48 protein-coding genes (2 of these 48 running past the window's edge) are annotated in these 57671 nt (G+C 56.1%); 35 read left to right on the top strand and 13 right to left on the bottom strand.

The annotated features are described in order from the left end of the window. Both WC184_08680 and WC184_08675 read right to left on the bottom strand, forming a co-directional pair. Nucleotides 1-800, bottom strand: partial view of an acyl-CoA dehydrogenase family protein gene (locus tag WC184_08680; protein ID MFA7477957.1) — the 5' end (the start) only. The gene continues 814 nt to the left of window position 1, outside the view; the window shows 800 of its 1614 coding nt (coding positions 1-800); its start codon is at nt 798-800; the stop codon falls past the left edge of the window. A 66-nt stretch (nt 801-866) separates the two neighbouring features. Next, nucleotides 867-1742, bottom strand: coding sequence for an alpha/beta hydrolase (locus WC184_08675; protein ID MFA7477956.1), 876 nt, complete (start codon nt 1740-1742; stop codon nt 867-869). Between the two features lie 127 nt (nt 1743-1869). Between WC184_08675 and WC184_08670 the strand changes: the two genes are divergently transcribed. From WC184_08670 to WC184_08660, 3 genes are all read left to right on the top strand, one after another. Then, the gene (locus tag WC184_08670; protein ID MFA7477955.1) at nt 1870-2697 is read left to right on the top strand and encodes an MBL fold metallo-hydrolase; all 828 of its coding nucleotides are present in this window, start codon (nt 1870-1872) and stop codon (nt 2695-2697) included. A 75-nt stretch (nt 2698-2772) separates the two neighbouring features. After that, a complete protein-coding gene (locus WC184_08665) occupies nt 2773-3279 on the top strand; it encodes a flavin reductase family protein (GenBank protein ID MFA7477954.1) in 507 nt (168 codons plus the stop codon). Between the two features lies 1 nt (nt 3280). Beyond that, nucleotides 3281-3799: a gamma carbonic anhydrase family protein gene (locus WC184_08660; protein MFA7477953.1), complete on the top strand. Its 519-nt coding sequence runs from the start codon at nt 3281-3283 to the stop codon at nt 3797-3799. On the opposite strand, the gene WC184_08655 is transcribed toward WC184_08660, so the two are convergent. Then, nucleotides 3783-4454 (bottom strand): alpha-ketoglutarate-dependent dioxygenase AlkB, encoded by a 672-nt coding sequence (locus WC184_08655; GenBank protein ID MFA7477952.1) that lies wholly within the window; start codon nt 4452-4454, stop codon nt 3783-3785. The two genes, WC184_08660 and WC184_08655, sit on opposite strands and share 17 nt — an antisense overlap. 180 nt (nt 4455-4634) lie before the next feature. Between WC184_08655 and WC184_08650 the strand changes: the two genes are divergently transcribed. Continuing rightward, entirely contained in the window at nt 4635-6404 is a 1770-nt protein-coding gene (locus WC184_08650) for an ABC transporter ATP-binding protein (GenBank protein MFA7477951.1), read from the top strand. After that, nucleotides 6401-8209, top strand: a complete 1809-nt coding sequence (locus WC184_08645) for an ABC transporter ATP-binding protein (protein ID MFA7477950.1) — start codon at nt 6401-6403, stop codon at nt 8207-8209. Before WC184_08650 ends, WC184_08645 begins: the two co-directional genes overlap by 4 nt. A 40-nt stretch (nt 8210-8249) precedes the next feature. Here the strand turns inward: WC184_08645 and WC184_08640 are convergent, their stop codons facing one another. The 5 genes from WC184_08640 to WC184_08620 all read right to left on the bottom strand — a co-directional run bounded on the left by WC184_08640 (nt 8250) and on the right by WC184_08620 (nt 11860). Next, entirely contained in the window at nt 8250-8735 is a 486-nt protein-coding gene (locus tag WC184_08640) for an SUF system NifU family Fe-S cluster assembly protein (protein ID MFA7477949.1), read from the bottom strand. Between the two features lie 158 nt (nt 8736-8893). Then, nucleotides 8894-10135: a cysteine desulfurase gene (locus WC184_08635; protein ID MFA7477948.1), complete on the bottom strand. Its 1242-nt coding sequence runs from the start codon at nt 10133-10135 to the stop codon at nt 8894-8896. A gap of 192 nt (nt 10136-10327) precedes the next feature. Next, nucleotides 10328-10954 (bottom strand): MBL fold metallo-hydrolase, encoded by a 627-nt coding sequence (locus WC184_08630; GenBank protein MFA7477947.1) that lies wholly within the window; start codon nt 10952-10954, stop codon nt 10328-10330. A gap of 124 nt (nt 10955-11078) precedes the next feature. Further along, nucleotides 11079-11492 carry a type II toxin-antitoxin system VapC family toxin gene (locus WC184_08625; protein MFA7477946.1) on the bottom strand — a complete coding sequence of 138 codons (414 nt, stop codon included), beginning with the start codon at nt 11490-11492 and terminating at the stop codon, nt 11079-11081. Further along, the gene (locus WC184_08620; GenBank protein ID MFA7477945.1) at nt 11489-11860 is read right to left on the bottom strand and encodes a type II toxin-antitoxin system prevent-host-death family antitoxin; all 372 of its coding nucleotides are present in this window, start codon (nt 11858-11860) and stop codon (nt 11489-11491) included. Before WC184_08620 ends, WC184_08625 begins: the two co-directional genes overlap by 4 nt. A gap of 196 nt (nt 11861-12056) precedes the next feature. On the opposite strand from WC184_08620, the gene WC184_08615 reads away from it, so the two are divergent. The 4 genes from WC184_08615 to WC184_08600 all read left to right on the top strand — a co-directional run bounded on the left by WC184_08615 (nt 12057) and on the right by WC184_08600 (nt 15138). Next, nucleotides 12057-13172, top strand: a complete 1116-nt coding sequence (locus WC184_08615; protein ID MFA7477944.1) for an acyl-CoA dehydrogenase family protein — start codon at nt 12057-12059, stop codon at nt 13170-13172. 111 nt (nt 13173-13283) lie between these two features. Then, entirely contained in the window at nt 13284-13733 is a 450-nt protein-coding gene (locus tag WC184_08610; GenBank protein MFA7477943.1) for a hypothetical protein, read from the top strand. A gap of 413 nt (nt 13734-14146) precedes the next feature. Next, nucleotides 14147-14356 carry a hypothetical protein gene (locus WC184_08605; GenBank protein ID MFA7477942.1) on the top strand — a complete coding sequence of 70 codons (210 nt, stop codon included), beginning with the start codon at nt 14147-14149 and terminating at the stop codon, nt 14354-14356. Further along, the gene (locus WC184_08600; protein ID MFA7477941.1) at nt 14353-15138 is read left to right on the top strand and encodes an alpha/beta hydrolase; all 786 of its coding nucleotides are present in this window, start codon (nt 14353-14355) and stop codon (nt 15136-15138) included. Before WC184_08605 ends, WC184_08600 begins: the two co-directional genes overlap by 4 nt. A 30-nt stretch (nt 15139-15168) precedes the next feature. Here the strand turns inward: WC184_08600 and WC184_08595 are convergent, their stop codons facing one another. Then, nucleotides 15169-15753 carry an HhH-GPD-type base excision DNA repair protein gene (locus WC184_08595; GenBank protein MFA7477940.1) on the bottom strand — a complete coding sequence of 195 codons (585 nt, stop codon included), beginning with the start codon at nt 15751-15753 and terminating at the stop codon, nt 15169-15171. 138 nt (nt 15754-15891) lie between these two features. After that, nucleotides 15892-18636 carry a pyruvate dehydrogenase (acetyl-transferring), homodimeric type gene (aceE, locus tag WC184_08590; GenBank protein MFA7477939.1) on the bottom strand — a complete coding sequence of 915 codons (2745 nt, stop codon included), beginning with the start codon at nt 18634-18636 and terminating at the stop codon, nt 15892-15894. An 82-nt stretch (nt 18637-18718) separates the two neighbouring features. Here aceE and WC184_08585 point away from each other — a divergent pair, with 82 nt between their 5' ends. Then, on the top strand, nt 18719-19783 hold the full coding sequence (locus WC184_08585) for an SLOG family protein (protein MFA7477938.1): 1065 nt from the start codon (nt 18719-18721) through the stop codon (nt 19781-19783). 40 nt (nt 19784-19823) lie between these two features. Here the strand turns inward: WC184_08585 and WC184_08580 are convergent, their stop codons facing one another. Further along, nucleotides 19824-20606, bottom strand: coding sequence for a J domain-containing protein (locus WC184_08580; protein ID MFA7477937.1), 783 nt, complete (start codon nt 20604-20606; stop codon nt 19824-19826). Nucleotides 20607-20850: 244 nt separating this feature from the next. Between WC184_08580 and WC184_08575 the strand changes: the two genes are divergently transcribed. The 7 genes from WC184_08575 (at nt 20851) to WC184_08545 (ending at nt 28650) form a co-directional block, all read left to right on the top strand. Beyond that, on the top strand, nt 20851-21630 hold the full coding sequence (locus WC184_08575; protein MFA7477936.1) for an SDR family NAD(P)-dependent oxidoreductase: 780 nt from the start codon (nt 20851-20853) through the stop codon (nt 21628-21630). A 22-nt stretch (nt 21631-21652) separates the two neighbouring features. Beyond that, complete coding sequence (locus WC184_08570; GenBank protein MFA7477935.1) at nt 21653-21826, top strand: hypothetical protein; 174 nt, start codon at nt 21653-21655, stop codon at nt 21824-21826. Nucleotides 21827-21982: 156 nt separating this feature from the next. Beyond that, a complete protein-coding gene (lpdA, locus tag WC184_08565; protein ID MFA7477934.1) occupies nt 21983-23365 on the top strand; it encodes a dihydrolipoyl dehydrogenase in 1383 nt (460 codons plus the stop codon). Nucleotides 23366-23401: 36 nt separating this feature from the next. Further along, entirely contained in the window at nt 23402-24883 is a 1482-nt protein-coding gene (locus WC184_08560; GenBank protein MFA7477933.1) for a dihydrolipoamide acetyltransferase family protein, read from the top strand. Continuing rightward, nucleotides 24884-26614, top strand: a complete 1731-nt coding sequence (gene lipA, locus WC184_08555) for a lipoyl synthase (protein ID MFA7477932.1) — start codon at nt 24884-24886, stop codon at nt 26612-26614. It begins immediately after the preceding gene. A 46-nt stretch (nt 26615-26660) separates the two neighbouring features. Continuing rightward, nucleotides 26661-27788, top strand: a complete 1128-nt coding sequence (locus tag WC184_08550) for a Xaa-Pro peptidase family protein (GenBank protein ID MFA7477931.1) — start codon at nt 26661-26663, stop codon at nt 27786-27788. A gap of 13 nt (nt 27789-27801) precedes the next feature. Next, complete coding sequence (locus tag WC184_08545) at nt 27802-28650, top strand: hypothetical protein (protein MFA7477930.1); 849 nt, start codon at nt 27802-27804, stop codon at nt 28648-28650. Nucleotides 28651-28662: 12 nt separating this feature from the next. Here WC184_08545 and metH read toward each other — a convergent pair whose 3' ends face one another. Next, entirely contained in the window at nt 28663-32133 is a 3471-nt protein-coding gene (gene metH / locus WC184_08540) for a methionine synthase (protein MFA7477929.1), read from the bottom strand. A 39-nt stretch (nt 32134-32172) separates the two neighbouring features. Here metH and WC184_08535 point away from each other — a divergent pair, with 39 nt between their 5' ends. Beyond that, nucleotides 32173-32751, top strand: coding sequence for a cob(I)yrinic acid a,c-diamide adenosyltransferase (locus WC184_08535; GenBank protein MFA7477928.1), 579 nt, complete (start codon nt 32173-32175; stop codon nt 32749-32751). A 35-nt stretch (nt 32752-32786) separates the two neighbouring features. Next, nucleotides 32787-34280, top strand: coding sequence for a leucyl aminopeptidase (locus tag WC184_08530; protein MFA7477927.1), 1494 nt, complete (start codon nt 32787-32789; stop codon nt 34278-34280). A gap of 29 nt (nt 34281-34309) precedes the next feature. Here WC184_08530 and WC184_08525 read toward each other — a convergent pair whose 3' ends face one another. Continuing rightward, a complete protein-coding gene (locus tag WC184_08525) occupies nt 34310-34993 on the bottom strand; it encodes a hypothetical protein (protein ID MFA7477926.1) in 684 nt (227 codons plus the stop codon). A gap of 118 nt (nt 34994-35111) precedes the next feature. On the opposite strand from WC184_08525, the gene WC184_08520 reads away from it, so the two are divergent. The 16 genes from WC184_08520 to WC184_08445 form a co-directional block, all read left to right on the top strand. Beyond that, nucleotides 35112-35939: a Sir2 family NAD-dependent protein deacetylase gene (locus tag WC184_08520; protein ID MFA7477925.1), complete on the top strand. Its 828-nt coding sequence runs from the start codon at nt 35112-35114 to the stop codon at nt 35937-35939. 85 nt (nt 35940-36024) lie between these two features. Then, nucleotides 36025-37239: a molybdopterin-synthase adenylyltransferase MoeB gene (gene moeB, locus WC184_08515; GenBank protein MFA7477924.1), complete on the top strand. Its 1215-nt coding sequence runs from the start codon at nt 36025-36027 to the stop codon at nt 37237-37239. Between the two features lie 116 nt (nt 37240-37355). Beyond that, nucleotides 37356-38702: a hypothetical protein gene (locus WC184_08510; protein MFA7477923.1), complete on the top strand. Its 1347-nt coding sequence runs from the start codon at nt 37356-37358 to the stop codon at nt 38700-38702. A gap of 99 nt (nt 38703-38801) precedes the next feature. Then, nucleotides 38802-39704, top strand: a complete 903-nt coding sequence (locus tag WC184_08505) for a sugar phosphate nucleotidyltransferase (protein ID MFA7477922.1) — start codon at nt 38802-38804, stop codon at nt 39702-39704. After that, nucleotides 39701-40669, top strand: coding sequence for a dTDP-glucose 4,6-dehydratase (rfbB, locus tag WC184_08500; GenBank protein ID MFA7477921.1), 969 nt, complete (start codon nt 39701-39703; stop codon nt 40667-40669). The genes WC184_08505 and rfbB overlap by 4 nt, the downstream gene beginning before the upstream one ends. A 65-nt stretch (nt 40670-40734) precedes the next feature. After that, nucleotides 40735-41259: a helix-turn-helix transcriptional regulator gene (locus tag WC184_08495; protein MFA7477920.1), complete on the top strand. Its 525-nt coding sequence runs from the start codon at nt 40735-40737 to the stop codon at nt 41257-41259. Further along, complete coding sequence (locus tag WC184_08490) at nt 41256-41408, top strand: hypothetical protein (GenBank protein ID MFA7477919.1); 153 nt, start codon at nt 41256-41258, stop codon at nt 41406-41408. The genes WC184_08495 and WC184_08490 overlap by 4 nt, the downstream gene beginning before the upstream one ends. Before the next feature lie 192 nt (nt 41409-41600). Next, a complete protein-coding gene (locus WC184_08485) occupies nt 41601-42518 on the top strand; it encodes a DUF4214 domain-containing protein (GenBank protein ID MFA7477918.1) in 918 nt (305 codons plus the stop codon). Between the two features lie 170 nt (nt 42519-42688). After that, nucleotides 42689-43636 (top strand): dTDP-4-dehydrorhamnose reductase, encoded by a 948-nt coding sequence (gene rfbD / locus WC184_08480; GenBank protein MFA7477917.1) that lies wholly within the window; start codon nt 42689-42691, stop codon nt 43634-43636. A 91-nt stretch (nt 43637-43727) separates the two neighbouring features. Further along, a complete protein-coding gene (locus tag WC184_08475) occupies nt 43728-44996 on the top strand; it encodes a glycosyltransferase family 4 protein (GenBank protein ID MFA7477916.1) in 1269 nt (422 codons plus the stop codon). Nucleotides 44997-45151: 155 nt separating this feature from the next. Beyond that, entirely contained in the window at nt 45152-47032 is a 1881-nt protein-coding gene (locus WC184_08470; GenBank protein MFA7477915.1) for an RNA polymerase sigma factor, read from the top strand. Between the two features lie 155 nt (nt 47033-47187). After that, on the top strand, nt 47188-48486 hold the full coding sequence (locus tag WC184_08465; protein ID MFA7477914.1) for an ATP-binding protein: 1299 nt from the start codon (nt 47188-47190) through the stop codon (nt 48484-48486). A 105-nt stretch (nt 48487-48591) separates the two neighbouring features. Next, the gene (locus WC184_08460; protein ID MFA7477913.1) at nt 48592-51297 is read left to right on the top strand and encodes a cell wall-binding repeat-containing protein; all 2706 of its coding nucleotides are present in this window, start codon (nt 48592-48594) and stop codon (nt 51295-51297) included. Nucleotides 51298-51575: 278 nt separating this feature from the next. Next, a complete protein-coding gene (locus WC184_08455) occupies nt 51576-53978 on the top strand; it encodes a cell wall-binding repeat-containing protein (GenBank protein ID MFA7477912.1) in 2403 nt (800 codons plus the stop codon). A 1041-nt stretch (nt 53979-55019) separates the two neighbouring features. After that, the gene (locus WC184_08450; protein ID MFA7477911.1) at nt 55020-55484 is read left to right on the top strand and encodes a hypothetical protein; all 465 of its coding nucleotides are present in this window, start codon (nt 55020-55022) and stop codon (nt 55482-55484) included. A 731-nt stretch (nt 55485-56215) separates the two neighbouring features. Continuing rightward, nucleotides 56216-57671, top strand: the 5' portion of a protein-coding gene (locus WC184_08445) for a hypothetical protein (protein ID MFA7477910.1). 854 nt of this gene lie beyond the right edge of the window; 1456 of the gene's 2310 nt are visible here — the first part of the coding sequence; it begins with the start codon at nt 56216-56218; the stop codon falls past the right edge of the window.

Raw genomic sequence — 57671 nt, 5'->3', positions numbered from 1 at the left:
GTCACTTTAATGTTGGCCACATCCGAGCCGTAGTCGGGTTCGGTTACCGCAACCGCCGCCATGTCTTCGGCCGAAGCTAGTCGGGGTAGCCAGTATTGTTTTTGTTCTTCGGTACCGCCGGCTTCCAACGCCCGAGTCAGAATTTCGGGCCGGGTAATGAGTGAACCGCCAGCACCCAATGAACCGCGTGACAGTTCTTCGGTGGCCACCACCATACCCATGTAGTCACTTTCGGTTCCGGTGGCGAAACCGCCATATTCTTCCGGTACCGACATAGCGAAACCACCCATTTCGGCCAAGCCCGAGATGATTTCTTCGGTGATATCACCGTTGGTGCGGTGGATGTGTTCGGCCACCGGAACAATCTTGTCCTCGGCAAAACGGCGGAAGGTGTCTTGCACCATTTCGAAGTCTGCGTCGAGGTGGTTGGGCCCGGCTTGGCCCGCTAGACCCGCTAAAAACTTGGGATCACGATGCTCAGCTACAAACGCCCGTGTGGAATCGAGAGCATCGGCACTAATGCCCCACACCCTTTCGCGTCCAAAGAGCTTGCTGGCCAGCTCGGCAATAGCGTCGGCGATGAATGCGGTGGTGAGCCCAGCCTCAAGCGTGCCTTTGGCCCCGTATTCGAGCATGGCCCGACCGGTGGCCACCGCTGAGGCAGCATGGGCAAGGTCGTAGGCCAAAACTTGGTCGTCGTCTACGTTCCCAGTAGCGGCAAGGTGAGCGGTGGCGGTGGTAACTACCTCGTCGGCAGCGTCGATGGCTGCGCGAGCAGCGTCGAGATCAGGTGCGGTCATGGCACAAGATTACCGAAGGGGCCCTCGACTTGTCAGTCTGGCACTAGGGCTTGCGCGCTGGAGCTGTTATGAAGCGGTGAGGAAGTCAATAATTAACTTGTTCGCTACTTGGGGCTGCTCAACCAGCATGAAGTGCCCCGCGTTTCTAATAACTTGAAAGCTTGAGCCGGAAACGTTGAGTTCGGCCTTGGCCCCCTCGGCCACTTCTAGGCCCACACAGCCGTCGTTCTCGCCGTGAAGATACAGCAGTGGCTGACCGGGAATGGTGCCACCGGCACTTTGTGCCGCCGCGTACGTTTCGCTACGTGGACCATCGCCGAGGGTGGCGCGGTAGTAACCCAAGGCCGCTGCCAGGTTGGCCGGATCGCTAAGCGCCCCTTTTACCTTGGCGATATCTTCGGTGCCGTCGAAGCCAGGCGACCAGTCAGACCACAAGCCATCAATAAACGCCATGTCGTTGTGGGGTACCACCAGATCGGAAAGGGCATGTTGAAAAAAGAACATGTACCACGACCGTTTAACCTGGGTGTAGTCGAAGAACGCGGCGCCTAGACCACCACCGGGCGGAACCGCAGCTCCTACCACCTTTCGCCAACGTTGCGGTTGGTAATTAGCGGCACCGTAGGCGGCTGGTGCTCCCCAGTCGTGCCCAATGATGACTGCCGATTCGTCGCCACCTAATGCTTCATGTAAGGCGCAGGCATCTGCCGACAGAGCCCCGGTTTGATAAACCCCATCACTAGGAATTTCCGTGGGTGAATAGCCACGCATGAAGGGGGCCACCGCTCGAAATCCAGCTTCTGCGAGGTCGATTAAGAGGTGGCGGTAGGCCCAAGCCGTGTCGGGAAAACCGTGCAGACATAACGCCAGAGGTCCTTCACCTGCGCTTAGGTAAGCGAACTCTAGAGTCTCGGTCGCGATGCGCCCTTCAGTAATCTTCATCACACAAATCTAGGCTGGTTAGACCCAAATTGTAATTTGAGATTTAGGTCACATTGGTTGCCCAGCTGCGCGTCGAGCCAGTTACGCTTCGTAGTTCGGGAAGGGGGGTTAGGCACCTTTGGCCAACGTGACATTTTACGGTGTTAGGGGCTCTACGCCCTGCCCAGCACCCGAGAACATACGCTTTGGTGGCAATACCGCTTGTGTCGTAATCGAGCGTGACGGTCACAATCCGATCATTCTCGACATTGGTACTGGCTTGCGTTTTTTTGGTGAGTCTTTGCCTCATGATGGCAGCTTTCGAGGCAGTGCTTTGGTCACGCACATGCACTGGGATCACATTCAAGGCTTGCCGTTCTTCGTACCGATTCTGCTGCCGGGCGCAGCGTTCGACATCTATGGGCCAATCTTGGAAGGCGGCGAGACCCTAGAGCACGCCTTCAGCGACTTCATGCGACCGCCGTATTTCCCGGTCACCATCGCAGATTTGAAGGGCAAAATCCGTTTCCACGGCTTAGGTGCAGAAACACGTCTCATCGAAGGTGCCACCGTCACGGCGCGACCAGTTCCTCACAAGGGTGTGACTAATGGGTACCGCGTTGAGTTTGAAGGCACCGTTTTGGTTTACATCAGTGATCATCAACAGCCCTTACACGATGAGAAACACGTTGACGACGCGGTACTCGAGTTGTGTCATGATGCTGATGTTTTAATTCATGATGCTCAATACACGGCGGCCGAATTCACCCAAAAATACGATTGGGGCCATTGCACCATCGATTATGCCCTTGAAGTTGCTCGACAAGGCGGGGTGAAACAACTAGTACTTTTCCACCACGATCCTGCCCACGATGACCGCTGGCTGGCAGCTATCGAACAAGAAGCAGTGGCCGCGGCCGCTGGAGAGTTCGAAGTAATTGCTGCCTATGAAGGCTTGGTGCTCAAGTACCCCTAACTAGCAGCGCTAAGGTAGAACCCAGCTAAACCCGCACGTTTGGCACCAGTTCTGGCTAGCCTCATGGCCGTGATTATGCCCGAAGAATTCCAGATAACCGAGCAGAACTTTCGTGACACGCTGAGCTATTACCCAACTGGGGTCTCGGCAGTCTGTGCTCTCTGGGATAACCAACCCGTTGGCATGACCATCGGATCATTCTTTTCCATCTCTCTAGATCCACCGTTGGTGGGTCTCAGCGTTCGTCAAGGTTCTGGTACCTGGCCCAAAATCGCTGAAGCCGGGGTTTTCGCGGTCAACGTGTTAGCCGAGAACCAGCGCCATATCGCCGCAGCGCTAGCGGCTTCAGGCGACGACAAGTTTGGAGACATTGGTTGGCATTCGGGCGTGACTGGGTCTCCCTTGGTCGAGGGCTCATTGGCGCATGTGGAATGCGTAATCGATCAGACTTTGCCCGTTGGCGACCATTGGATTGTGGTTGGTCGTGTAGTTAATCTCGACACGCACCCCGAGGCAGACCATAAGGTTGAGCCCATGTTGTTTTACCGCCGCGGTTACGGAACCTTCGAGGAGCGAAGCTGATATGGCTATTTATTCTTTAGGTGAGTTGGTTCCGAAGATTGACCCCACGGCTTACATCCACCCCGAAGCGGTGGTGATAGGCGACGTGACCATTGGGGCCGAGTCGAGCATCTGGCCGGGGGCGGTGTTGCGTGGCGACGATGGTGGCATTTTCATCGGGGAGCGCACTTCCATCCAAGACGGCACCGTGGTGCACACTACGCCCATGTTCCCTACTCGGGTGGGCAACGATTGCGTGGTGGGCCACATTGTGCATCTGGAAGGCTGCATTATCCACGATGGAGCATTGGTGGGCTCGGGTTCAGTGGTTTTACATAACGCCCATGTGCATTCCGGTGCAATTGTAGGTGCCAACGCCGTTGTGCCTAACCAGATGGTGGTGCCAGCAGGATCGATGGCTTTGGGGGTACCCGCCAAAATTCGACCCGACGCTGCTGATCCGCTGCACATAACCGCCGGGGTGGAATTCTATGTTCAGCGGGGCAAGCGTTACGCCGCAGAGCTTAAGCGCCTCGACTGAAATAGCGCGGGGCACGGTAGCCGGGCCCGATTTGGGGTCGCCCCGACTTGGCCGTCCAGCGCCATTGAACCGATATCCGACCACCAGTGGGCTTTGAAACGCCTGGCACGCCGTGGAGCCAGTTTTCCTGGCAAGCGCCGCCCATCACAATTAGGTCGCCTTCGCCGGGGGCCAAGTCGTGCAGAGCGGCAGTGGAAGTATTCGAAGTGGATGAAGCATGGCGCGGGCTCAAGTGGAATGGTCGTCTGGCGCCCAGAACTAACAGGGCGATTACCGTGCGGTCTAGCCAGCGCATGTCACGGTCGCGGTGCATGGCAAGCAAGTCATTTTCATTGCGGTAATAGCTAAGGGCATAACCGGTGAACTGAATTCCGTAGTGGTGCTGAAGTTTCCGCCAGGTCGTACGGATAGCATCGTGCGGAATTTCACTGTTCGAGCGTGAGCTTGCACTTAAGCGTCGTTCGGGAATGTTTCGTTCATAACGGAAGACATTTCCTTGATACCAATCGGTTTGATCCCGAACCGTTTCAAAGACTTCCTGAGCATCGGCGTTAAGGTAGGTCAAGAAGTTACGCGCGATGTCGACCCACGAGTTTTCGTCGAGTTGAAGGCGCTCAAAGGGCATTGCGTTGGCGCTTGAGAGGGGGCTTGCCATTGCTTATTGACACTAGAGCTTGTAGTTGCAACCAGCCATTAAGAATCGCTTGTGACTTTCATCACTTGGAGTTGTGGTATCGCTAGTTTAATTCGTTAGACTCTTTAACTATTCCGTTGGGCGGAGCGGAAGCGTTAGTTTTTCCTAAAGGGGATGTAAGTCATTTCTAGTGACAGTAGTTTGCCTGTAAGCGCGGGTTGGGCCCTGCTCCGCAGCCGGGTCTCAGAACAACGTTGGGGCATCGCGGCCGGTGTCTTTGTCGGTCTGTTGTGGACCGTTGGTAAAGTTGCAGTGCCTTGGGTAGTTAAGCAAGGCATTGACCGTGGCATTGAGGCCAATCCACCCGATACAGGCCAGATCCGATTTTGGGCCATCATGGTGCTCATAGCTGGCGCCAGTTCCGTGGTGTTCGCTGGTGCTCGTCGCTATTTGGCCTTCAAGGAAGCCCGCCAAACCGAGCGAGTGTTGCGCGACCAGGTGTTCACCCACATCCAGCGTTTGCATTTCGGGTATCACGATGAAACCCAAGCCGGTCAGTTGATGAGCCGCGGTAACACCGACCTGCAACAAATTCAGTCGTTTATGGTCATGATCCCCGTGACCATCTCTAACGCCGTGATCGTGCTGGCCGTAACTGTTCTGTTGCTCACCATCGACCCCATTCTGACCATCTTCGCTTTGGGTTCCTTGCCTATTGTCAACGTCTTAGGCCGTCGATTCTCGATGCGTCTTTTCCCCACTGTTATGGGCATTCAAGAAGAATCGGCCCAGTTGGCCACCGTGGTTGACGAAACCGTCTCGGGAATTCGAGTGGTGAAAGGCTTCGGCGCCGAGGCTGCTCAAGCTGCTAAGCTAGAAGAAGAGGCCACCGATGTTTACGACATGGGTATGGCGGCGTCTCGGATCCGTTCAGTGTTCCTGCCTGCCATCGAGCTGATTCCAAACATTGGTCTGATCGCGGTGCTGGCATACGGCGGACACCAAGTGCTGAATGGCAACATGCAGATTGGTACCTTGGTGGCTTTCAACCTTTACGTTGTGTTGCTTATCCAACCGCTTCGCAGCCTGGGCATGATCATCGCTCAAGCTCAACGTGCCGCGGCTGCTGGTGCCCGGGTGGCCGAGGTGCTAGCTACCGATCCGAAGATCAAAACTCCTGCTAAGGCGGTGCCGCTACCTCGTGACCGCGACGGTCTAGGTCACGTCGTTTTCCGCGATGTGCACTTTGGTTACTCGGCTGATTCCAAGGTTTTGAATGGCTTAGATTTGGAAATCAAGGCTGGCGAATCGATTGCCTTGGTTGGTGCTACGGGTTCTGGAAAGAGCACCGTGGCAAGGCTATTGCCTCGTTTCTATGAAGTTGACTCGGGCATTATTTCCATCGATGGCGTGTCAATTGATGACATTGAACTTCTAGAGCTGCGCCGTTCGGTGGGCATTGTATTTGAAGAGACGTTCCTCTTCTCGGACACCATTGGTGCCAACATTGCCTTCGCTAAGCCCGATGCCACCTTGGAAGAGATCCGCCATGCCGCGGAACTTGCCGGGGCTGATGAGTTCATCAGAGAATTGCCCGAAGGCTATAACACCGAAATCGGTGAGCGCGGCTTTTCGCTTTCAGGTGGCCAGCGACAACGGCTGGCGATTGCTCGGGCCATTGTGGCCAACCCCAGGGTGTTAATCCTCGATGATGCAACTTCGTCGGTTGACCCCACTAAAGAACACGAGATCAGAGATGCTTTGGCCGAAGTGATGCAAGGCCGCACCACGATCGTGATTGCCCACCGACCGGCCACTATTGCTTTGGCCGACCGTGTGGTGTTGCTTGATCAAGGCAAGATCATTGCCGAGGGCACCCACGACGAATTGTTAAGTACGAACGCTGAGTACCGCCTGGTTTTGGCGGCGGCTCGCAATACAACCGCTGCGGCGGAGGAGGTTTCGCCGTGAGAAGCTGGGGAGGCGCTGGTGGCGTTAGCGAAGAAGACAAGCTAGACGCTGCCCAAGCCAAGCACGTCATGAGTCGTGCCTGGAAGATGATGCAACCTTACCGAGGTCGGGTTTGGGCTTCGATCGCATTCATTACCCTCTACACCTTTACCATTTTGGCAGGTCCATATTTGGTGAAGTGGGCCATTGACTCGGGCATTAGCAAAGGCAATGCCAGTGTTTTGAACACCGCCATTGGGCTGTATGTGGTGGTTGCCATAGCTGCGTATTTCACTCAGCGAATGTCGATTGTGACTTTGGCCAAGGTGGGCGAAGGCTTCCTGCGAAGTCTGCGCATTAATGTCTTCAACCACCTACAGCGCATGTCGATGCCTTTTTATGACCGAGAAAAGGCCGGTGTGGTCATCTCTCGCATGACCTCCGATATCGATTCCATGCAAGAGCTAGTTCAAATGGGCTTGATCAGCTTTGTATCAGCTTTCTTGCTCTTGAGCATGGCCTTTATCACCCTGCTTATTGTTTCGTGGCAGCTTTTGTTGATCTGTGCCTTGGTCATCCCGATCGTGGTGGTGGCCAGTATCAAATTCCAGCGTGACTCGAACAAGGCCTATCTGATTGTTCGTGACCGGATTGGTAACACCCTTTCAGCGCTGCAAGAAGGTATCGCTGGTGTTCGAATCATTCAGGCCTATGGTCGCCAAGAAATTCAAACCGAGCGTTTTGCTTCGGGGAACCAAGATCTCTACGACGCCCATATGGATTCGGTGCGTATCCAGTCTTGGTATGTGCCGCTAATTGAATATGCGGGCCATTTCACCACCGGTTTGGCTGTTGGTGTCGGTGGTTACATGGTGAGCCGCGACATGATTCAGGTGGGTACCGTGGTGTTCTTCGTGCTCACCCTCTCTAACCTTTTCGAGCCGATTCAGCAGCTCAGCCAGCTATTCAACCAGTTGCAGTCATCGGGTGCGGCGCTTGAGAAGCTGTTCCAGCTGCTCGACACGGAAGTTGATGTGCCCGAGCGCCCCGGTGCCGTCGACTTGCCTGAACGTGGTGAAATCAAGGTCGACAATGTGGTTTTCCGTTATTCACCGGATGGTGACAACGTTCTTTCTAACGTCAACTTGAGTATCGCTCCCGGCGAACGCTTAGCGCTGGTTGGGCCCACCGGTGCTGGTAAGTCCACGCTGGCCAAACTGATTGCACGATTCTACGACCCTGTTGAAGGCTCGGTATCTATGGGTGGCGTTGATATGAAAGACGCCACCGCTCGCTCTTTGCGCGACCGTATCGTGGTGGTGCCTCAAGAAGGTTTCTTGTTCCACGGCACAATCATTGACAACATTCGTTTGGTGCGGCCCGAGGCCTCGGTAGACGAAGTACAAGCGGCGCTAGATTCGCTGGGGTTGCGTCAGCGTTTTGCCGAGTTGCCCCAAGGTTTGGATACCGAGGTGAACGAGCGTGGTTCACGTTTGTCAGCCGGTGAGAAACAGCTAGTTTCGTTGGCCCGCGCGGCGCTGGTAGACCCGTCGGTGTTGGTGTTAGACGAAGCTACTTCAAGTCTTGATCCAGGTACCGAGGCCTTGGTGGAGTCGGCCCTTGAGGTGCTGATGCAAGGCCGAACGGTGATTGTGATCGCTCACCGCTTGTCGACCTCGGAACGTGCCGATCGAGTCGGCGTGGTTACCGAAGGCACCTTGCGCGAGCTTGGTACCCACGACGAACTGGTGGCACAAGGCGGCCATTACGCGGCGCTCTATGCCCAGTGGGTGGGCGGCTTGGCCACTGCCGGAGCGGCGGTCTAGCTCATTTGCGGTAGCCGGCTAGTCAGATTATTTAGCCGGTTTAGCTCTCGGCTGCTTCAGCTTCTTTCAAGCTGGCAGCCAGAGTGTTCCAGGCCAAAGTGGCACACTTAATTCGAGTGGGGAACTTCACCACACCACGCAGGGCTTCCAGTTCGCCCATGTCAACCTCGAGCGTGTTGATTTCCGGCTCTGGAGCGCCATCTTCGGCGTCCAAGCTCGACTCGTGAATCGACATCATGGCCTTGAAGGCTTTGATTAATTCACGGGCGTGGGCGAAACTTTGGCCCTTTACTGCGGCCGACATCATTGATGCCGAAGACTGGCTGATTGAACAACCTTGGCCTTGAATTCGAATGTCAGTGATGGTGTCGCCATCAGCTTCCACAAAGACGGCAATCTCGTCACCGCATAGCGGATTGTAACCCTCCGAGCGCACCGCCGGTGGAACAGGCAATTCGCCTCGGTTCCTCGGGCTGCGGTAGTGGTCGAGAATGATCTCGCGGTATAGATCTTCTAGTTCATGCATCGGTTCTATCCAGGTTCTTGGCGATACTCGGCGTGAGGGGCATTTGGCGTGGTGGAGGCTTAGCGTAAAAGGAGCTAGACGTGACGGTTGATCGGCTGGGAAGTGGCTCGTATTCTGCTAGGCGGTAGCCGCTTGGGCTAGGCGCTAGCAGCATGGCCTTAGAAGGCAAAAAACTTCTCTGCCGATTCTAGAGCGTTAGCCAGAGCATCAATGTCGGTTTCATCGTTGTAAATGTAGACCGAAGCTCGTGCCGTAGCACCGGCGCCGAGCCTCCGCATTAGCGGTTTGGCGCAGTGGTGACCGGCCCGAACATACACGGCTTCTTGATCGAGAACCTGGGAAATATCGTGGGGGTGCAGATCGCCGAAAGCGAATGACAGCACGCCGCCGCGCCGCTTGGGATCAGCAGGCCCATGAATCGTAATCGTGTCGCCAAAGCGTTCGTCCAAAGTTGCCAGAGCATAACTAGTTAGCTCTATTTCGTGTTGGCGCACGGCTTCCATACCCAGGCCGCTGAGGTAATCCACGGCGGCACCAAACCCAATGATTTCGGCAATTGGAGGGGTGCCCGCTTCAAACTTGTGGGGAACATCGGCAGTTGTGAAACCGTCTAGGCGCACATCGGCAATCATCTCGCCGCCACCTAGAAACGGAGGCATGGCTTCCAAAAGTTCATGACGAGCCCACAAGGCACCCACACCAGTTGGGCCACACATTTTGTGAGCTGAAAACGCGATGAAGTCGGCACCCATTTCCACCACATTGGTAGGCAGATGCGGCACATATTGGCAAGCATCTACTAGCGCCAGTGCACCTATCTGATGGGCGGCGGCTGCAAGCTTTTCAATTGGGTTAAGCGTGCCGAGTACGTTCGACATAGCCGTAAACCCGAAGAGCTTGGCGCCTTCAAGCAGCTGGTCAAGGTTGGTGAGGTCGAGCTCGCCGTCATCGGTAATTGGCACCCAGCGCAGTTCGATGCCTATTTCGGTGGCCAACATATGCCATGGCACGATGTTGGCGTGGTGTTCCATTTCGGTTAACAGCACCACATCACCGCTACGAAGATTGGCCTTACCCCACGAATACGCCACCAAGTTCAGAGCTTCGGTGGCGTTCTTGGTGAACACCACCTCGTCGGCCGAAGGCGCACCAATAAAGGTGGCAATCTTGCGACGAGCCAGCTCCATGGCGTTGGTAGCTTCTTCCGCAATTCGATAGACACCCCGGTGCACATTGGCGTTTATTGTTTGGTAATAGACGTCCATGGCGTCGATAACCGCCTGGGGTTTTTGCGAGGTGGCCGCGGAATCTAAGTACACCATTTGCCGACCGTTGATTTCTCGCTGGAGCAGCGGAAAGTCGGCTTTGATACGGCTGGTGACGAGGGTAGAAGACGTCATCTCAGTTGAGGTTCGTGTGGGGGAGAGCCATGACTACCTAGTTTAAGGCGCAGTGCCCTATTAGCACTACACGCGTAGTGGTAATTGTTTACCAAATCAGTCGGAAATTGTAGCGAGGTGATTGCCAGCGGTTTCTTTTGTGCTAGCACCTCTTGGCCTATTCGTTAAAACCTGGGAATTCCGACCCGGTGCCTACCAGCCTCGTTCAATCCATTCATCGAGATGTGGACGTTCGGCCCCGATGGTGGTGTCATCACCGTGGCCAGGCATAACCACGACATCACCGTCTAGCTTCGCAAAAAGTTCACGTTCCACCGAATTGATGATGGTCGGGAAGTCGCCACCAGGGAATTGGGTGGCACCCACTCCGCCTGGAAAGAGCGTGTCGCCGCTGAACAGTACGGGCGAACCTTCCACCTTGAAGCACATCGAGCCGGGGGTGTGGCCAGGGGTAAAGATGGTATGAAGGCGTAGTCGGCCTACAGCAATTACCGAGTCGGGTTCCAAAATAAAGTCGTAAGCGTCGAGCATTTCGGCATCTTCAGCGGTGACACCCACCTCATAGCCAGCGTCACGAACGGCGGGTACGGCCTGAATGTGGTCCCAATGTCCGTGGGTTTCAAGCACCGTGCGCACACCTAGGCGTTGGCACAGCTCTAGCAGCCGCTCGTGTTCATTGGCAGCATCGAGCAATACCGACTCGCCGGTGGCTTTGCAACGCAGTACAAAGACGTTGTTGTCCATCGGGCCAACCACAATCTTGTGAATTTCGGCTTGTTCGTCTGACCAGTGCAGGGTGTTGGGCGCGCTGTTACTCATGGCCCTATTGTGCCCGATTCCACAGTCAATGTGGCCAGGCTTCCCGGATCTTGTAGTGAGTTTTGTGCGGTATGCGAAGAAAACTCACTACAAGATCAGCTCGTACCGGTCCCGCCGGCATATTTCACGGTTCAAGCGGTGAGATCACTTCGAAGCCAAGGGCAGCGGCGGCTGGAATTTGGCTCCGGTCGAAGGTCAGGTAGCTAAGTGGTTTGGGTAGGCGATCAGCTGCCGCTAGGTGAATAGCGTCCACGGTTCGTACCGCGAAGGCAGCGCCAATTTCGGCGGCACGTGCCAGGCAACGCTCGTCCACCGGCACTACCACAAACGAGTCCCAGTCGTCGCGCAACGCCGCCCAAAGCTGTTGTTGCTGCACCCGGCTGTTGGCAACTTGATGTAGCGCCACTAGTACTTCGGTGCGAGCTAAGGCTGAGGCACACCACGTGTCATCGTCGGCCATGGCCTGTAACACCAGGTCGCGCCCCTCTTCGGCAATGTAGCGTTTTACCAAGGCCGAAGTGTCAATGGCGATGGTCATGTGCTGCCTCGCATGGCATCTATACTGCTGCGAAAGCCGGTATCGACGGGCGCTTCGATGGGTTCGGGTGCCGCTGGGTGATCACCACGTCGAGGGGCACGTGCCAAGCCCGAGGCGAAAAGGTCGTCAAGGGTGGCACCGCCAACAGGGGTGAGGGGCCCTAGCTGCGCCATGGGCTGGCCATCCACAGTTACGATTATGCGCTCTCCGTCGGCGGCACGGCGTACGAGTGCGGCTACTTGGTTGCGTAGCTCGCGGATGCCAATGCGCTCTAATGCGCCAGACGATGGATCAGGTTTCGAACTCTGCGCTGACGAATCGGCGGAAGCTTCGTTTTGATGCTGGCCGCCTACGTTTCTATTTGCCATGAGAACAACTTCTTGCCATCACGACAACTTAGCTCAGCCCCGCATGCATAGCGGGCGACCATAAGACCGCCAATACCAAAGGTGTGTAGCTCATGTGTACACATTGCGGTTGGCGCGCCGCTGCCAGCTTGGTTAAGGTATCTGCAGTCCGGTTAGGCAGTAAGCGCCAGCCAAGTTTATCCCGAGGGGGAAACACGTGAACTTCGCATTCAGCGAGGAGCAAGAAGAGCTCCGCCGTATCGTCCGCCAGTTCCTCGACACCAAGTCGTCGGAAGAAGCCGTACGTGAGCAGATGGAAACTGAAAACGGTTTCGACGCTGCCGTTTGGAACCAGATGGGCTCCGAGATGGGCCTGCAAGGTCTAATCGTGCCCGAAGAGTTCGGTGGCCAGGGCTATGGCTACGTGGAGCTGATTGTGGTGCTGGAAGAAATGGGCCGTCGTCTCCTTTGCGCCCCATACTTCTCAACCGTGGTATTGGCTGCTAACACCTTGTTGCAGTCAGGTGACGAAGCTGCCAAGTCGGCTCACCTGCCTGGTATCGCGTCGGGTGAAACCATTGCTACTTTGGCCCTCACCGAGGCCAATGGTCGTTGGGATGCCGAAGGCGTAACCCTGCCCGCCACCAAGTCGGGCGACGCCTGGACGCTCAGCGGCGAGAAGATGTTCGTGCTCGATGGCCACACCGCCAATCTCATTATTGTGGCGGCTCGCACCGACAACGGCGTGTCACTCTTCGCTGTCGATGGCGACGCTTCCGGCCTTACTCGTACGCCTTTGGCCACCATGGACCAAACCCGCAAGCAGGCCAAGCTTGAGTTCTCGAATACCCCCGCCACTCTCATTGGTGAAGAAGGCAAGGGCTGGGACACTCTCTCAACCGTTCTCGACCTAGCTGCGGTTGCCCTTGCGGCCGAGCAGGTAGGTGGCGCTCAAGAGTGCCTCGACACCTCAGTTCAATACGCCAAGGACCGTGTACAGTTCGGTCGTCCCATCGGTTCTTTCCAGGCCATCAAGCACAAGTGTGCCGACATGTTGCTGGAAGTTGAGTCGGCTAAGTCGGCTGCTTACTACGCCGGCTGGTGCGCCGCCGAGATGAACGACGAGCTGCCTGCTGTGGCCAGCCTGGCCAAGGCCTACTGCTCGGAAGCCTATTTCCATACCGCTGCCGAGAACATCCAAATTCACGGTGGTATCGGCTTCACCTGGGAGCACCCAGCACACCTGTACTTCAAGCGCGCCAAGTCTTCCGAACTGCTCTTGGGCGACCCAACCTACCATCGCGAGCTTCTTGCCCAGCGCATTGGAATCTAGCTTGTAGCGCTTTATTTACTATCAGTAGTTAAAGGTGGTGGCATCGCAACAGCGGTGCCACCATTTGGTTTTTCGGTCCATCTCCGTGCGGTGGCGTACGCTTAGGGACTAGTGGAACTTCTTGTCATTGCTTTGGGTGTTGTTGCGGTTTTCGTGTTGGCCTTGGTGGCGGTCGGACGGGTGAGTGCCAGTTTGGCCCGCGACCCGCACCGGATGATTTACGATGTGGAGCAGTCGCTTGAGTTTGTGGCGGAGGCCTTACCAAGCGAGGTGACCGCCGAGCTTTCTTACGATGATGTATCGGTAATCTTGCGGTTCTTTCACGACTACATGCACGAAATGGGTGTTTCTACTACCGCCGGGGAAGACGAGGCCCGCCCTGGGCCTGCGGTGGTTGATCTGGACACGGGTGTGCACCAAGTAATCGCTCGTGCTGCGCTGGCAGATGTCCATTATCGCCAAAGTGATGTGGAGGCTGTGGTGTCGGCACAAATGGAATATTTCGCCGCTATTGGCGTGTTGGGTACCCCTGTTGAAGGCCCTGATTTAGACGATTTATAGACTCTTGTCACACAATGATCACACTCGAGCCTTTCTATCCGATAACATTGGCGTACCGAAGAAAGGAGGTGGTCCAACTGAGCAGTAAACTCTTTGGGATCTCGGAGGTGGCTGGCCACTAAAGGCCTGCTGGACCTTTTGGTGAATACCACCATCCACCGTCAAGGCGTACGGCTAGGAATTGGTCCCGCCTAGTATCAACGTACCTTTGAGATATCCAGTACTCAGAGGAAGGGAAGGCCCACCAGGCTTTCCCTTCTTCGCGTTTTGCGAGCGATCGGTAGCGCCACCGCCTGGCTGCTAACTCAGCCACGCTTCTGTATCAGTGGGGTTCGTGGGTCGTGGTTGTGTCCGCAGTGTTACGGTGCGAGCTGGCTTCGAACTTCTGTGAGGTTGCGTTCTATGCTGGTGCCATGAAACGACCATTACGCTTCGAACATCATCGTTATGTGGGTGACAAGCGCACACAAGTTGTTTATGACATGGATGCCGACGATGTTGACGAAGACATCATCAACGAGCTGATGGAATCGGAAAAGTATCTGTGTTTCGGTCCTGACACCTTGGTGGAAGCGCGCAACCGCAACTACCGGCTCTGGAAGGGCCATAGCGTCGCCAGTTGAGCGAATATCGCTTTAACGTTGACGGCAACGAACTGGTGGGGCATTTGGCTGTCCCCGAGGATGCCACTGGCTCCAACTTGCCAGGCGTTGTAATTTGTCATGGGTTTCCCGCCGGGATCGGTGGTGGTGCTAACGCGGCGCGAACATTTCCAGAGTTGGCTGATCGCCTGGCCAACGAAATGGGCTGGGTGGCGCTGTGTTTCACCTACCGGGGTTGCGGCGCTTCGGAAGGGAACTTTTCTCTAGCGGGATGGCTGCGAGACACCCGTGGGGCCATTGCCGAGGTGAGGAACCATCCGCTGGTCGATCGGGTTTGGGCGGTTGGCTTTGGCACTGGCGGGGCATTGTCTATTTGTGCGGCCGCATCCGATTCCGGGGTGTTGGGCGTAGCAGCTCTCGGAGCACCGGCCGACTTCGACGACTGGGCGGGCCATCCTCGCCGGTTGTTCGATCACGCACGTGCCCAAAAGGCCATATCTGATCCAAAGTTCCCCGAATCTTTCGAGCAGTGGTCTCGCGAGCTGCGGGAGATCCGGGCGGTGGCGTGTGCTTCCGAGATGGCACCACGACCGCTGCTTATCTTGCACGGCGCCGATGACGATTCGGTGCCTGTGTTCGATGCCCGGGTGATGGACGACGCCCACGGTCATGCCGATCTTCGCATTATTACCGGGGCGGGGCACCAGTTGCGCCACGACCCACGTGCCATCGCGGTGTTGCTTGGTTGGCTCGATCGCCAACGCCATCGTTATCGTCCGCCCACCAACAATCAGACTGGCTAACTTGCCGACCAGCTAATCTAACATCTCAAGCTAATCTTGCTTGGTTTTGCCAGCTGCCTTTTGTGCTTTCTTCCAGGCCCGCACCGCTTCTAGCGTTTCGGGGGAAGCCACATCAGCGATCGAACGTGGTTCGTTGTCGGAAAATGGTGCCGAAGCTTTTTCCCAGCCGGGCAAGGTGTGTCCGAATCGTTTGGCCAACAGGGCAATGAAGATCTTGGTCTTTTCTTTCCCGAATCCGGGTAACACCTCAAGGCGTTTGCGAAGATCTTCCCCGTCAGTGGCGTCTTGCCAGATGCGCGCCGCGTCGCCGCCGTATTGATCGCTCACGATTTGGCAGACCGATTGAATTCGTTTGGCCATGGAAGATGGAAAGCGGTGGATGGCCGGTTTCTCAGCCGCTATGGCTTCGAATCGGTCGGGATCCATATGGCTGATGGCTTCAGCGTTGAAATCGTCACCTAAGCGATCTTTTAGTTTGGTCGGCCCATAAAAGGCCATTTCCATGGTGATTTGTTGGTCAAGGATCATTCCGATTAGCAGCGCTAAGGGGTCATCGGCCAACAGGGCATCAGCTTCGGGTTTCCCGGTAATTGGCAACACGGAACTAGAGGTCATGGGGTTCTTTCAGATAGTTAGCTTGGTTGCAAAATACGACAATTCAGTGTGGTGCCACCTGGTTGTGCTACCACTTGGTTGTGGTGCCACCTGGCTGCGTGGCAAGCATGACCAGGGCGGCACCAAAGTACGGCGGTGTTAACCTTCGGGCCAAAGCTGGGCTGGGTTAGCGGCCTCAGGGTCGATTCCGTAACGACGAATGGCGTCTTCCACGACCGTTGCTTCAATGGTGCCTTCTCGTAGCAGGCCAGTCAGCACGCCTAAGACCACATGTGCAGTGTCGACTTCAAAGAAGCGACGTAGCGAAGCTCGGTTGTCGCTGCGGCCGAAGCCGTCGGTGCCAAGTGACAAGAACGTGCGTGGCACCCAGCGGGCAATCTGGTCGGGCACCATTTTCATGTAGTCGGTAACGGCCACCACCGGGCCACCCCGGCCAGAAAGCAGTTGCGTAACTCGGGGCTGGCGAGGTGCAGCGGCGGGGTGCAGCCGGTTCCACCGGTCAGCGTCGAGCGCTTCCTCGCGCATTTGTTTGTACGAAGTGGCGCTCCAAAGCTCGGCCGAAACGTCGTAGTGTTCGGCCAGCTCATCAACTGCTTCTCGGGCTGCGGTGTGGGCTGTGCCCGAGAACAAAATTGTAGCGTTATGGCTTTTGCCTTCTGGACCGGGGGCGAACCGGTATAGCCCTTCAATAATCCCAGCCACAATGTCGTCGCCTTCGGGCATGGCGGGCATTTCGTAGTTCTCGTTGTATAGCGTGAGGTAGTACATCACCGAGTTGCCAGTGCTGGCTTCGGTGGCAGGTTCACCCTTTGAATCGCCGTACATGTCGTGAATGCCGTGGCGAATAATGGCTGCGGTTTCATAGGCGAAAGCCGGGTCGTAAGCGCGCATGCTGGGCACGGTGGAAGCCAACACGTGTGAATGCCCATCGAGGTGTTGCAAACCTTCGCCTTCTAAGGTGGTGCGTCCGGCAGTGGCACCCAAGAGGAACCCTCGGGCGTGGGCATCAGCAGCCGCCCAAATAAGGTCGCCCACTCGTTGGAAGCCGAACATGGAATAGAAGGTGAAGAAGGGCACCATGGGTACGCCGTGGTTCGAATACGAGGTAGCAGCGGCAATAAAGCTGGCCATCGAACCGGCTTCGGTGATGCCTTCTTCAATTATTTGGCCGTCCTGGGCTTCCATGTAGGCCAAGAGCATGTCAGCGTCGACCGGTTCGTAATGCTGTCCGGTCGCGGCATAAATTTTGAACTCTCGGAACAGGGCATCCATTCCGAAGGTGCGGCCTTCATCGGGGATGATTGGCACTACTCGTCGTCCAAATTCACCGTCTCGCATCATGTTGCGCAGCAGTCGGGTGAAAGCCACGGTGGTAGACACGGCCTGGCTGCCCGAACCGCTATAGAACTCATCGAATGGGCCATCAGAAGGCATAGCCAGCGGACGTCGTATGGCTACCGAACGTTTGGGAAGCGAACCGCCAAGGGCCCGGCGACGGTCCATCAAATACTTGTATTCCACCGAATCAGGGTCGAGCACAATGTAGGGCGGCTCGGCATCTTCAGCTAAAGCTTCTTCGGGCACATAATCTTGCAGGTAGAGGCGTTCTCGCAGGTCACGCAGCTGAGCCTGGGTCATCTTCTTAATCTGGTGGGTGGCGTTACGGCCTTCAACGTCGGGGCCGAGCGTCCAGCCTTTAATGGTCTTGGCCAGAATTACCGTCGGCGCGCCTTTTTGTTCAACCGCCGTCTTGTAGGCCGCATAAAGCTTGCGATAATCGTGGCCACCGCGCGGCAGACTTTGAATCTCGTCGTCGGTCAGGTTTTCTACCAAGGCCCGCAAACGAGGGTCAGGCCCAAAGAACTGTTCGCGGGTGAGGTTGCCTGGCTGTACGGCGTAACGTTGGAAATCACCATCGACGGTGGTGTTCATCTTGTTGACCAACACGCCGTCGGTATCTTTAGCCAGCAGCTCATCCCATTTCGAGCCCCATACGACCTTGATCACGTTCCAACCAGCACCTCGAAACAGCGCTTCGAGTTCTTGAATAATTTTGCCGTTGCCGCGTACCGGGCCATCAAGGCGTTGCAGGTTGCAGTTAACAACCCAGGTCAGGTTGTCTAAGTGTTCGCGAGCGGCCAGCGAAATTCCGCTTAGAGTTTCGGGTTCGTCCATTTCCCCGTCACCTAAAAAGGCCCAGATACGGCTTTGAGAGGTGTCGTGAATCTCACGGTTCTCTAGGTAACGGTTGAACCGTGCGGCGTACACCGAAGTGATCGGTCCCAGACCCATCGAAACTGTGGGGAATTCCCAAAAATCGGGCATTAAACGGGGATGTGGATAGCTGGAGAGGCCATCGCGGCCGATTTCTCGGCGGAAATTGTCGAGTTGTTCTTCGCTGAAGCGACCTTCTAGAAAAGCACGGGCATAAATTCCGGGCGAACCGTGGCCTTGGAAGTAAACCTGGTCGCCACTAGTTCCGGTGTCGCGACCGTGGAAGAAATGGTTAAACCCAACTTCGGTCAGGGCCGCTGAAGACGCAAAAGTGGAAAGGTGGCCGCCAATGCCATGGGAAAGGTCGTTGGCTTTAACCACCATCACGGCTGCGTTCCAGCGAATGAACGACCGAATTCGACGTTCAATGTATTCGTCGCCGGGGAACCAGGGTTCGTTTTCGGGTGGAATGGTGTTGATGTAGGGGGTGGAAATCGAAGCTGGTATGCCAACACGAAGTTCGCGGGCGCGAATCATCAGCTTCGACAGTAAGAATCGGGCCCGGTCGGGGCCGAGGCTTGAAACGACCGATTCCAGCGACGTCAACCACTCTTGGGTTTCTTCAGGGTCGATGTCGGGGAGCTGTCGGATAAAACCGTCGATCATCATGTTTTTGTGTGCTCTCTAACGGCTTATGTGAATGAAACTTCTAATTCTTGTATAGGCGAGCTTTCGCACTGTTGCTACACGAATGTGTAAAGCTCACGAGGTGGTACTTGTTGTTTATACCGATGGTGCATGTTCTGGAAACCCTGGTCCGGGCGGTTGGGCCTGGGCCAGAGAAGATGGCGCTTGGGCCAGTGGTGCTGAACCACATACTACTAACCAGCGCATGGAGATAATGGCCGCTTTCGATGCGGTACGTTCGGCAGACGGTCCGCTGGAGATAGTTTCTGATTCCACCTACGTGGTTAATTGCTTTCGAGATCGTTGGTGGGAGGGTTGGATTAAGCGAAACTGGCTCAACTCAAAACGCGAGCCGGTAGCTAACCGCGACTTGTGGGAACCTTTCGTTGAATTGGTTCGTCAGCGCGACAACGTGACGTTTCGTTGGGTGAAAGGTCACAGTGGCGACCCGATGAACGATTTGGTCGATGCCTTGGCGGTGGCGGCGGCCCAGAGCCAAAAAGGTGGGGAAGGCACCACGCTGCCCGACGTTTCTCGCTTGCCCGCCGATACCCCGAATCCGGTTGGCGCGGCTATGGCTGGCGTGCGTAAAGACCGTCGGTTACCAAAGCTCGATATTGCGACCCATGGGGTGGTGGTGTTGGGCCACCGTCCGCCAGAGCTGGGCGGATACGAGCAGAACCCGACCAGTGACTATGTGGCTCGCCAGCTTCGTTCGGTGTTAGCGGCTAAAGCCGAGATGGATTCGTCGCTGGTGGTTGTTTCTGGTTTGCGCCTAGGTGCAGAGATGCTGGCGGCGGAAGCGGCGGTGGCTTTGGGGTTGGCGTTGGTGGTGGTCTTGCCTTTCCCGAATCCCGACCGTCATTGGCCCGCACCACAACGAAACCGTTTCGAATCACTGTGCGCGGCAGCTGATGAGGTAGTCACTTTGGAGCGTAAAGTGCCAGGCGATAATGCCGCCGTTAGTGCTTCCTTGGCGCGGCGTGATGGCTGGCTGGTGCGCAATGTGGCCTCGGCCATTTTGGTGTGGCGACAGGAACTGCCAGTCTTTCGGCGTTTAGCAGTCTCGCTAGAAGACCATTTGGGCGATGAGGTTTGGATTATCGACCCTGACCTGATGCAACCCTAACCAGGCCACAACCCTAATCAGAACGCAACCCTAACCAGGCCTAGGTGTCGTCGGTCAGGCGATAGATTTCGTTTAGATCATCGAAAGCAGCGTTTATAGACGCCATTTTTTCTTCGGCGGCTTTGCGGGCTTCAGGGTCGTTCGAGCCATGCCGGTCGGGATGATGGGTCTTCACCAGCTCCCGGTAACGTTCCACGACTTGGGGCCAAGTGGCGTTGGAGTTAAGCCCTAACTCTCGCCAGGGCATACCTTCGCTAACCGTGTCGAGATCAGCAGAAAAGCTAAAACCCTCGGCATTGCCGTTTGAATTATGCGTGCCATGGTCATAGGTCGTGCTCCAACCATCGTCGAGGTGGGTTGCATCGGTAGATGGCGCTCCGAATAGCCCGTCGAAGTTGGTGTTTTGCCATTGGGCGCTGCTGGCGGTGGGGCCAAGGTTGTCAGTACCGATTTGGGTGGCCCAGCTCATATCTTTGGGGTCGAATCGCTCGCCACCTGACTGGTCGTGTTGGGTGCCAGTTATGTGTTGTGCGCCAGCTATGTTGTCGGGCCCGTTGTTGGTAACGTCGCCGTGAATATCGTCATAGGAAGCTTCGCCCTTAGCCGGACTGCCATTACCTGGCTCTTGGCTAAACAGCTGCCACGGTTCAAGCGGTTCAGGCTCGGCCTCGGTGTGGGCCTTCTTGCCCATAGCCGCCAAACCTTCGCGGTCGGTTTTGCGTCGGTACGGGTAGCGGGGTTCGTTGGCGCGCCAGCGGCGTTCAACCGGGACGTTTAGAGGTTCGATCTGGTCCCACCACAACTGTTTTTCTTCATCGGTCATCGGTGGTGAATCGTGGGCGTCGCTACTTGGTTCATTCTTCTTTTTGAAAAAGTCTCTAAGACCCATTGCGTGTTGTCACCGATCGTTTCATGAACCCATAGCTACAGCTGACGTTCCTAGCCATGTGGTCGCCGTAAATAGTTATATCGGCTTGTAGAGGCGCTTTGGTTAGAAATCCCGTTAAATCCGATTAATTGCCTCTACGGCGTACAGGTTTTTGGCCTGGCCGACTAGTCTCGCGGCCATGGATCTTAAAGGAACTTCCGCAATTGTCACCGGTGGCGCTTCGGGCCTTGGTGAAGCTACTGCCCGTTTATTAAGCGAACGTGGCGCCCATGTCGTGATCGTCGACATGAACCCCGAAAAAGGCGAAGCCGTTGCCAAAGAATTGAACGGTGTTTTTGTGCAGGCCGACGTTACCAACACCGACGAAATCATCGCCGCTGTTGAAGCCGCCAAGGAACTCGGCCCACTGCGTTCACTGGTTACCGCTGCTGGTATCGGTGGCGGCAGTCGCACTATTGGTCGCGACGGCAGCTACGAATCAGCTCACAATCTCGAGTATTTCGCCAAGGTTGTGAATGTGAACCTGATCGGTACTTTCAACTGTGTTCGTTTGGCGGCCACCGCAATGAGCCAGACCGAACCGGTTGATGCCTCTGGTTCGCGAGGCGCGATTGTAACGGTGGCTTCGGTTGCGGCGTTTGATGGCCAAATTGGTCAGGCCTCGTATTCTGCTTCCAAGGGCGGCGTGGTCGGCATGACTTTGCCGGTTGCTCGTGACCTCGCCGTGGTAGGCGTGCGGGTGAACTGCATTGCTCCTGGTCTTATCGACACCCCAATTTACGGTTCTGGCCCGCAGTCCGACGCTTTCAAAGAAAAGCTAAAGCGCGACGTGCTGTTCCCAGACCGCTTGGGCACCGCCGACGAGTTCGCCACCATGGCCGTCGAGCTTATCACCAACGATTACATGAACGCCGAGGTCATCCGGGTGGATGGCGGCGTGCGTATGCAACCCAAATAGCACAAATAAACTTACGTTTACGGTGGCGCCGCTCAAGCCGTTGATGCCTCTGGCTCACGGCTTCGGGTGGGGTCACCGTGGCATTTTTGGCCTAGCCTTAATGGTCGTGAGCACCCGACGACTAATCATTGCGGCCTTGCTATGTGGCGTGGCTATTTTGGTGGCCTTCACCGTGCAACTCATGCTCGTTCGGTGAGTTCCACAACGGCCCCAATGCATTTGGGCCGATCACCAGCGCTAATAGGGTGACACCGTTACCGGCGGGGTAGAGTCGTAGGGATATACGACTCTGGAGGTGGTCCCGACGGCCGAGAACACGGATTCGACAAACCAAAACGACACTCATTTTGATGTGGTCGTAGTTGGTGGTGGACCCGGAGGTTACGCTTCAGCGCTGTATGGGGCTTCTGCGGGTCTGCGTATCGCTCTTATCGAAAAGAGCAAAATTGGCGGCACTTGCCTGCACGTAGGCTGTATCCCGGCCAAAGCCTTGTTAGAAACGGCGGCCGTACATCGGGCCGTGGCCAGCGCCGCTGATTTTGGGGTGAACGTTAACGAACCAAGCCTTGATTTCGGGGTGACCCAAGACCGCAAACAAGGCGTGGTGAACAATCTCACTTCGGGCTTAAGCAGCTTGTTGAAGGGTCGCAAAGTCACGGTCTTCGACGGCTTGGGGCGACTTGGCGCCGATCACCAAAGCGTGCAAGTGTCCGGCGGTAGCTCGGGTGAAGTCACCTTGTCGGCCGACGCCATTATTTTGGCTACCGGATCGATTCCTCGCACCATCCCCGGTTTCGATGTTGACGGCGAAATTGTGCTCACCTCCGATGAAATTTTGTCGCTGCGGGAGCTGCCCGAAACGGCGGTCGTTATCGGTGGTGGCGCTATTGGGTGCGAGTTCGCCTCGATGATGAGTGATCTGGGCACCAAGGTCACCATTTTGGAAGCTGCGCCGAAAATTCTGCCCGGGGTCGACCGCGACGCCGCCCAGGTTGTCGAGCGTTCTTTCAAACGCCGTGGTATTGAAGTGAAAACCGGCGTGCCGGTACATGGTCATTACCCGCACGAAAATGGCACCCTGGTTAACTTTGGTGAGGGTGAAAGCATCGACGTTTCGATGGTGGTGGTGTCGGTTGGGCGTCAACCGCTAACTGAAGGTTTGGGTTTGGACGCCACCGGGGTGGGCGTTTCCGAGCGTGGCTTTATCGAGGTTGATGAAAACTGCCGCACCGCGGTGCCGGGCGTGTGGGCGGTAGGTGATGTTATTGCCACCCCGCAGTTGGCTCACGTGGCATTTGCCGAAGGCATGGTGGCAATTCGAGATATTTTGGGCGAAGACCCTCAACCAATCGATTACGGCCGTATTCCACTGGGCATTTATTGCCATCCCGAGGTCGCTTCAGCGGGCCACAGCGAAGAGTCGGCCAAAGAAGCTGGTTTTGAAGTGAAGGTCTCGAAGCAGCGTTTCGCGGGTAACGGACGAGCGATGATCATTGGTGACACTGAAGGCTTGGTGAAGATCATCGCTGAACGCCTACCCGATGGCAGCGCCGGGCAGATTTTGGGGGTTCATATTGCGGGCCCATGGGCAACCGAACAGTTGGGTCAGGCCTATCTGTCGGTTAACTGGGAAGCAACAGCCGATGAAGCGGCGGCCTTCATCCAACCCCACCCCACGCTTAGTGAGGCGTTCGGCGAAACGTTGCACACCCTAACTGGTCGGGCGTTGCACTAATTATGTTGCTGGTAAGTTCTTGGAGGGTTTTATTTAATGGCTGAAATAACCATGCCCCAATTGGGCGAAACGGTGACTGAAGGCACCATCACTAAGTGGTTCAAACAAGTTGGCGACACCGTCGCCGAAGACGAAATCTTGTACGAGGTTTCCACCGATAAGGTCGACTCGGAAGTGCCTTCACCAACTTCTGGTGTGTTAACCGAAATTCGAGTGCCAGAAGGCGAAACCGTTGATGTGGGCACGGTGTTGGCCATTGTGGGCGATGCTGCCGATGCTCCGGCCGAAGCGGAATCTTCCGGTGAAGCACCTGCTGAAGCCACTAGCGAGGCACCGGCTGCCGAGACACCCCAGCCTGGCGCGCCTGCCGAGCCCGCTGCTGCGCCGACACCGGCAGTACAACCAGCACAACCGGCAGAACCGGCAGCTCCCGCGGCTGCCGCAGCGCCTACCGCTGCCAACGGTGTGGGTGCCAACGTGCTCCTTTCCCCGGTGGTACGTCGCCTAATCAACGAACACGGCATCGACCCAGCAACTATTTCTGGCACGGGCCCCGGTGGGCGTATAACCCGCTCCGATGTCCAACAAGTGATCGAAAGCCGAGCCCAAGGCGCCGCGGCCCCAGCCGCACCGGCCGCCACGCCAGCAGCTCCGCAACAGGCGGCCGCCCCCGCACAACCAGCACCACCGGCGCAACCAGCGCCCGCAGCCGGGCAAGCCGCGCCACCCTCAGCAACACCTGCCGCGGCGTCGGCTTCAACCGGTGGACATTTGGGCACGCCAGCGCCGTTAGCTCGTGCTGCTGATGGCGATACGGCGGTGCCCCTCAACAACATTCGCCTTCGTACCGGCGAGCATATGGTGATGTCGAAGCAGGTTTCGCCCCACGTGCTCACCGCCGTTGAGGTTGATTTCGAAGCGGTGGAACAGGTTCGTCGCAAGTTTGGCCCTGCATTTCGAGATGAGGAAGGCTTCTCACTTTCCTACCTGCCCTTTATCGCTCGGGCCTTGGTCGACGCCATCCACGATTTCCCATTGCTTAACTCGTCGTTGGGTGAAGGTGAAATTGTGGTGCACCGCAACGTGAACTTGGCGATTGCGGTTGATCTCAATTTCGAAGGTCTAATCGCTCCGGTGGTGGCTGAAGCCGACGGCAAGCGTATGCGTGCCATTGCTCGTGAAATCGTTGATCTAGCGGCTCGGGCTCGTTCCAAGTCGTTGGCACCCGATGAAGTTTCTGGCGGCACTTTCACCATCACCAACCCGGGCCAATGGGGCACCATGATGCAGTTCCCCATCATCAACCAGCCCCAGGTCGCAATTCTGTCCACCGATGGAATTCGCCGTAAACCGGTGGTGGTCACCGATGCTAACGGTGGCGAATCGATCGCTATTCATTCCGTTGGGGTGCTGGCACTGGCTTGGGACCACCGGGCTTTCGACGGAGCTTATGTGGCGGCTTTCCTTGACAGGCTGCGTAATAACATCGAAACCCGACCTTGGGAGGCTGAGCTGTAAATGTTTCACGTTCGTTGGCTAGGGCGGGTGGCTTATCAAGATGCGCACGCCCTCCAACGGGCGTTGTTCCACTCGGTCGACCAGAACTATTTACTGCTGCTCGAACATCCTCATGTTTACACCTTGGGGGTGCGGGCCGACCGCAGCAATTTGTTGGTTGACCCGGCCACGGTTGGTGCCACGGCACTAGAAGTTGACCGTGGTGGCGATGTTACTTATCACGGCCCTGGGCAACTGGTGGGTTACCCTATTTTGACGGTACCTGGTCGTCGTGGCGGTGGTATGGCCGACACCGTGGCCTATGTGCATTCGGTCGAACAGCTGGTTATCGACACCCTGGTCGAACTCGGGCTTGGCGATGTTGGTCGCCTTGATGGCTATCCCGGAGTTTGGGTCGAACCAAACTCGGCTAATCCACGAAAAATTGCGGCTATAGGGGTGAAGCTCAGCCGAGGTCGTTCCATGCATGGGTTCGCGTTGAACATCGACCCTGAGATGGAAATGTTCAACCACATTGTGCCTTGTGGCTTAGCAGGCATGGCGGTTACTTCACTGCGGGAAGAAGGCATTAACGCTTCCATGCAAGAGGTGGCCAAAGTGCTAATCCCGCTGGCTACCAAGCGCTGGGCGCAGCCCAAAGAAGAGGTGGTTGAGGCGGAGGTGGTGTGGCGGGAACGCCCCGAAGATCTTTCCGCGTTTAGCCGTGGTGAAACTGGTGTGTTGATTAACGGTGGTGATCCAACCCCCACCCGGGGCCTGGCAGCCGGATCGGCCCAAAGTGAAACTTCGGTGCAGTTGGGTCACCGTTTAGGAAATCGTTTGGCTGAAGCTGGGGTGAGTGAAACCTTAGAGCTTCGAGAACGTAAACCTTCGTGGATGCGGGTAAAGGTGCAGGCCAGCCCAGGTATGAGCGCCATGAAGCACACCGTGCGCGACCTTGGTTTAGTAACGGTCTGTGAAGAAGCCGGCTGCCCCAACATTTATGAATGCTGGTCGGAAGGCACCGCCACGTTCATGATCAACGGCGAGCGCTGCACCCGTGCTTGTGGTTTCTGCTTGGTCGATACCCGTAAACCTGGCCCGCCCGATCCGGCTGAACCGGCCAAAGTTGCCGACGCGGTGGAGGCCATGGGCCTTGACTATGTGGTGGTGACCACGGTCGCACGTGACGATCTACCCGATGGTGGAGCGAGCCAGTTTGTGGCCACTATTGAGGCCATAAGAGCCCGGCGTCCCCAGGCCATGATCGAGGTGCTGATCTCCGATTGCAAGGGCGATCCGGCTTCGCTTGAGGCCATATTTAACGCTCGGCCTGACGTGTTGAACCACAACTTAGAAACGGTGGCTCGTCTACAGCGTGCGGCACGGCCACAAGCCTCATACGCCCGGTCTTTGGCGGTGTTGGCTCGTGCTAAAGAAGCAGGTCTGGTGACCAAATCGGGTTTGGTTCTAGGTATGGGTGAAACCTTCGAAGAAGTAGTGGTCGCCATGCGTGATTTGGCTGCGGTGGGGGTTGATATTGTGACCGCTGGGCAGTATCTACGACCAACTGCCCATCATCTGCCGATTGCTCGCTGGTGGACACCTGAAGAGTTCGACCAACTAAGCGAGGTTGGGCGGAAGCTGGGCATTGCCCACACCGAGGCCAGCCCGCTTACCCGTTCCAGCCACCATGCTAAAGCCGCTGCGGCGGCTGCTGGTTTAACGGCACCAGCCTTGGCCGGTAGCTAAGTGGCATTTTGCGCCGCTTAGCTCGCGCTTCACTAGCCTTAGGCCCATGACCACTTCTATCGACGCAATGTTTGCGGAACGCTTTCGGCGGGTGCGATCCGCGATGGCGGAAACGCAAACCGAAGTGTTGTTACTTTCAGTGGGGGCCGATTTGCCCTGGTTGAGCGGCTATTACGCCATGCCCCTTGAGCGTTTAACCATGTTGGCGGTGCCGGTAGATGGCACGCCCACCATGTTTGTGCCTCGCTTAGAAGTGCCACGGGTGGTGGAACGCCCCGACCTGTTTCGAATCGTGGGTTGGGACGAATCCGACGACCCGGTTCGCTTGGTGGCCGAGGCGGTTGGTGGGGCCAAAAAGGTGGCCATTGGCGATCAAACCTGGTCGCGTTTTTTGGTTGACTTAATGGCCGAGTTACCCCAAGCCAGCTGGAGTCGGGCGTCGTCGGTGATGAGCCCGCTGCGTGCCGTGAAAGACGAGGCTGAAATTGCCGGGTTACGTTTGGCAGCCGAAGCGGTTGATCGCATCGCGGCCGAGCTTCAAAGCGGTGATATTCCACTTATTGGCCGCACCGAAGCCGACGTTTCGGCCGAGCTGGTGCGTCGCATCGTGGCAGAAGGTCACAGCCAAGCCAACTTCGCTATTGTGGCGGCCGGTGAAAACGCCGCTAGCCCCCATCACACGCCAGGCAACCGTGTAATCGGCCCTGATGAGGTGGTGCTCTGCGATTTTGGTGGCACGTTCCCCACCGATTCGGGCCTTGGCTACTGTTCCGACATCACTCGTTGTGTTTACACCGGCGAAGTCGACCCTAATTTTGCCCAAATGTACGAGGTCTTGCAGCACGCTCAGGCTGAAGCGGTAGTGGCTGCCACGGTTGGCACCCCGGCCGAAAACGTCGACGGGGTAGCCCGAGACCTAATCGACCAAGGTGGTTACGAGGGCTTGTTTATTCACCGTATTGGTCACGGTATTGGGGTAGAAGCCCACGAAGATCCGTATTTGGTGGCTGGCAATGCCACGCCGTTAGTGGCGGGCAACGCATTTTCTATCGAACCGGGTATTTATGTTCCGAACGAGTTTGGGGCTCGTATTGAAGACATTGTGGTTGCTACTAGTAGCGGCCCCATGGCGTTGAATGTCGCCAACCACGATTTGGTTGTTGTAGAGGCTTAAGGGCAAACATCACATGATTCTTGACGGCGCAACCGTAGCGTTGCAGTGGGCCACTGGTGGCCTGGCGTTCTTGTGGCTTACCACCCGACGACGTGAAGTTAGTTTGGGTTACGGCTGGTCGAGCCGGGTGGTTTTCGGCCTTATCGCCCTGATTGGGTTGGGTTTGGGTCTGCGTTTTGGCGAAGGGGTGTTAGTACGTGAACTCGCCTCAGCCGGTGTCGTAATTGCGACCGGGGTGGCCTTGGTGGTTTCGGTGCAACGTCGCAAAGCCGGGGTGGCGGGGCAGCGTGCCTTGGCCGAGAAACGCTCGGCGCGGGTAGCAGCCATGACAGGCATTGAGCGTGAAGAATCCGCCAAAGATGATTCGGTGGCGGAATTTCCACCGGTGCTTGACGCCATTGCGCCGATTATTGGCTTGGTTGGTATTGTGGCCGCCGGGCTCAGCGGCAACGAAGCTGGGGGCCTGTTAGTGCTGCGTTTGGTAGTGGGGGCCGCCTTCTTGGGTGTGATTACCGACGCCATGTTGTTAGGGCACTGGTATTTGGTTCAGCCCGGGTTGTCGCGAGCACCGTTGTTGGAATTGGTGCGTTGGACAGGTTATTTGTGGCCCGCCGAACTGATCGTGATGATTCTTCCCACCGGAATGATCTCAGTTCTAAACGGCACTATCGATGACGGTTACCAAGGCATTTTGGGCTGGTATTGGCTGGCGAGCGCTGTGGCGACCTTAGCCTTAGTGTTCGTGACCAAGGCCGCCTTGCGGGAACGTCAATATTCGGCGGTTATGGCTGCTACTGGTTTAACCTATCTGGCCATTCTCACCGGTTTCAGCATGGACTTAGTGGCCCGAGCACTGCTTTAGCGCCGAAAGCACCTATCGCGCCACGAAATATTTGGCACGGGGGTGGTGCAACACAATGGCCGAGGTGGTCTGTTCCGGGTGGTATTGATAGCCGGTATCTTCGTTAACTTCGATTCCTAAACGGTCGGCACCCAAAAGCTTCGCCACCCGCTCATTGTCTTCCAAGTCGGGGCAAGCCGGGTAACCCCACGAATAGCGCCCACCACGGTATTGCTGACGGAAAAGGCCCAACATGGTCGGTCCGTCTTCGTTCACAAAACCCCATTCTTCACGAATACGGTGGTGCCACATCTCGGCCAATGATTCCGCCATTTCAACACCTAAGCCGTGCAAGAACAGGTAATCCTGATACTTGTTTTCGGCAAATAGCTCGGCGGTACGCTCGGAAACCTTGTGGCCCATGGTCACAATCTGGAACGCGACATAGTCGGCTTCCCCCGATTCCACCGACCGTACAAAGTCGGCGATGCACAACCAGGGCTCCACACTTTGGCGAGGGAAACTGAATCGGGTTTCTTCGGTGTCGCGGTTCTCATCGGTCCAAATGATGATGTCGTTTCCGTCGGCGTTGGCGGGGAAATAGCCATAAACCACCTGAGGTACCAACAGATTATCGGCGCGAGCTTTTGCTAGCTCAGCTCGAAGTTGGGGGCGGATACGAGTTTTGAAATCGTCGTCGTTCTCGCCTTTTTCGGGGCGGAACTGCCACTGGTTACGAAACAGAGTGGTTTCGTTCAAATATTCGGCAATAGCGTCGATGGCCACTCCCCGCACGATTTGTGGGCCCAGATGCGGCGGCACAAAAACCGGATTGTCGGTGGCAGCTTCGGGCGAACGAGCGGGAATGGTGGAGGGGTCAATCTCTGGTCGCTCCCGCCGCTTCAAGTTTCGCCCACCCAGAGCCCGGCCGAAGTCGGGGTCGTCTTCACCGCTGCGACGCATCTCGCCCAAGCGGTCCATCACCGAGAGACCTTCAAAGGCGTCTTTCCCATAAAAAAGACGGCCGTTGTAGGAAGAACGCAGGTCGCGCTCCACATAGGTACGGTTCAGCGCCGCACCGCCAAGCAACACCGGGAAGTCGGTGGCTAGGTCGCGTTCGTTCAACTCCTGCAGGTTGTCGCGCATCACTAGCGTGCTTTTTACCAACAAGCCGCTCATACCAATGGCATGGGCTTGTATTTCTTGGGCCTTGGCCACCATGTCGCCAAGCGACACCTTGATGCCCAGGTTGTGCACCTCATAGCCATTGTTGGTGAGAATAATATCGACCAGGTTCTTGCCAATGTCGTGCACATCACCAGCCACGGTGCCAAGCACAATACGGCCCTTGGTTTCTTCGCCTTCCACCTTTTCCATGTGTGGTTCAAGGTGCGCCACGGCCGCTTTCATGGTTTCGGCGCTTTGCAGCACGAACGGCAGCTGCATTTCGCCCGACCCGAACAGCTCGCCCACCACCTTCATGCCTTCTAGCAGCACATCGTTCACGATGCTGAGCGCCGGCAACCCGGTTGCTAGGGCTTCGTCGAGTTCTTCGGTTAGCCCGTTGCGTTCACCGTCGATGATGCGGGCTTTTAGACGTTCTTCCACGCTCCAGCCGGAACGGTCCTCTTTTTCAACGGTGGCGCTAGAGACATCTTCGAACATTTCAAGCAGCGCTTCAAGCGGGTCATAATCATCTCGGCGACGGTCGTAAATAAGGTCGAGGCACACGTCGATTTGTTCTTGGGGCATGCGCGATAGCGGCATAATGCGAGCGGCGTGCACGATGGCGGCGTCGAGGCCAGCTTGTTGGCATTCATGCAAGAACACCGAATTCAAGGCGTGGCGGGCAGCTGGTTTCAGGCCGAAAGAAATGTTGGAAAGGCCCAAAATGGTGTGCACTCCGGGCAGTTCAGCCTTGATTAGGCGGATGCCTTCAATGGCTTCAATGCCATCTCCGCGGCTTTCTTCCATACCGGTACCAAGCGTTAGCGCTAACGGGTCGAAAATCAGATCGGCGGGTTCGATTCCGTATTTTTCGGTGGCTAGTTCATAGATTGCTTTGGCGGCCCGAAGTTTCCAGTGGCGGTCGCGGGCTTGGCCTTCTTCGTCGATGCAGGTGCACACCACCGCTGCCCCATAATCGCGCGCCAAGCTTAAGAAACGGTCGAGGCGGGTGCCGGGTCCGCTGCCGTCTTCTAGGTTGACCGAGTTCAAAATGGCTTTGCCGCCAATCCACTGCAACGCCGTTTCCACGACGTCGGCTTCGGTGGAGTCGATCATTAGGGGCACGGTTGATTGTGTGGCGAAACGGCTGGCTATTTCTTCCATGTCTACGGTGCCGTCACGGCCCACAAAGTCGACGCACACATCAAGCACGTGTGAGCCTTCTTTTACCTGCTCAACCGCCATTTTGGTGGCCGTGTCCCAGTCGGCTTCTAACAGAGCTGTTTTGAAGCGTTTGGAACCATTGGCGTTGGTGCGCTCACCAACTACCAGCACCGACGGGGTTTGATCGTAGGGGGTGTGGCTGTAAATAGAGGCCACGCCAGGATCGTGGGCGGCGTTTCGTTTAGGCGCTGGTTTGGTGCCGATGCGTTCAATCACGGCTGCCATGTGTTCGGGGGTGGTGCCACAGCAGCCGCCGATCACGTTGATGCCGAGGTCGTTAACGAAACGTTCCAGATAGTCAGCCAGGGCTTCGGGACCGAGGTCGTAGTGCATTTTGCCGTCGACCACGGAAGGCAACCCGGCGTTTGGCAGCACCGAAATGGGGATGCGGCTGTGCTGGGAAAGGTAGCGCAGGTGTTCGCTCATTTCGGCGGGTCCTGTGGCGCAGTTCAGCCCAATCACATCGATTTTCATGGCTTCTAGGGCCGTGAGTGCGGCCCCGATTTCGGTGCCTACCAGCATGCGACCGGTGTTTTCAATGGTTACTTGCACCTGAATGGGTACTTGACGGCCCACGTCGTCCATAGCCTGGCGAGCCGCGATGATGGCTGCTTTGGCACCGAGTAGGTCGTATTGAGTTTCGATCAGGAACAGGTCGATGCCCCCATCAAGTAGGCCTCGACACATTTCCGCATAGGCGTCGCGCAAATCGGCGAAGCTGATGTGGCCGAGAGTTGGCATTTTGGTGCCCGGGCCAATCGATCCTGCCACGAAACGGGGTTTGTCAGGGGTCGAAAACTCATCGGCGGCAGCGCGGGCCAATTTGGCGGCCGTGGTCGAAATTTCATAGGCACGGTCGGCCAGATCGTATTCGGCTAACGGTGGACCGAACGCTCCGAAGGTGGTGGTTTCAATAGCGTCAACACCCAAGGCCAAGAATTCTCGATGCATTTGGGTTACGAGGTCGGGGCGGGTGAGCACCAACATTTCGTTGCAACCTTCAAGCTCGGGACCTCCGAAATCTTCGGCGGTTAAGTCTTGAGTTTGCATGTAAGTACCAAAAGCGCCGTCGAAAATAATTACCCGTTCGGCGATCGCATCGAGATAAGCCATGCGTTGAGATTATCGGCAAAGCGGTTAATCTCAGATGCTGTGACCGGTTTTGCAAAGATCTACACCAAAAAAGGCGACGACGGCACCACGGGCCTGCTTTTTGGTGGGCGTATGGCCAAGGCCTCTGAACGAGGCGAGGCTATTGGCGCTATCGACGAAGCACAGGCCGCTATGGGTGTGGCCCGCGCCCTTAGTGAGCCCGGCGGCGAACTCGACCAAACCCTCATCGAACTTGAGCGTGACCTTTATGTGTTGATGAGTGAAGTTTCAACCGCTAGTCGTAACCGCCACAAACTGAAGGCGGGTTCTACCGCTGTTACCGAAGAGATGGTGCTGGCCCTAGAACACCTAATTGATCGCACTCAAAAATCTTTCGAGATGCCGACCGAATTTGTGGTGCCCGGCGGTACTCCGGTGGCAGCAGCACTAGATGTGGCTCGTACTGTGGTTCGTCGTGCCGAGCGTGGCGCGGTGCGCCTGGTGGAAATTGAGCCGCTGAGTGAAGATCACGACGCCGACCCTTCGTGGGTATTACCGTATTTGAATCGGTTGAGTGATGTGTTGTGGATTTTGGCTCGTCACGAAGAAGGCAAGCCAGTTTTTAGCCGACGCAGTTAAGCCCCGGCCTAACCGTGGCAGAAAGGTTTGTTTCTATGTCGATTGCATTCCCGGTGGTGGCCTCGCGCCCCAGTGAGATTGAGGTTCGAGCAGTGCTGCTAAGCGCAGAGGTGGCCAAAGACCCAGCCGCCGCCGCATTGGGTGCTGGCGATCAGGCCTCGGTGTCTTCAGTTTTGGCTGGTGCTGGTTTTGAAGGTAAACCGGGTGAAGCTGTGCTTTTGGCAAGCCCCGATGGGGTCCCGGTAGTGGCTCTTGGTGTGGGCACGCTAGAGGAACTTGATGGCCAGGCTGCTCGTCGTGCCGGTGCTGCATTTGCCCGCACTGCCAAGCGTTTTAAAACCGCTGCCGTCGATTTTTCTACCCTTGCTGGTCGTAGCGAGCTTGACTCGCTGGCTGCGGCCTGGGTGGAAGGTGCCACGCTCGCTTCCTATCGTTATCGGGCTTACAAGGCCGAGGTCGCCACGGCGAATCTCGAAACTGTTTCTTTGGTTCACAGTGGTGCGGAAGACGAACGGGCCAAGGTTGAGGCCGCCACTAAAGTGGCCCAATCGGTGGCCGAAGCGGTGTGCTGGGCTCGTGATTTGGTGAACGAACCTGGTGGGTCTATGACCCCGACCGCCCTGGCTGAAGCCGCAGCCGAGATGGCCAAGCGTGAAGGTCTGGAAGTAACTGTGCTCGACGCCAAGGCCATCGAGAAAGAGAAGCTAGGCGGGCTAATGGGCGTTAACCGCGGCTCGGCCCAAGAACCGCGATTTGTGAAAATTAGCTACACCCCCAAGGGCGAAGCCAAAGGCAAGGTGGCCTTGGTGGGCAAAGGCATCACTTTCGACTCGGGCGGTTTGTCACTCAAAACCGGCGAAGGCATGATGACTATGAAGTGCGACATGGGCGGCGCGGCCGCCGTGTTTGGCACCATGGCCGCAATTTCTGCGGTGGCCCCTTCGGTAGCCGTTACTGGTTACACCCCTCTAACTGACAACATGACCGGCGGCGACGCCACACGCCCCGGCGACGTGTTAACCATGCGGGGCGGTAAAACGGTGGAAGTACTAAACACCGATGCCGAAGGCCGTTTGGTGCTGGCCGACGCTTTGGTAATGGCCAGTGAAGATGAGCCCGATGCCATTGTTGATTTGGCCACGTTGACCGGGGCATGCGTGGTGGCTTTAGGCACCGGTATTGCGGGGTTGATGGGTCGCAACGATAGCTGGCTTAGCCAGGTTGAAGCGGCTTCGAAACGTACCGGGGAACGGGTGTGGCGTTTACCGTTGCCCGCCGATTACCGGGCTTCGCTTGATACTCCAGTGGCCGATTTGAAAAACATTTCCGGCGGCCGAGATGCAGGCACCCTGACCGCCGGATTGTTCTTGCAAGAGTTTGTTGGTGAGGGCATTCCTTGGGCCCATATAGATATTGCTGGTACTGGTTGGGCCGGGAAAGACTCGCACGAATACACCACCGGCGGCACCGGCTTTGGTATCCGTTTGGTGCTCGACCTCTTGGCTAATTTCGAGCGGCCTACTAGCTAGTGGCCAATTCGGCCCTAGTAAACCTCTAGCTAAACCTCTAGCGCGAGGCGGTCTTGGGCCCAGCGCAGCGCTTCATAAGCAATAGAGGGGTGATATTGCCACTGCCACAAGTTGGCCTCCACCTCTTCGGCTGGCGTGCCGAGTTCTAACAGGCCCAAAGCTAATCGACGAGCTTGGGCCTGTTTCTCATCCATGGTGGTCACCCGGGTTGAATCGAGCCAGGCTTGGTGTCCATCTTGAAGAGCCTCGGGTAGGCGGCTTACTTGGCCACGGGTGAGGGGCGGTACCCGTCGTCGTACGTCGAGCTGATTCAAATGTCGCCTAGCCAAACCAAACTGGCAGCAGCGGTCGATGGCGCGCACAAACGGTGAGTGCTTGCCAGCCCGTGGCCCTAGCCCTAATGAGCGGGCGGTGTCGGCCAGATGTAGGTTGAAGCCTTCGGGCTCGGCGTCGAAGCGAAAGGCAATCGCTCGCAACAAGAACGTGGTGGATGGGCCGAGGATGCCAAGCCAGTATTGTTCGACGTAATGCGAGCGAATATCGAAACCTAGTTCGTCGATTACCGGATCGCTCCAAGGGCGAATTACCAGGCTCGCTTCACCCAAGGTGCCGCTGGCGTCGTTGCGCAATACGTCGCTCACTTGCTCGGCAGTATCGGCCATAGGGCGCTTATAAGAAGGGGAAGTTGGGTAGGTGTGCGCTTGTGCACTCATATCGTGACACTCCGTTTGTTGTCTCTATCCAACATTATTTCAAGTTATTTCATCATCTTTCATTATCTTTAGCGTGTCAAGGTCGTCGTGGGTGGTGGCGGTTAGGTAGCCTGAAGTTATGTCGAATGAATTTTCCGACCGAGAATCTTCCGAGGGCGTCCTGGCCCGAAGCGCAGGTGAAATGGCCGAGCGGGCCAGTGTGGTTGAGGCCCACGAGCTGATTATGGCGGCCCAAAATATCGCTGTGTTAAGTGGTGCTGGAATCTCGACCGACAGTGGTATTCCCGATTTCCGTGGTCCTCAGGGTGTGTGGACTAAGAACCCGGCGGCTGAGAAGCAAGCCAATTTGGCGAATTGGATGAGCGACCCCGAAATGCGACGCAACGCCTGGCGGAACCGAGTTCAGAACACGAAGCCTCAACCACAACCCAACGCTGGTCATCGGGCTTTGGTCGAGCTTGAAAAACAGGGTCGGCTGCACACCTTGGTAACTCAAAACGTCGATGGATTACATTTGGCTGCCGGGCACAGTCCCGAAAAAGTGGTGGAAGTGCACGGCACAATCCGTGAAGCGGTGTGCATGTCGTGCGGTGACCGAATGAGCATGGAATCAGCAATTGAGCGGGTGCGCAACGGTGAGGAGGACCTGGCCTGTTACCTATGTGGCGGCATTATTAAATCGGCCACGATTAGTTTTGGTCAATCCCTTGAGCCCGAGTCGCTTATGCGTGCCGAGCTAGCTGCGGAACGCTGCGACTTGCTCTTGGCGGTGGGCACCACCCTCACCGTGTTTCCAATTAATGAAATGGCCCCTTTAGCGGTGGCTTCGGGCGCCAAGTTGGTGGTGGTGAACGGTGAAGAAACAGCCTTTGACCATATTGCCGATGCTGTGGTGCGCCAGCCTATTTCAACGGTCTTGCCCCAGCTGGTAACGCTTTTAGCTTAACTAGTTTGTTAATCCCGACTGAATCGCTAGGATTTAACGGCAGCGACCAAGCCAGTGGTGGCAAGTTGGCCATGTGGTTTGGTTTTTGCAACGAATTCTGAATGCTTTGGGAGTAATGGTGTCAACGTTTCGTGAGCTATTAAACAAGACTAAAGAAGAGGTTCGCGAGATCGACACAGCTCAAGCGGCCGAGTTTTCCGGCTTGCCAGGCGCTGTCATGCTCGATGTGCGCGAGCCCGACGAGTACGAACAAGGTGCCATTCCAAACGCTGTGCACATTGCTCGGGGACACCTGGAAAGCACCGTAGAAAACGTCATTACCGACAAAGAAGTGCCTGTCATTATTTATTGTGCTGGTGGCACTCGGTCGGCTTTTGCCGCCAAGACTTTGCAAGAGCTCGGCTATTCCGATGTGGTTTCGGTGATCGGTGGCTTCAACCGTTGGAAAGATGAAGGCCGCGATTGGGTAACGCCACGGGTGCTGACCCCGCAACAGCGCAACCATTATCAACGGCACCTTCTCTTGCCCGAAGTTGGGGTTGAAGGCCAGCTGAAGCTTATGGACGCCAAGGTGTTGTTGCTAGGTGCAGGTGGTTTGGGTTCACCAGCGGCCCTTTACCTGGCCGCCGCTGGGGTGGGAACAATTGGCATTGTCGACATGGATGTTGTCGACCAGTCGAACCTGCAGCGCCAAATTATTCACAACATGGACCGCTTGGGCATGCGCAAGGTTGATTCAGCTAAGGAAGGTATCAACCTGCTGAACCCGGAAGTCAATGTTATTACCCACGATGTGCGCCTTGGTGCCGACAACGTGGTCGATATTCTCTCTGGTTACGATTTGGTGATCGACGGGGCCGACAATTTTCCGGTTCGTTATTTGTTGAACGACGCCGCGCTGAAGGTTGGCATTCCGGTGGTGCACGGCTCGATTTTCCGTTTCGAAGGCCAGGTCACCGTGTTTTCTCCACACGATGGGCCTTGCTATCGCTGCATGTTGCCAGTTCCGCCGCCAGCAGAGTTGGCGCCGTCTTGTGCAGAAGCTGGAGTGTTGGGCGTGTTGCCGGGTATCGTCGGGTGTCTCCAGTCGATTGAGGCTATCAAGCTAATCCTCGGTCTGGGCGATACTTTGGCTGGCCGACTTCTCACCTACGACTCCCTTGAAACCTCATTCCACACTTTCAAGATCCGCCGCGATCCCAACTGCCCGGCATGCTCTATCGACCCCGAGACGCTCACCATCGCCGAGTACGACGAGTACTGCACCCCGCACCCCGTGCTCGAGGCCGTCTCAGCATAAGCAGGTGGGGCGCGACTTACGCCGTGCTCGTTTCAAGCTTGGCCTTAGCCGATGGTCATGCGGTCATGATGCCATCGGCCAAATTGGGTGGTGTGGTTGCCCAACAATAGTTAGTTGTGAAGAAGCCGGTTGCCGTGGGTAACCGGCTTCTTGGCGCTCGTGCGGGTGGTGCAGCCACCGCTGGTGGCAAGCTTTTTGGTGCCTTGCCCGAAGGTACCGCCGCCATCGGCTTGGGCCTTATTGCCAACGGCTTAGGGGCTTACCTGTTTCTGTCTCTGGCCGGACGTGGTTTAGGAACCGAAGCCTTTGCACCGCTGTCGGTAATGTGGGCACTTTCCTTCGCGGTGGCGCCAGGTTTGTTCTTGCCCCTCGAACAAGAAATCAGCCGTACGGTGGCGGCCCGGCGGGCCAACAACACCGGCGCCGCCCCGGTTGTGCGCCAAGCCGCTTATATCGGTGCTGCTTTGGTGGCGGTGGTCGTGGTGTTAACGCTGGCTAGTTGGCCGGTTAGCCAACGGCTAATTTTCGATCATCAGGTCATGTTGATGGTCGGGTTCTTGTTGATCCTGGTCGGTTATGCCCTCGCCCACGTGGTGAGGGGCTTGTTATCGGGGCATGGCTATTTCGTTGACTATTCCATATATTTCGGGGTTGAAGGCTTCAGCCGGATTGCGATTGCCCTAGCGTTTTTCTTGGTTGGGGTACACCAAGCTGGACCTTATGGATTGGCGTTGGGGCTTATCCCGTTCTTGGCGGTGGCGGCGGCTTTGGTTCGTCCACGGGCATTGTTGCTTGAGGGTCCGCCCAGTGATCGTGGCGAGGTCACGGCGTCGCTTGGGGTTTTGCTGGTGGCTTCGCTCTTTACCGCTGGGTTGATGAATGCGGGGCCTATCGCGATGGGGCTTTTGGCCGGTGAAGGTGAATCGGAAGAAGCCGGGCGTTTCTTGGCAGGATTAGTCATTGCTCGGGTGCCGTTGTTTTTGTTTCAGGCGGTGCAAGCCTCACTCCTACCACGTTTGTCGTTGCTGGCCGCTGGTGCACAATGGGCTGAGTTCCGTTCGGCTTTAGCTCGGCTAATGAGCGTGGTGGGCCTAATTGGCGGCGTGGCTTCAGTGGCCGCGTTCTTGGTGGGGCCGTGGGCGGTTAGCCTACTTTTCGGAGCTGATTTCACGTTGTCGAATCGTGACTTGGGGTTGTTGGCGATTTCCAGTGCCGCTTTTATGGCTGCGGTGGCGTTGGGTCAGGCGTTAATCGCCCTTGGTTCTCAGAATGCTTTGGCGGTGGCGTGGGGTTTCGGAGTGGCCACGTTTTTAGCGATCGTGGCGCTGGGTAGCGACCTATACTTGCGGGTCGAGCTTGGTTTGGTGCTCGGAACTTTGGTGGTAAGCGTGGCCTTAGCCGCCATGTTGGGTGTGGCGCTACGTGAAGCTCGACGAGTAACCCCCACTCCGCTAATTTCCTAGCCGACGACCTTGACGGTGCATTTTAGAAGCGTTGATTAGTGCTGTTAATTCCACTTGATTTATTTAGGATTGTAGATTGAGATTGGTTTAGGAGGGTGTATGAAAGGCATTGTGTTAGCGGGTGGCCACGCTACCCGCCTGGGGCCCGCTAGTCGCGCTACTTCTAAACAGCTAATGCATGTTTACAATAAGCCTTTAATTTACTATCCGCTCTCTACTCTTATTCACGCCAGAATAAATGAAATCCTCATAATTAATACCCCGGCTGAGGGTGACAAGTACATAAACCTTCTGGGTGATGGCTCACAATGGGGCTGCGAGTTTAGCTATGCCACTCAAAGCGAACCCCGTGGTTTAGCCGATGCCTTTGTGTTGGGCGAAAGTTTCATCGGCAACGAAAAAGTAGCCCTCATTCTGGGCGATAACATTTTCTATGGCTGGGGTCTTGGTGAACAGCTGCAACGTTTCACCAACCCATCTGGTGCGTTGGTATTTGGCCTGTGGGTGCCCGACCCAAGCCACTACGGCGTGCTGGTGTTCGATGGCGATGGGGAAGTGACCTCGATAGTAGAAAAGCCGGTGGTGCCGCCTTCTAACTTCATGGTGCCTGGCCTATATTTCTACGACAATTCCGTGGTTGAGCGGGCGAAAGGCCTTGAACCTAGTGCCCGCGGTGAAATAGAGATCACTGATTTGAATCAGCAATATCTGAATGAGGGCAATCTTGAGGTGGTGCGGCTGCCCTTTGCTACCGACTGGTTCGACGTGGGTAGTTTCGATGCGTTGTTGGATGCCCAAAACTGGGTGGCTGGTCAAGAACGACGTAAGGGTTTGCTAATCGGCTCGCCTGAAACGGCTGCTTATCGCGAGGGCTTTATTGGTATCGATCAGCTGGAACGTCTGGCTAACAGCGAAGCTTTTAGCGGTGATTTAGCAAAAAGTGGTTACGCTGAGCGGTTGCTCCGCATTCTTGAGTTAGAAGCCATGCCGGGGTTCGAATGAAAATTTTGGTGACCGGGGGTGCGGGGTTCATTGGTGCAAATTTTGTGCACTGGTTAATAGCTAATACCAACCACGACGTAGTGGTTTATGATGCTTTAACATATGCCGGTAATTTGGCTAATTTGAAAGCTGTAGAGCAATCGCCACGATATCAATTCATCAAAGGCGATATTTGTGACGAAGAGGCTATGGCGGCGGCGGTGGCTGGGTGCGAAGCAGTGGTGCACTTCGCTGCTGAAACCCATGTTGATCGATCAATTGTTGGTCCGCACGATTTTGCTCGCACCAATTGTTTAGGCACCAGCGTGGTGATGGAAAGTGCCCGACGGGCTGGTGTTGCGCGGGTGGTGCACATAGGCACCGACGAAGTTTATGGTTCGGTAGAAGAGGGGGCTTCAAAAGAAAGTGACGCTCTAGAGCCCCGCTCGCCTTATTCGGCTTCCAAAGCGGGTTCCGACCTTATAGCCCTTTCTTATTTCCAAACCTTTGGGCTACCGGTGGTGGTTACTCGTTGCACCAACAATTTTGGGCCCTATCAGCACCCCGAAAAAGCCATACCACTCTTTGTAACCAACCTGATTCGAGGATTGCCGATTCCTCTATATGGCGATGGTTTGAACGTTCGAGATTGGCTACATGTGGATGATCACGCTCGGGCCGTCTATTTGGCCTTAACCGACGGTGTGGCCGGCGAAATTTACAACGTTGGTGCTGGCGGTGGCATCGCCAATCGGGTGTTGGTCGACCAGCTGCTTGATCATTTTGGAGTGGGGGAAGAGATGGTGGCCTACGTAGATGATCGTCCGGGCCATGATCGGCGTTACTGCGTTGATACCACCAAAATCGCAGCTTTGGGTTGGGCACCTGAACGCAGTTTTGGTGATGCCTTAGCCGCCACAATCGACTGGTACCGTAACAACCCGCTGTGGTGGCATCCTCTTGTGAACCCCCAGGAACAGCGCTAGCTCAACGCGCGGCTCGTCTTCTACGCTGCGGGCCTACATATCTAACTTGATATAATCAAGATTGGATGATGAGAGATACCCTTATAGCGCGAGCTCGTCGTCATGGTCGCTTGTCACAACAAGAGTTGGCGCGCCGTGCCGGAACCTCGCAACCAACCTTGTCGGCATATGAACGAGGTGTAACATCACCGACTCTTGCAGTTGCTGAGCGGATTATTCGAAGCAGCGGACATGAGCTGGATCTTGTCGCACAGGTCAATTTCATGACTCACCTGGGCCCGCGTGGTGAACCTTTTCTGGTCCCTAACGAGCTCTGGCGACTGGAACTGACTCTAGCATTCACCGACGTCCAGCTTCCCAGGCATCTGCATTGGTCAGGCCCTTCGCGAGTGTTTCAATTAGCAGACAGACAGGATCGAGCTCGCGTGTACGAAATTGTGATGCGTGAAGGTACCGAAGCCGACCTATTGACGTACATTGACGGTGCGTTGTTGCTGGATCTTTGGAGCGATCTTGTGCTTCCCGCACCGTTGCGGGCCGCTTGGGCACCAGTCGTCTCGAGATATATAGATCAAGTATTGTCGACATGAGCGAGCCTGGCGAGCATCTTTTTAGTGAATTCCAGCTCACTATTGCTTCGATATTCTTCTCGTTGCCAGAGTCAGAAGGATTCCTTTTGGCCGGTGGGGGTGCCTTAATCGCTCAGCGTCTGGTCAATCGTGTCACTGTAGTTTGGTGATGCCTTAGCCGCCACAATCGACTGGTATCGTAACAACCCGCTGTGGTGGCAACCCCTAGTTAAGTGAGCGCGGCACCTAGAGCTGGTCGCTAGGGCTTTTGGCTCAATAACTTTGCGAGTGACAAATATCTCTCAAGTTTCCTCCCGACATGTGTCGATGCGTAGGTATCGGGCACACGGAAGGAAACTGACATGGAACGTCAAATTGCCCCAAAAATCGAGGAAGTTGAGGCAGTTCGACCACGCTCTGTTCGCAAAGCTCAAGTTCTGCTAGCGGTATTTGTAGCCCTAGCAGTTTCGGTGTTCGGTCTAGGCATCGCGGAAGCCGCCGCGGCACCCCGCCCCGCCACCACCGACAACGCTGAGCGCGACTTTTTCGACATGCTGAACGCCGAGCGAGCCAAAGCCGGTAAACCAGGATTGGCCTACGATGCCAACCTAACTCGTGACGCACGGGCCTGGTCGGCGGTGATGGCACCGACCAACAGCATTTTCCACACTAAAACTCTTAGTGCTGACACTGCTCGCTCTGTACCTAGCTGGCAGCGTGCCGGTGAAAACGTGGGCCGTGGTTGGGACGTAGCAGGCTTGCACCGAGCTTTTGTGAACTCACCTGGCCACTACGCCAATATCGTGGGCGATTACACCCAGGTCGGGGTGGGTGTGGTTTACACCGGTGATCGCACCTATGTAACGTTCCGTTTCGCCAAGAGCCCGAGCGCCCCAGCGACGCAGCCGGCCATTGGTGCTCTTTCGGCACCTAAGATTGACAGCGCCAACGCTCAAGCCCAAATCCGCCGCTTGTACTTGGCCTTCTTCCTACGAGAAGCCGATGCTTCTGGCCATGCCTATTGGGTGTCGGTCTATCACGGCGGTAGCTCGCTAGGTGGCATCGCTAGTGGTTTCGTCAATTCGGCTGAATTCCAAGGTCGCTACGGTTCGCTTAGCAATGCCGGTTTCGTAACCATGGTGTATCGCAACGTGATGAATCGCGAGCCGGATGCTGCGGGTCAGACTTATTGGCTTGCAAAGATGAACCAAGGTCTTAGCCGTGGCAATGTGATGGTGAACTTCTCCGAGTCAGCGGAATTCGTGGCCAAGACCAGCTAAAACGTAATAACCAGTTCAAACAAAGTTTCATTACGGGGGTAGGTGCGTTGGATCTGGCGAAATTGGTTGCAAGCGCATAGCAACAATAAAACCTGGCTCTGGAGATAATTGTTAACACAATTATCTCCAGAGCCAGGTTTTATTGACATTATTGATATGTTTGTATATTGATGCGAGTGCTGATCACGGGGGCCGATGGGCAGGTGGGCCGCGAGCTAGTGGAGGCTTTCACCGCCAACGAAGGCCACTACCAAGTGCATGGTTTAACCCGCGCCGATCTTGACATCACCGTGGCCGACCAAGTGCACAAAGTGGTGGCCGACCTTCGCCCGCAGGTGGTTATTAACTCCGCCGCTTGGACCCAGGTTGATACCGCTGAGGCGGAACCGAACGCTACCGAGCGGGTTAACAGTGATGCGGTGGCTTATTTGGTGGAAGCTGCCGACACCGTGGGCAGCCATTTCGTACAAATCTCAACCGATTACGTTTTTAGCGGTGCAGCCACGGAACCGTATCGAGAGACCGATGCCCCTTCGCCGCAGTCGGTTTATGGCCGCACCAAACTAGGTGGTGAAATCGAGGTCATTTCCCATTCTTTTATTTCTAAAGAACCTTCCCCAAAGTGTCCAGAAGCTGGTGGTTTGGCGGCCTTGGTGGTGCGAACATCGTGGGTGTTTGGGCGTTACGGACACAATATTTTGAAAACGGTTCTGGCCATGGCCGAAGCCGGTCAACCAATGTATTTCGTTGACGATCAGATCGGTTCGCCCACATGTGCCCGCGACTTGGCGCTGACCATTCGAAGCCTGGTGGAACAAGATGTGACTGGCATCATGCACGTCACCAACGGCGAGGCCATGAGCTGGTACGAATATGTGCGCCGAATTCTTGAGCTGGGCGGTTACGACCCAGATCTGGTGAACCCAATTCGAGCCCATGAAATTGTGCCGCCTCGTGCGGCACCGCGACCTGCTTATAGTGTGCTCTCCACCGAACGCTTGGCACGGCTGGCCGATGTGAACTCGGGTGTGGTGGTGCCCCGCCCGCTCGATGAGGCTATTGCTGAAGTGATTGCCCACGTGCGTAGCGAGACGCCCCAAACTGATTCAAACCACTAGCCCGGCTTCGTAACCGACTCGGTGGCGATCCTCACGGCGGTGTTAGCTGGCCTGCGCCAACCGCTACGGCGTGGCCACTAGAGTTGGCCCGGTGAATTCGCTTGGCCAAGAAGAACCGCGGCGTGTGCTGCTGTGTACTACCGGTTTTCCTCGAAGTGCCAGCGACACCCACAAACCGTTCTTGTTGAACCACGCCCAGGCTTTGGTGGCTGAGGGTGTGGAAGTGACCGTGTTGTGCCCATCGGCGCCTGGGTTGGCCAAACGTGAGGTAATTGGCGGAGTAGAAGTGGTGCGTTTTCGCTACGCCCCCAGCCGTTTTGAAACCTTGGCTTACGACGGTGCCATGTACAAGCGGGTGGCCACTTGGCACGGTTTATTGGTGCCGATATTCGTATTGGCGTTTTTCTTAGCCGCCAGACGGGAAGCAAAAGCGAGAGCCGCCCAGGTACTCCATGCCCATTGGTGGGCCCCCAGCGGTTTGGTGGCGTGGGCCGCAGCGCGTTCTTTGCGTTGGAGCGGTGGTGGCACCTCAAGGCCGGGTGCTCCACCGCCCGAAGGTGACCAGCTTGATTCGATGAGAGTTACGAGAGTTCGGCCGGTAGCGGTGGTGCATTTACATGGCTCCGATGCCGCCATTGCCAAAGGTCCGCTGCGCTGGTTGGCGAGATGGTTGTTTCGCCGGGTGGATGCCGTTTGTGTTGTGAGTGATGAGCTGGCCACTTGGTGTGAAGAAGCCACTGGGGTGAAGGCCCGGGTCGCGCCTATGCCGTTACGCCCGGCTTTGGTGGCGGCAAGCTTTTTAGAACCCGTCGAGCCGGCCATACCAGCAGGCTCGCCACAAGACGCCTGGGTGCTGGGGGTGGGTCGTTTGGTGCCCGAAAAAGGTTTCGAGGTGTTGATTCGGGCCGCCGCCCAAGCCAAGCTGGCGGTGAAAATTGCTGGTAGCGGCCCGGAACACGAACCTTTGGCGGCGTTGGCACACCAGCTCGGAGTCGAGTTGAAACTACTAGGTGAAGTGCCTGCCGATGAGCTGACGCAGCTCTACACTCAAGCCACCGTGGTAGCGGTGCCGAGCTACCGGGAGGGTTTTGGCATGGTGGCCGCCGAAGCAGCGGCGCTTGGAAAGACGGTGGTGGCCACTGCGGTGGGTGGTATCCCAAGTGTGGTGGAAGACGGGGTGAACGGGTTCCTAGTTTCCCCCGGCGATGTTGCGGCATTGGCCGAAGCGCTACGCAAAGCGGTGCTACAACCAGAAATGGGTGTTGCAGGCAAAGCCATGGTGGCCTCACTTTTTCCCATGGCCCATGCCCAGTTGCTTATAAAGCTGTATCGAGAAGTTCTAACAAAGCCTTCGGGCTAAGCACACAAAACGCTTCGGCGTAGCCACGTCCGTGAAGGCCTTGGGCCGAGCGATAGGCGGCCATCTCGGCGCTACGTGCATGCCTTATGGATGCGCGGTAAGATCGTTCGATCTAACAAACATCGTTGCGGTGTTGGTTGGACTGGGGTTAATTCATGGCAATAATTGATTACAGCCGCCTTAGCGAACGTGAATTGGTGGAACTCACCCAAGATGGTGATGACGCGGCTTTCACCGACTTAGTGAATTCCTACCGTTCCCCGCTTTATGGTCATGCTTTGCGTCGTTTGAACGACCCTGGCGCGGCTGAAGATGCGTTGCAAGAAACCTTTTTGAGGGCTTATCGGGGCCTACCAAAATTTAGCGGCGATTATAAGGTTGGGCCTTGGCTGCATCGCATTATGGAGAACGTCTGTGCCGATGAGGGCAACCGTCGCCGTCGTGAGGCCGATAAGTTCGACCGGGTGGTGGCCGATCCTCATGTGGTCGATTTGGCACCAGGTGTCGAGAACGAACTCGGCTTAGATATCGATGACGCCGGGGTGAACGAAGCGTTGGCTTCGCTGCCGCCCAACTATCAAGAGGCGCTGATGTTGCGTTTCGTTGAGGGTCTCGAATACGAAGAAGTGGCCGCCGTAGCAGGCGTAACCGAACAAAACGCTAGAGCTAGGGTTTCACGGGCTCGCAACGCTGCGCGAGCCATGATGCGCGGCGTGGCCGCCTTCCCGGTGTTCATGGTTGGTTTGGTGCGTCGTGGTGAACGTGAAGCAGCGGCTGCTATTCAAGCACAGTCGTCGGCCGATTCTTTGGTCGATCATGCCCATTCGCTCTCTGATTCTGCCGTTGGGGGAACCAGTGCTGTTGGTGCGGCCGGGGCAGCGGGTGCCGCTGGAGCTGCCGCGTCAGGTGCGGCTGCTGGCGCTGGAGTTTCAGCAGCCGGAAGTTCAGCCCTAGGCGGTGCTGCCGCGGGGACTATGGCCAGCGGAGTTAGTGGAGCAATTGCCTCGGGCGTGGCTACTAGTGGTGCCGTGGCAAGTGGAGCTGCTGCCACAACAGCTGCCGTTGCCACTCCTTTGTTTTCGAAAGCCGCTTTGGGGGTTGGTTTGGCAGTGGCGGTGGCTGTGCCCACTGCTGGCCCACAAATTGTCGATCGTGTTACCCGCCCAGCCCCGGTCGTGGCCGACGCTGCCAGTGGTGGCTCCAACCACAATGCCTCGGGCGAAGAGCCTGGTACCGGCAATGCGTCTTCCGAAAGCAATGGTGCTGGCGTTGCGGCGAATGATGCCAGTGGTACCAGCGGTTCTGGCGGTGAGGTCGATGCCGGGTCGGGCCAAGAGGCCAATATCGGTGATGCTAGAGAGCTTGAATCATCAAAGACCAATCGGCGTCGCGGTGGGGTGGTTGCACTGCCGAATGTCGGTGCCACCCAGCCAAGTGATGGTAACTCAGGTGCCAACAAGTCAGACACCGAGCCCACACCACCTGCCGATAACGGCAACGTTATTGCCGTACCGGTGGAACGCTTTGGGGGGTCGATCGAAGCTAGCGGATTACGGGTCACTCCCGCCGGGCCTCGCCTTGATGTTGGCGGTTCGGTACAGCTGGTGGTGCAAGGGGTGGCTACTAGCGCCAACCTAACTGCACGTTTCGAATTACCCGAGTGGCCTACGCTGCCCGGTAATGGCGCAACGAATGGTGATGCCGAAGCTAAATCGGGCGACGTTGAAGCCAAGAACAGTGGTGACGACGCTAATGCCGAGGCGGAAGAGGTGGTCGGCTATGGCGATTCAGCGGCCGAACTCGTACCAAAACGTATGTCGGCCAACATTACCTTGGCCCTGGCCGATGGCGAAACGGTAACCGTTCGCCTTGCAGGACATGCTCAACCCCTGGCCGATGCGCCGTGGGGTGCGGTTAGCTTTAACGGTCAGTTCTCGTCAACCAGTTCTAATACTGTGGCTCTAGCCAATAGCGGCACTTTCAGCGGCACTTGGAGCCCTGCCACGGGTTCACTCAAGCTCGCCCTTAACCGCTAGATCTAACCAGTTCTTGCTGCGTGGGCGATGGCTCGATGGCTGTTTCATGTTTTACGGTTAGCCTCGCTCAAAATTTACGGATAGAACCGCTCAAAATTTACGGTTAGGATGGCTCAAAAAGTACGGTTAGGAGCTGCGCGGGCTACAGTTTCACCATGGTTCTTATGCCGGAAAGCACCGTAGAACGAAGATTGTTGAAGGTATTGAACGAGCGGGTTCAAGACGAGGCCGTGGTCGCTCTACATGGACCTCGTTCGGTTGGTAAAACCACTTTGCTTCGTGCCTTTGCTGACCATCACGAAGTTGAGGTGCTCGACCTTGACGATCCAGCTGTGCTTGAAGCGGCCGTTGCTAATCCCACCCTGGCCGTTAGCGGACCTGCTCCGGTGTGCATTGATGAATACCAAAAGGCTTTGTTAATTCTTGATGCCATTAAAGCCCGGCTGAATCGGGAAGGTACTCAGCCAGGCACAGTTGTTTTAACTGGTTCCACGCGACATGACGCCATTCCCCGTACGGCCCAGGCCCTCACTGGGCGCATCCACGTGCTCTCAATCCTGCCATTGTCACAGGGCGAAATTACCGGGGTTCACGAAGATTTCCTGGCCGCTCTTCGATCCGATGCCTCGGCTGCGGTGGCGGCGTATCCGTCTTCAGGCACTCAGCGCCAAGAATATATAGACAAGGTCATGGCAGGCGGTTTTCCGCTGGCTATTCGTCGTTCGGGCGCGGCACGTTCACGTTGGTTTGCCGATTATGTACGCCTCAGTGTTGAGCGAGATGCGGTTGAGCTGGCCAACGTCCGCCAGCGTCAAGTGTTGCGCGACGTCTTGAATCGGCTTGCCGGTCAAACGGCACAGGTTCTTAATGTTTCGGCTCTGGCCGATGGTTTAGGCGCTCATCGAGAAACGATTGATGATTACATTCGCCTGCTAGAAGATCTTATCCTGGTGGCGCAGCTACCCGCATGGGGGAAGAGGCTTCGTTCGCGAGTTGGCAGGCAACCCAAAATTCACATTATTGATTCTGGTTTGGCGGCGTGGCTGTTGGGTTCAAATGCCAAGAAGTTGGCCACTCTCGACCCAACCTTTCTATCTGAATTTGGACATTTGCTGGAAACCTTTGTGGTGGGTGAACTGCGCAAGCAGGCCTCTTGGCTTGATGACGAGGTGACTCTGGGCCACTGGCGGGTAGATGATTACGAGGTCGACTTGGTGATCGAATTTGGTGATGGTGGGGTTTTGGCCTTCGAAATCAAGGCTAATGAACGAGTCGCGGGCCAAGAGTTCAACGCCTTGCGGCATTTGCGTGATTTGGTTGGTGATCGTTTTATCGCCGGCGTAGCGCTCAGTACGGGCAGTCGTTCTTATACCTTTGAAGATCGCCTACATGTGATGCCGATAGACCGTCTATGGCAAAATGTGATGGGGCAACCAGGTTCGACCCCTGAGTAGGCTGCATCGCACTACGAGGTCAAGCCGTGGTAATTAGTTTGATCTAGCGTGAGTGCTTGGCTGGCGTGTCGGGCATGGTGTTTACCGGCGGGCTAGTTTCGTGCCATGGGGAAATTGGCTCGGGTGGTAGCAACGGTTCTGGGGGCAGCTTTAGCAATGTTGGGCTTGGCATTCGGTGGAATCGCCGCCGCGGCCGAAACCGACAACGCCCCTAACCCCGAATTTTGGCCCGCTAGCCCTACGGTCAGCCCCAAGATGGCTGGTTATGCCAACGCTATTCGTTTCTTTGGTGCTGATCGCTATTCAACCAGCCTGGCATTATCTTTAGCGCTTAGGGGCACAGGCGGTTTTCCGTTTGAAACTCCCGCTCGCCAAAGCTCCGGTGCCATCAACCTAAGCCAGAACCGTAGTTGGTGGGGTGCGGCTACTTGTCCCCGGTCATTGATGGTGGTGGCGGGTGACAACCCGGCTGACGCTCTAGCCGCTTCGGCGCTTTCTGACCCCACCGGAAAATCTAGCGAACCATATCTGCAGCGCAGCGCTGCTGCCGACCCGCTGTTCGACCCGATTGGTGGTTTCGCCAAGGTCGATACCGACAACGCCCCCATCATCGTGACCACTTCGGCGCGTGAAGGGGCCACACTGTTAAGCCCGGCCGCGAATCTGGCGGTGCGCGACCTGGTGAGTGGCGGCTGCCAAAACGCTTGGCAGGCCATTGTGGTGGGTGGCACGGCCGCCGTTTCTGCTTCGGTTGAAGCCGAGCTGGTTTCACTTGGCGTGCCCGAGGTGTTTCGGGTTAGTGGCCCTAACCGCTTTGCCACCGCCTCAGCGATTACTAAAAGCTTGGGCACCGCCCCCGTACCTACCAACACCGCGGGTTGTGTTAGCCCCAATGCAACTACGTCCAGTACCAAAATGGGTTTCTACGCCAACTCGGTTATTGAATATCGTGCCAGTGCCACTGAGTGCGAACTGCTTGGCCGCACGGTGGTTCTCACCGATGGCATGGTGGGTGCCGACGCTTTGGCAGCCGGGTGGTGGACAAGTTTCTGGCAAACCCCAATTTTGTTACACAACGGGGAAGAGAGCTTGCCTTCCGACACGGCTTTGGCTCTAGAGACCACCCAAATCGACAACATTGTGGTGTTGGGCGGAACAGCTCGTGTTTCCGAGCAAGTGGTGTCCGAAGCGGTGGCCCTAACTGGTGCGCGCGTCATTCGAGTATCGGGTGCTACCCGCTATGAAACCTCGGTGGCTATGGCCAAACATTTTGGTGGCTGGTGGCCAGCCACGCCGACCGATAGTAACGGTTCAGGCTCCGGTTCCGGTGGAAGCCAAAGTGGCGGCGGTTCAGGCTCAGGCAGCTCGGGCGGTGCCGGAACGCCTAGTGACGCCAGTTTTACCAACTCGATGGTTTGTTTCGCGGCTTCGTCGGGCGAAGGTGCTGGCGCGAAAGGCTGGCCCGACGCGTTAGGCGCTGGTCCGCTTTGTGCTTCGTTAAATGGTGCGGTGTTGGCGGCTAACCCGAATGCGGTATCGGCCCCTATGCGTGCCTTGGCCCCCACCAATGGCATTGTGCCAAGCCAAAGCCCTGCTCGTGGCAGTACGGCTGGCCAACCAGGGCATGAGGCAGTACCGATTATTTTGGTGCCAGCCTCGGGTTCAAGCAGTGCTGGGGGCAATACGTCGGCCACCACCAATACGATGCCTGCCGGTGTGGGCCAGTTCTTAAGCGAGGTGTTCAGCCCCAATGAAACCTGGTGTTCCAGCGCCACTAGTCAGGCGGGTTGTTTGAACCTTGGTTTCGCGGTGTTGGTTGGTGGGGAAGCGGTAATAAACAACGCCACGGCCTTGGCGGTTTCTAACTTGGTGGGTGGCAGTGTTCCAGCCACTACGGCCACGGGTGCCAAAGTTGGCCTAGCACCCAAGTTGAGCGGTGGTTTCCTTACTTATATAGATATGTCACCGGTGTTTGATGTTTCATCAAGCCCAACACCTACTCCAGCGCCTGATACCCCCAGTTGGTTCTGTGCGCCTCGAGGTAGTTATGAAGATTTGCGGTGGTTTGTTGTCCATCCGGGTGGCACAAGTGCGGTGCCGCTCTTGAGCTTCGATGTGATGGCCGCGAAACGGTATGTCACCGATTCGCCAACCGTGCAGCGCTCAGCCGGTGTGGGTGCTCCGGTGTGTATGGCCTTGTCTGATGGCGGAAATGACGGATTAAGCATTAGCGGTATCAGCTTGGCTGGGCGCGCTACGCCTTCCAATCAAACCCAGCGGGTAAATCCAAGCGAGAACAACACCTATCGCCTCGATGGCCCGATCGAGCTGGCTGGCCCGACCAGTTCCTCAGGCGAACCTTCCGATGCCCAAAGCCCAGCCAACGGCACCACTAGTTGGACATTTTCTACGCCAAACCCCCTAGTGCAATCTCCCGCACCAACCATCACTTCTAGAGGTGAAACTGAAACAGTTACCCAAGCTTCGATATCGATCAAGCTCACCAGGGGTTCCGTGCCGGCTGCGGTGCCGGGCATACCCCCGCCCACACCAAGTTTGGCTGCCACGCACACCTTTACGGGTAGTTGGAGCATCAACACCGCTGCTGGGGTTGTCTCTGGCCAGCTAAAGGGTGAGGCCGTGCTTAGTAGTGGAACTTGGAAGCTACGGGGTGAAGCCACTGCGGTGGGTGGCACATGGAACATTCCCGCTGGCCGGGGTGGTTTCAGCGCCGATATTGCCACCAACAACGCTGGAACCTTCAACGACGACGCCATCTCCTGGCACCTCGACGGCCTCATCACCAACTAATTACTGATCACTACGAGAAGAAGCGGCCTAGCTACCGGTCGAAAGCCTTATGAGGGGCACTTTTTTGCCGATGGTTCTTGCGACGTGGCCTGGGTGCCCCTAGCCTCGTTACATAGTTGTAATCATGTGTCACAAATTTTGGCGATCCCTGGTTACTACTTATTGCGAGGTGCGGAGCCAGTCTTTTTGGGCCGCAGTTCGCGAAAGCCGATGCCCGGGACCTCCGGGTACCCGGTGTCGACATTTTCGGACATTCCTTTACTAGGAGGCTCAATATCTTGAGTATTCGCACACAGCGAGGCTCGACAAGATTTGGTGTAGCGGCGATCGCTGCTGCCCTCATCGCGTCGCTCTTCGCCTTCGCATCCCCAGCCGGGGCGGTGACCGTCGCTCAGCTAGATCCAACTCGTTATGCGGGCGCCGACCGTTATGACACAGCTGCCAAAGCAGCTCTGGATACTTTTGGCACGACCCCACGCCCCAATATCGTAATCGCCTCAGGTGAGAACTTCCCTGACGGCTTATCTGCTGCATACCTTGCAGGGGCCTTCAACGGTCCATTGCTACTTACCGCAAGCGACAGTCTGCCATTGGCCACTGCAAACGCTTTGGGCGTCTTCGGCAACAGCACCAGTACCGTTCACATCGTTGGTGGCACAGCGGCGGTTTCCGAAGCTGTAGCTAACCAGATCGCCGCTCAGGGATATACTGTCAAGCGGGTTAGTGGTGCTGACCGTTATGAAACCGCTGCAAAAATTTCCGCCGCTGCTAACGCGGTAGTCGGTGTTGGACAATTCCAAAACTCCCGCACTGCCATTGTCGCAACCGGGGCAAACTACCCCGACGCACTAGCCGCTGGCCCAATGGCATTCAGGGGACACCATCCGATTCTCCTTACCGATTCGGCGGCTCTCTCGGCCGATGCCGATACAGCTCTTACGAGCCTCGCAATTCAACGCGTTGTGATCCTCGGTGGTACCGCCGCCGTTTCTCAGGCGGTTGAAGATGCAATTACTGCTAAGGGTATTGCCGTTCAGCGTGTATCTGGTGCTGACCGTTTCGAAACGGCTGCCAAGCTTGCTACTGTGCTCCGTAATACAGAGCTTGAAGGCGGAGCCGATTGGCTAACGGCCTCAAGTCCTGCTGCCCCGATCACCTTGGCTCGTGGAACCAACTTCCCCGACGCTCTGGCTGCATCACAGGTCGGCGGCGCTCGATACGCTCCGATTATTTTGACGGGCTCTTTGCCGACCGCTTCAGGAGCATGGTTGAGCGCAAACATTGGCGGTGTGTCGAAACTCTATGTGATGGGTGGTACTGCCGCAGTCGACTCCGAGACCATTCAAGCGGTCGCTGATGCGTTGACCGCACCGACATTGGAAGCAACAATTACCGCTGAGCCTGGCCGCCCCACCTTTACGGTGGAGTTCAGCGCTCCAGTGATTGCGAATAACCCAGCTGGTGCAAACGATGCGACTAACCCGGCAAACTACCGTGTGAACAATGGTGCGACATCTGTCACTGGTGTCACCTATAATGCCACGAATAACACGGCCACGGTCACTGTGGACACCACTGCTCGTCCTAATGGTCTGGCCATCAACGATGTTGTTGTGGCCAGTGTCAGCAACTCGATTTCGAATGCCGTTGGCGTACGGGTGGCGCAGACATCCGCTACGGTTGGCCTCGATACCGCGAAGCCAGTCGGTACCTTACAAGCCTTCACCGGCCCGGTGGCTAGTAACAATAACGTCTGGGTAGTGTTCAACGAACCGGTGAAGGCAACCACCGGAACCGTGTCAATCTCTGGCGGCACTCCTGTGTCGCTTACTGGAGTCGGTACACCTGTTACCGTTGGCGGTACTGGCCATTACCTGGTTTGGGGTGTCAGCACTTCCATCGGCGAAGGTCAGGTCGCAACCATTGCGGCTGATCAGTTTACGGACATGGCCGGAAACACAAGCAATAAGCTGGAAGTCACTGCTACCAAAGATCAGGCAGGGCCGACGCTGAGTAGCGCAACGTATTCAGTTGTTGCTAGTACAAATCCAGCCGATCTCGCTACGCTCGAAGTAGTTACCAACGGTGCGACACACGGTACGGATCCAAGTATTACCATTACTGCCAAGGCGCAAGGCACCGCCACTGGCTTAGCCGGTAATGATTGGAAAATTGTTCCTGGTGCTGTCAATCCAGCTGGAGTCACGATTACTGTAAACAGCGCTCTACGTGAAATTGGTGTCAACGCACCGAATCTGACTACCGTTAACGCCAATGCATTGGTGGTCGCACTAAATAGTACGGGCGCATTTAATGGCATGTTCGCTGCTACAGTTGATGCCAACGGTCCGATCGACATCACAGATTTGGATGACGATACTACTGCTGGTGGTGAGTCAATTGTTACAGTTAAGCTGCAGTTCTCGGAGGCTTTGAACCCAACGATTTCCGGGGTTCTAGAAGGAGCCATCACGACGAAGGCCAATGTGGCACTTGCAGGCTCAACCTGGGCAGTTTCGTCAAGCGGCAGTTCACCACTCACTGGTCTCCAAGCTTACAGTTACAGCACTACGACTTCAGACAATTTGCCGAAGTCGATAACTGTGGTGGCGAACTCTGTGCGTGATCTTGCTGGCAACGGTAATGCGCTTCAGCCACAAACAGCTGTTAACGCTGGCTAACAATAATGCATGATGAATCACTTTGAAGTTTGAAGTGATTCGAGGGCCCCGGAAGAAATTCCGGGGCCCTTTGTATTTGTAGCCTTTGTAATGAGGTCATTTTCTTCATTCGATGGCGAGCAACACTACGGTGAAAGATGTTTGAGGGGGCGTTAGGTCCCCTGCTCAGCCGTCCATTCCTGACTCGTTCTGTAGCTACACATGAAGGTGTCTTCGTCGTCGTGGTCGACGGACCTCAAATGATCGATACGAAACATACGTGAATAGGAAGTTCAGGCGAACAGGTTGCTTCTATAAGGACGTTGAGCAGCGTTAACAACCATAAGCGTGGTGTTGGAAGTTGAGGCACTCCACAATCTGACCCTTTGAATGGACCGTCTCGAGCGAACCAAAATCGTGTAGTGCCGCAGGCTTGTACTCTAGGAACGCTTTTGGTGCTGCTGTTCGGAGCGACCGTGATTAGCGCGATGAGCGATTATCTCTGTCACGTGGTCAAAGGCGTATATATGGCTGTGGTATTGACCTGCGAACGGATTAATTACGTCTCACGTGTTCGGATAATGCATTTCATCCCGTGCGCCGCTTAATTGGGTGTTTAAGCATTAGGTGATGGAAATTCGAAAGCTGAGCGGTCCTGTTGCGGGTACCCTGTGAACCGTTGCGGCCAGGCGCTTTTAGTGTAGCCAAAGCAGCTTCTTCTAGTGGAATGGGTTGCTAGAGGATCGTGCCGCGGCTGGTGCACGGGTTAGATTCTTGCCGGAACCTGTCGAACACTTTGAATTAACTCATAACCAGGGGCGTGCCGGATTGATCGCGCCGTGACCCAGTACTGTATGGCAGATACGAGCAGTTCACAATGCGAGCAAATTACTACCGGCGCGATGACCTGGAACAAATGAAAGTTCAGAATGGGCATATCTCTGACCCATGGCAGTAAGTAGGCAGGAAACGCTAGATGGCCACCTCTCCGTGGATTGTTTGATCAGTGGGAATGGGTCGGTCGGTAATAGTAATGTTGTACGACCCAAATACCTGTTGGCCGTGACCCGTGAGCTCAACGTTGCCCACAACGCGACGAACGTTAAGGTTGTTGCTGCCCTCAATGACCATGCTGGCTTTAACTCTCGCTTCGTGGCGGATAGCTCGACTCCGACGGGTACGATGGACAATACGGGTACGCTGAGCGCTTGCAGTACGACCAACCGCTTCATTGTCCAGTACAGTGAAGCAACGGGAACCAGCGTCACGGCCTTGGCTAATTACGGTCTTGACGTCGACAATAACGGCGTGGTCGATATTACTGCTATATCGGTTCCGCTCACTGGGATCGATAACCCGCTTTTCCCGACTCGGGTCACCGTGGACTTCACGACTGGTGATCCGCTTCTGGTTCCAGGTACGGCCACTCGCTTGAACGTTTCCAACGTTCTAGACCTGGCTGGCAATGTGATTAGCCCCGACCTGACCTGCATCGCGGTTGCGGGCCTCACCCCGTCTGCTCCCTGAGCAGTTAGCTATCAGGATATTTAATTCCTAATTAAACGAGGAGTGGCCCTGGTCTTCGGACCAGGGCCACTCCTCGTTTTTAACCTCTTCAAAAGAACAAGGTAACGTTGAAACGTAAGCCGATTAGCTAATGTTCTGATTCGTTCATTGCAATGCATTGCCCTGCAGGTAGATGGTTGGGTATGCCGCCTTAAAATAAAGAAAATTAAATTTGAGTGGTTGTAAATAGCTGGCGTCCCGAACTGGACAGTTGACCTAGGCGGTTGGACCTTGCCCACTGTGCACAGATAGACCGGTATCTCCGGGAAACCTCACCAGGTTAACAAACCATTTTTGAGTATCTTTAACCTTCATATTTATATATGCCTTAACCTCGGATTCAGTTTCAAATGAGCATGTTGTAGATGGAATCGATATTGAGGCTTCATGGATGAATACAGTATAACGTGGATATTCCATGTGCCGGAGTATAGTATGCAATATAACTGATTTCAACGCGCTCTTGTATGGTCTTAGATGAGCCTAGCGTTGAACGCGAGGGTTTAAATATCGGTATGTTATACAGTCTCTAATATACTCAAAGGGCGCGGATGTTACTGTCAAAATCATCTGGAGTTGTGTATCTGCCTCCACCGAAGTCGGCTTGCTCGTACTGTTAGCTTATGCTGTTAAAAGACAGTGATTCAGCCGCCGATGCATTCTGCCGCTGATTTCGACGGAAATTGCGACGTATGGAATATCGCCTAAACTCGCTCGTCATGGCTGTTGAGGTGAAATCGGCGGGACAGTTTGGCCGCACACGTGGTTTGTTGGGTTCGGTGCTCGTTGCTATCGCCGTATTGGCCCTGGCGGCCTGTAGTGATGGCTATGAGAATTCCGCCGATAACGCCCGTACGAAAGAGCCCAAAACCTCAACGTCAGTGCCCAGAGGTGAAGAGGCCTATGAAATAGGCTTGCCCGAAGACCCCGATGGTTCTTCGGTTGACTTCGTTGCCTTGCACAACGTTGACGATGACGATGCCGATAGCAACGTCGATGACGAAGACCTGGTGCCAGAACACGCCTATGTCGCCTATGAATCGGTAATCGACCAAGGTGTTGAGCGAGACGTCTGGACCGAAGCCGAAGGTGTAATAGCAGTACTCGAGATCTTGTTAGGTGAGCGCCCTGAATCAGCTATCGACGTGTGGAATGCGGTCACAAGTTCTAGCTTTTCGGGCGTTGTATCCCGAGCGGTGTGGTTGCTAGATGAGCCGAGCGTTGATGATGCAACTAAAGACGAGCTGAGCCGACTGCTCAGCGTGATTGCGCCACCGATAGATGAAGTGTTCCCCGAGCTAGCAGGTGACAACGCTGAACCGTCACGCCAGAAATCGGACGATTCTGCCTATGGCGGCGAGCTAGTTCGCATTCAACTAAGTAATTGTGTGACCCCAGCGTTCGACAAGTTCGCCTCGATCGAAGCCCGAGACGATGTTGAGTGCTGGAAAGTGATTTCTAGAACCACCAACCACCGGCTGCGGGTCATATTCCCTGAAGGGCTAGAAGACCAAGCCCAAGTGGCGCTCGAAGCCATGGTGGCCACTGATGCGGCCAGCCAAGACTGGGGCGCTCAGGGCGGACCGGCCAGCTTATTAATCACCCCGGCTAGAAACAAAGCAGCGTTGGGTCTCGCTACCGTTAACCCCAACGTTATGACCGGCGATGAATGTGTGATCTCAATGTTTGCCGGAGAGTTTGCCCGTGGAGCAGGGGGCCACGGAGTCGATTTCGGCCAGGTTGTGGCGCACGAGCAAGTGCATTGCCACCAGTTTGCTTCATTCGGAAACCTGGGGGATCAAGACTGGGTAGTTGAAGCCATTGCCGAGCTTTATTCACACCTAGTAGTGCCAGACGGGGGTGTTGAACGGCTGTTGATTTCCCATTTCATGACTGGATCATTGGTTAAATCGCTTGACCAGATGAGCTACGAAAACTGGGTGTGGTGGCAATACATGGTGAACCATTCATCGCCTGCTCATGTGTGGGAGCTACAGGGCCGCCTATTACGAAGCGGATTGCAAGGTTTAGCCGCCGAGCCTGGTATTGCCGAGGCTTTCCACAACTTCACCATCGATTTGGTATCAGCTGGGATACCAACCAGAAGTGCCCCCATACCGCCATTTCGCATGGCACCGCGACTGGCCA

This window comes from Acidimicrobiia bacterium (assembly GCA_041676705.1).
In the GTDB taxonomy this organism is placed as follows: domain Bacteria; phylum Actinomycetota; class Acidimicrobiia; order Acidimicrobiales; family SKKL01; genus Actinomarinicola.
The sequence above is the reverse complement of the archived record's forward strand: the minus strand, read 5'-3'. Positions and strand labels throughout refer to the sequence as shown.

What these genes read in the sequence shown, in the direction of transcription:
- rfbD (MFA7477917.1), top strand. Translation starts at nt 42,689, where the DNA reads ATGCGAGTGCTGATCACGGGGGCCGATGGGCAGGTGGGCCGCGAGCTA.
- metH (MFA7477929.1), bottom strand. Translation starts at nt 32,133, where the DNA reads ATGGCTTATCTCGATGCGATCGCCGAACGGGTAATTATTTTCGACGGC.
- WC184_08620 (MFA7477945.1), bottom strand. Translation starts at nt 11,860, where the DNA reads ATGGCAAATAGAAACGTAGGCGGCCAGCATCAAAACGAAGCTTCCGCC.
- WC184_08665 (MFA7477954.1), top strand. Translation starts at nt 2,773, where the DNA reads ATGCCCGAAGAATTCCAGATAACCGAGCAGAACTTTCGTGACACGCTG.
- WC184_08660 (MFA7477953.1), top strand. Translation starts at nt 3,281, where the DNA reads ATGGCTATTTATTCTTTAGGTGAGTTGGTTCCGAAGATTGACCCCACG.
- WC184_08530 (MFA7477927.1), top strand. Translation starts at nt 32,787, where the DNA reads ATGTCGATTGCATTCCCGGTGGTGGCCTCGCGCCCCAGTGAGATTGAG.
- WC184_08575 (MFA7477936.1), top strand. Translation starts at nt 20,851, where the DNA reads ATGGATCTTAAAGGAACTTCCGCAATTGTCACCGGTGGCGCTTCGGGC.
- WC184_08595 (MFA7477940.1), bottom strand. Translation starts at nt 15,753, where the DNA reads ATGACCTCTAGTTCCGTGTTGCCAATTACCGGGAAACCCGAAGCTGAT.
- WC184_08630 (MFA7477947.1), bottom strand. Translation starts at nt 10,954, where the DNA reads ATGAGTAACAGCGCGCCCAACACCCTGCACTGGTCAGACGAACAAGCC.
- WC184_08625 (MFA7477946.1), bottom strand. Translation starts at nt 11,492, where the DNA reads ATGACCATCGCCATTGACACTTCGGCCTTGGTAAAACGCTACATTGCC.
- lipA (MFA7477932.1), top strand. Translation starts at nt 24,884, where the DNA reads ATGTTTCACGTTCGTTGGCTAGGGCGGGTGGCTTATCAAGATGCGCAC.
- WC184_08465 (MFA7477914.1), top strand. Translation starts at nt 47,188, where the DNA reads ATGGTTCTTATGCCGGAAAGCACCGTAGAACGAAGATTGTTGAAGGTA.
- WC184_08605 (MFA7477942.1), top strand. Translation starts at nt 14,147, where the DNA reads ATGAAACGACCATTACGCTTCGAACATCATCGTTATGTGGGTGACAAG.
- WC184_08550 (MFA7477931.1), top strand. Translation starts at nt 26,661, where the DNA reads ATGACCACTTCTATCGACGCAATGTTTGCGGAACGCTTTCGGCGGGTG.
- WC184_08490 (MFA7477919.1), top strand. Translation starts at nt 41,256, where the DNA reads ATGAGCGAGCCTGGCGAGCATCTTTTTAGTGAATTCCAGCTCACTATT.
- WC184_08460 (MFA7477913.1), top strand. Translation starts at nt 48,592, where the DNA reads ATGGGGAAATTGGCTCGGGTGGTAGCAACGGTTCTGGGGGCAGCTTTA.
- WC184_08485 (MFA7477918.1), top strand. Translation starts at nt 41,601, where the DNA reads ATGGAACGTCAAATTGCCCCAAAAATCGAGGAAGTTGAGGCAGTTCGA.
- WC184_08470 (MFA7477915.1), top strand. Translation starts at nt 45,152, where the DNA reads ATGGCAATAATTGATTACAGCCGCCTTAGCGAACGTGAATTGGTGGAA.
- WC184_08545 (MFA7477930.1), top strand. Translation starts at nt 27,802, where the DNA reads ATGATTCTTGACGGCGCAACCGTAGCGTTGCAGTGGGCCACTGGTGGC.
- WC184_08580 (MFA7477937.1), bottom strand. Translation starts at nt 20,606, where the DNA reads ATGACCGATGAAGAAAAACAGTTGTGGTGGGACCAGATCGAACCTCTA.
- WC184_08655 (MFA7477952.1), bottom strand. Translation starts at nt 4,454, where the DNA reads ATGGCAAGCCCCCTCTCAAGCGCCAACGCAATGCCCTTTGAGCGCCTT.
- WC184_08495 (MFA7477920.1), top strand. Translation starts at nt 40,735, where the DNA reads ATGATGAGAGATACCCTTATAGCGCGAGCTCGTCGTCATGGTCGCTTG.
- WC184_08675 (MFA7477956.1), bottom strand. Translation starts at nt 1,742, where the DNA reads ATGAAGATTACTGAAGGGCGCATCGCGACCGAGACTCTAGAGTTCGCT.
- WC184_08520 (MFA7477925.1), top strand. Translation starts at nt 35,112, where the DNA reads ATGTCGAATGAATTTTCCGACCGAGAATCTTCCGAGGGCGTCCTGGCC.
- rfbB (MFA7477921.1), top strand. Translation starts at nt 39,701, where the DNA reads ATGAAAATTTTGGTGACCGGGGGTGCGGGGTTCATTGGTGCAAATTTT.
- WC184_08560 (MFA7477933.1), top strand. Translation starts at nt 23,402, where the DNA reads ATGGCTGAAATAACCATGCCCCAATTGGGCGAAACGGTGACTGAAGGC.
- WC184_08640 (MFA7477949.1), bottom strand. Translation starts at nt 8,735, where the DNA reads ATGCATGAACTAGAAGATCTATACCGCGAGATCATTCTCGACCACTAC.
- WC184_08635 (MFA7477948.1), bottom strand. Translation starts at nt 10,135, where the DNA reads ATGACGTCTTCTACCCTCGTCACCAGCCGTATCAAAGCCGACTTTCCG.
- aceE (MFA7477939.1), bottom strand. Translation starts at nt 18,636, where the DNA reads ATGATGATCGACGGTTTTATCCGACAGCTCCCCGACATCGACCCTGAA.
- WC184_08525 (MFA7477926.1), bottom strand. Translation starts at nt 34,993, where the DNA reads ATGAGTGCACAAGCGCACACCTACCCAACTTCCCCTTCTTATAAGCGC.
- WC184_08505 (MFA7477922.1), top strand. Translation starts at nt 38,802, where the DNA reads ATGAAAGGCATTGTGTTAGCGGGTGGCCACGCTACCCGCCTGGGGCCC.
- WC184_08585 (MFA7477938.1), top strand. Translation starts at nt 18,719, where the DNA reads ATGTGTAAAGCTCACGAGGTGGTACTTGTTGTTTATACCGATGGTGCA.